Below are 55,960 nucleotides of genomic sequence, written 5' to 3'. Positions count from 1 at the left end.
TTTTAAAGACAGACGCTCGAGGATCAGAGTTCAAACGAGCAGTTAGCACGGCCTGCCACCCTCGCTCCGGGCGTCCACCGACCTCTAGGTCTGCCCCAAGCAAGACGTTCTCATCGCCCATGGAGAGGATGCAAGCAGTAGATATGTCGTTGGGGTTCTTCGGCATTAGGCGACCAACTAGCGGGCTTCCGATGTGAGGTGCCGAAATGGCTGCTAAAAAATCCTCGACGTCAGCGGCGCTTGGCGAGACGGCCGTCAGACAGATTTGATGACCGAAGGACGAGCGCTCGCGGAAGATTTGCATGGATGCCTGAGCTCGTATCGGTGCCGGGCGTGCTTGAGATTTACGAACTGCAGCTAGGTCGCTCATCTCAGTCAGGCCTGAGGAGAGCTGCCCCATATCCTTTCCTACCGCTATGCTGGCGAACGCGCGAAATTCTTGGGTTGTCATTGCAAGCGGCAAGACGAGATCTGCGTTGGTGGCAACGCTATAAACTTGAGCCAAGCCGGCGACGTGATCGTCGTGCCAGTGGGTAGCCATCACGACCCGTATTGCCTCCGGCCCTACGCCCATTTGCGTCAGGTAAGCTAAGGGGGCAGCGTCACGGTTCTCGTATTTAAGGCTATCAATTACAATCCAAGTGCCATCTAGGGCGTGGATTACGACAGACTCTCCGTGGCCGCGACCTAGTAGGGCAACCTCGATTTCATCTGCATCAGGTGGCGTATTGATCTTAGTCAGCGAACAGATCCGCAAGCGCGCTAGCACGTCCGGGGTTCGTGCGAAGCCGTGCAGCCCGACGGAAGTACACCTTCGAACCCTGCATCACCTGTTTCCGACGCACCAACTTACCTGTCGAAAAACGAAACACTGAACCTACATCAACATACCGAGCCGAGTCCCCATCTACAAACTCCATCGGTATCTCGACTACCTCTTCGTTCTGGGGATCAGATCTCCCCACAGGATACATGATGCCTCGAAGCTTATCTTCATAAACAGCAATGACGTAGCCGTCCCACTCCTGGCTACTAATAAACTGCTCTTGGGCGTCCTTAATCTGAAGCGGCTCAGGTAAGTCTATCCCAGGATCACTGCTAGTCTCTGTGTTCACGATTTCCGCGACCGCACGGCCAGACCTAGCTAGAGCGTCCTCGTGCCGGAATTTGAACAGGTTAGCTTGGCGGTCAACAGCCGATTTCAGCTCGAACGGCCTACTCACGTCTGTTCGCTCGATGTCGGCATTGAGCCGCAATGCGGTTGCGCTCATTTGGTCAGCCCCTCGGCGAAATTCATAAGGCCAGATATAATCGCCTTCGACTCGGCAATGGAAGCGTCGAACCGCCCACCCAGCCAATCCATTGCTACCACCGCGTCAGGCTCCTCGATCTCGAAGTGATCGTTAACCATGACGTGAACACCAACTTTGAATCAAGTAGGTCGGTGCGCAGCGAAGGCTCTACATGCACACGGCGGTGACCAATCAGGCGATCTCCGGGACGAGATTCTTCCATTATTAGAGTTCGCAGGCCGCCCCGGCGTTCCGGATCATCTGTTTCTAGCTGAAGACCCCACTCGCCCCACGGCTCCAAGGGTGCCAATGCTCGGCCTAACGTATGACGTTGGTTAGCGTTCTCGAGAGCGAAGTGGACCGAGTAATTTATGCCTACCTGCGCGATCGGCGTGTGCGAGAGGAGGTTTGCAAAAACCCCCAGAACGAGATCAAGCGCCTGAACGAAAGGTTCATCCCTAGTAAGAATCTGAAACCGCTGAGGCTCCACACGGAGCGTCATGCTCTTGATGCGAAATTCAGTTAGCTCATTATGAACCAAAGATAGTTGAACTTCTTCGAAGTCTTGACCCGAGATCAAATCGTTCTTTAGTAACCATGCCGGTTGAAATATAGCAGGATTGAAACTCCCGAGTAATACTATGCCGGACTCTTGAACTATTGGAGGATAGCGCACGGTGATGCTCCGTCGAGCGGCAGGGTTGCGCTTCGCAGAAGCGCGTGTTTGCTCTTTGCAACAATCAAGCCGCTCATGCAAAGCGCAACCGAGATGGAGCCTTAGAAGATGGCCCGAGCCCTATGCAGCCTCTCGGTAGGCATGGCCGCGCATCTCTCCTATTCACCGCCCACTAACCCCCGCCGCATCAAACCCTTGCACCTTTCCCGCCGCGACTTGCCAGCCGCAGCTGAAATCCGCGCCATCATGCCCCCGGTCCCGTCGCATGGGAGGGCTCGTCTTGGCCTGCGACCTTGCGAGCGGCGGGAGCGGAGGAAACGGGAGGCCGTGGGGGTGAAACCTCGCGGCGCCGGCGTCGGGGATCGCCCCGGCGTTGGAGGATCGAGGGGGATACTCGGTCGCACCGGGGACGGGATCGCCAGGCCCGCCCGCCCGTCGCAGGCTTATGGGGTTAGGCGATAAGACCGCCACCATCCCACGCCCCGAGCTTGCAGCCACAATCCTTCGTGCGGGGCGTCAGCTTTCGTCGAAACGGTAAACCAACTCACACAGACCGGGCGAAGGCCCGGCGCCCCGCCCGCCCTCCCGCCGTTCAACCGCGCGCCCCCAACGCACGCGGCGCCCGCGCCTGCCCGCCCCTCGCCGGAGAGCCCCCATGGCCAAGCCGAAACCCGCCCGTCCGCGTCCGCCCGCGCCCGAACCCCATATCGACTCGCGCACCGGCCTGCCGATGACGCACGAGCGCGAGGAGGAGATGCGGCGCGAACTGTCAGAGCGTTACGACCAGCTTGAGATCTTCCTGGCGCAAAAGAGGGCCGACGCGGAGGAGCGCGCCCGCATCCGCCGGATGCAGGAGGCGGCCGCGCCCGACTGATCAACCGCGCGCAGGCGGCAAAGCTGTGCCAAAAGGCGGGACGGACACGGTTTCGAAGCGCCCGCCATGCACATCCTGATCGCCCATGAATCGCCGATCCCCGTCACCGCCTATGGCGGCACCGAGCGGGTGATCTGGGACCTGGCGTGCGGGCTTGTGGCGCGCGGCCACCGGGTGACCTTTCTGGTCCCCGACGGCTCCGCCTGCCCCTTCGCCGCCGTGCAGCCGATCCGCCCGGGCGTGCCCTGGCGCGAGCAGGTGGGCCGTGACATCGACATCGCCCACTTCCAGTTCAAGCCGGACGAGGAGCTGGACGTCCCCCTGATCGTCACCGAGCACGGCAACTGCCAGCCGCCCTCGCCCTTTCCGCTGAACACGGTCTTCGTCTCGGCCGACCACGCGCGCCGCCACGGCGCCGAATGCTTCGTCCACAACGGCCTGGACTGGACCTCCTACGCCCCCGTCGACTGGGACCGGCCGCGCGCCGGCTATCACTTCCTCGGCAAGGGCGAGTGGCGGCTGAAGAACCTGCGCGGCGCGATCCGCGTGGCCGAGCGTGCGGGCGAGCGCATCGAGGTCCTGGGCGGCGTCCGCTTCAACGTTCGGCGGGGCCTGCGCTTCACCCTGTACCCCCGCGCGCGCTTTCACGGCATGGTCGGCGGCCAGAGGAAGTTCGACGTGCTGAACGGCTCGCGCGGCCTGATCTTCCCCGTGCGCTGGAACGAGCCGTTCGGCATGGCGGTGATCGAGAGCCTGTATTTCGGCTGCCCCGTCTTCGCCACGCCCTACGGCGCCCTGCCCGAGATCGTGGAGCCCGAGCACGGCGTCCTCTCCGCCGACGCCCGCCTCCTGGCCGATGCGGTACGCGCCAACCGTTTCGACCCCCGCGCCTGCCACGCCCGCGCCGTGGACGTCTTCAACGCCGACCGCATGACGGACAGCTATCTCCAGCTCTACGACCGCGTGCTCTCGGGCGAGAGCCTGAACCCGCGCCCGCCGATGCTCCTCGACCTCGACCGCAACCTGCCCTGGGCTAGTTGAGCGGGTTCAGGTCGCGCGGCGGCCGGATCCTGCGCCAGCGCGCCTCCACGAACGCAAAGGCTCCGAACGCCATCAGCCCCACCGCCGTCAGCCCCAGCATCCAAGACCCGCCCGGCTGGCTCTCCAGCGCATCCAGCGCGCCGGAGAAGTCCGTCACCTCCCGCGCCCTGGCGTGCAACCCGGCCAGGATCACGAACACCGCCAGCGGCAGATAGGCGAACCCCCGCGCCGCATAGCCCGCCCTCGCCAGCGGCGTGACCCGCCGGCACACCTGCGGTGAACAGCTCAACTCCTCCGCGAAATCCTCGCGGAAGGCCCTGACGATATTGCCGATCCCGACGCCGAGGATGACCACGCCCACGCCGATCAGCAGCAGCTCGCCGAACGGCAGCGCCAGCACCTCGGCCGCCTTCTGCTGGTTCTCGGCCACGTCGGCCGAGCCCCGTTCGCCAGTCCCAGACTCGTCCAGATACTCGAACACCGTGGAGGCCAGCAGGCCATAGAACAGCGCGCTCAGGCCCTGCCCCACCCGCGTCGCCCAGCCCTTCAGGTCCGAGCCCTCGTTGTCCGCATCGAACACCGCCTGCACGATCCGCCACAGCACGAACGCCCACAGGCCGTAGCCCAGCAGCATCAGCCACACCCGCCCGAACGGCTGCTCGGCGAGCCACCCCGCCGCGCCGGACGAGCCGACCGCTCCACCGATCCGATCCGTCGCCGCCAGCAGCGTCAGCGCCCCCGCCGACAGATAAACAAAGCCTCGCGCCCCGTATCCGACCCGCGCCAGCGCCGTCAGGGCGAGCTGGTGCGGCCTCGCTCCGCCGTTTCGCGCGGATCGCAGCCGTTCGGCAATGGCGGACATGGGCGCTCCCCTCGATGCAGCCGACTGCAACGCTTGCACAGGCGAAACGCTCCGGCGATCACGCCATCCCTGTCAAAGACTTGGACATTTTCGCGTATCGCGCGTATTCATGAAGATGAACGCGGGGTTCCGTCATGCGTGTCTACGAGTTCATCTTCTTCGACGCGGAGGGGCGTCGACCGGTCATGGACATCTCCGAATGTCCGGACGACCGTCAGGCGGCGCAGGTCGCCTTTGCGCAGCTCGACGACCATGCCTCATGCCGTGGCGTTGAAATCTATGAAGGCCAGCGACTGGTCGGCCGGGTCGAGCGGCCCGACGATCGCAAGCGCCCGCCCGCGACCGCCTGGCCCGACTCCGTCCGACCTCAGATTTCCTGATTATAGGCGCCGATCTCGGGATAGGCGGCCAGTCGCGGCTTGACCTCCTTGCGGAACAGGTCGCGCATGTCGTCTTCCGACCGCATGCTCTCGACCACCACCACCAGCTCCGGCTTGTTGGACGAGGCCCGGACCAGCACCCATGAGCCGTCCTCCAGGTGCACGCGCACGCCGTTGACGGTGATGGCCTCGACGATCTTGCGGCCCAGGATCTCGCCGCCCTGATCGGCCAGGTCCGAATACTCCTTCACGATGCGCTCCAGCACCTCGTACTTGGTCTCGTCGTCGCAGTGCGGGCTCATGGTCAGCGAGGTCCAGGCGTCCGGCAGGGCGGCCTTCAGCTCGCTGAGCTTCTTGTCGGGATTGCGGTCCAGCATGGCCAGCACGGCCGAGGCCGCGACCAGGCCGTCATCGTAGCCATGACCCAGCGGCCCGGCCATGAAGAAGTGGCCCGACTTCTCGAACCCGGCCAGGGCGCCGATCTCGGCGGTCTTGCGCTTGATGTAGCTGTGGCCCGTTTTCCAGTAGACGGTGTTGGCGCCATTGGCCTTCAGCACCTCGTCGGTCTTGTACAGGCCCGTCGATTTCACATCGACGACGAAGGTCGAGTTGGGATGAATCTTGGACAGGTCGCGCGCCAGCATCAGGCCGATCTTGTCGGCGAAGATCTCCTCGCCCGTATCGTCCACCACGCCGCAGCGATCGCCGTCGCCGTCGAAGCCGAGCGCCAGGTCCGCGCCCGTCTCCCTGACCTTTTCCGCCATCTGCATCAGCATGGCGTGGTCTTCGGGGTTCGGATTGTATTTGGGGAAGGTGAAGTCGAGGTCGGTGTCCATCTCGATCACCTCCACACCCATGCGGCGCAGGGCCTCGGGCGCAAAGGCGCCGGCGGTGCCGTTGCCGCAGGCGGCCACGACCTTGAGCGGGCGGCTGACCTTCACCTTGGACGCGACGTCGGCGATGTACTTCTCGCGGAAGTCCTCGACCCGCACCAGCTTGCCGCCCTCGCGCTCGACGCCCTCGCCGTTCAGCACGATCTCCTTCAGCCGGCCGATCTCCTCGGGGCCAAAGGTCAGCGGCGGATTGGCGCCCATCTTGACCCCGGTCCAGCCGTTCTCGTTGTGGCTGGCGGTGACCATGGCGACGCAGGGCGCTTTCAGCTCGAACTGGCCGAAATAGGCCATGGGCGACAGGGCCAGACCCACGTCCAGCACCTCCATGCCGCCCTGCATCAGGCCGATGATCAGCGCCTGCTTGACCGACAGGCTGTAGCCGCGGAAGTCGTGGCCGGTGACGATGCGGGGCTCGACCCCGATCTCGTGCACATAGGTGGCCAGGCCAAGACCCAGCGCCTGGATGCCTAGGAGATTGATCTCCTTTTCCAGGATCCAGCGCGCGTCGTATTCGCGGAACCCCGTGGGCTTGACCAGGGCTTCGGTCTCATAGGCGGCCGTGTTCGGCTTCAGATCCTGGCGGGGCTTCAACATGGCGGTCCTTGCAGGCAAGACGGATAAGGGCATCAGGGCCAGACGATGGCCAACACGACCAGCAGCACCGCCGCCGACACCATGAGCGGGAAGAACAGCCGGTCCGACATAAGCTTGGCTATAGCGAGCCCCCGATGAAGCCTCAACAACGCGGAAGCGTGGCGATGGATGCGGCGGCTGCGCGCTTCGCGGCGAAAACTTGACCGTCCATCCTTGCGGGCCTACCCCAAACGACCCGTTCGCCGTCACGGAACCGCCATGTCCCGCCTGATCCTTCTTCGCCACGGCCAGAGCCAGTGGAACCTCGAGAACCGCTTCACCGGCTGGGTCGACGTGGATCTGACCGCCGAGGGCGAGGCTCAGGCGAAGCGCGGTGGCGAGCTGATCGCCGAAGCCGGCTTCAAGCCCGCGGTGATGTTCACCTCGGTTCTGACGCGGGCGCAGCGGACCGGACAGATCGCGCTTGAGGCGGCGAACCTGTTGGACACGCCGGCGATCGCCGACTGGCGGCTGAACGAGCGTCACTACGGCGACCTCACCGGCCTCAACAAGGCCGAGACGGCGGAAAAGCACGGCGAGGAGCAGGTCAAGATCTGGCGGCGCAGCTATGACACGCCGCCGCCTCCGCTCGCGCCCGGCGGCGAGTACGATTTCGCGGCCGATCCCCGCTACGCCGGCCAGACCATTCCGGACACCGAGAGCCTGAAGACCACTCTGGACCGGGTCCAGCCCTACTGGGACGCCGAGATCGCGCCGCGCCTGAACGCCGGCGAGGACGTGCTGATCGCCGCCCACGGCAACTCGCTGAGGGCCATCGTCAAGCTGCTGTTCGCCGTTCCGGACGACCGGATCGTGGGCGTGGAGATCCCGACCGGCAATCCGCTGGAGATCGACCTCGACGCCGACCTGAAACCCACCGCCGTCCGCTACCTCGACCAGGGCCGGGCCGAAGCCCTGCCGCCTCTGCAATGAACGCCTTGGACGACGATCGCGCCTTTATGGCCCGGGCCATAGAGCTGGCGACCGCCCGCATGGGCGAGACCTGGCCCAATCCGGCAGTGGGCTGCGTGATCGTCAAGGACGGCCGCGTGCTGGCCGAGGCCGCGACCGCGCCGGGCGGCCGCCCGCATGCGGAAGAACAGGCCGTGCCCGCCGCTGGGCCCGAGGTTCAGGGCGCCACCGCCTATGTGACGCTTGAGCCCTGCGGCGCGCGCTCGTCCGGCCGCAAGTCGTGCGCCCACTTCCTGGCCGAGGCCGGCGTCTCGCGCGTGGTCATCGCCTGCCTGGACCCGTCGCCTTTCGCCTCGGGACGCGGCACCGAGCGCTTGCGCGCCAAGGGGCTGCAGGTCGAGACCGGCCTGATGTGCGAAGACGGCGAGACCCTGTGCGAGGGTTTCCTGCACCGTCTGGAGACCGGTCGCCCGATGGTGCGGATCAGCCGGGACGGCGCCGGTTTCGATGGACGCTTCGCCACGTCGCCCAAGGCCGACCTCGTCACCGAACTGAAGCGGCTGGGCGAGGCGGGCTACACCCGGCTGTGGACCTCGCCGGGCGAACTGGCGGACGCCTTGCGCGAACAAGGGCTGCTGACGGAATCTTAAATGAGGGCCTCTAGCCTCGTCTCATGGCCGAGGCTCTCGACACCACCCAGCGCCGTCGCCTGACGCAGGCGGAAGTTGATCTGATCTGCGCCCGGCACGACCGCCTGTTCGCCGCCCGTCCTGGCGGCGCCCGCGCCGTTTTCTCCTGGATGGACCTGACGGGCCTCAGCCTGAAGGGCCGCAATCTCGCCGACGCGGACTTCTCGGCCGCCTGCCTGGTCGGTTGCGACCTTTCGGGGGCAAAGCTCGACAACGCCAACTTCTTCGGCGCGGACATGCAGGATGCGATCCTGGCCGACGCCAACTTGCGGCGCGCCGATCTGCGCGGGGCCTGCCTGCGCGGGGCCGATCTGTCCGGCGCTGACCTGTTCGAGGCGGATCTGCGCGAAGGCACCATCGCCGCCGCCGACGCCCGGCTGGGCTTTCGCGTCATCGAGCCGCGCCAGCGCAAGGATACCGAGGCCATGGGCGCGTGCCTGGCCGGGGCCAATCTGCAACGCTCCAAGATGGCCGGCGTCATCGCCGTCAAGGCCGACTTCTCCGGCGCGGTGATGAAGGACTGCAAGCTGGTCCGCGCCAATCTGAAGCAGGCCAGCTTCCGCGGCGCCGACCTCGCCGGCGCCGATCTGTCGGGGGCGGACCTGTCGGGCGCCGATCTGCGCGACGCGGTGCTGGTGGGCGTGAAGTCGGCCATGTGGCGCACCGACGGGGCGGACATGGAAGGGGCGCTGACCGACACCCGCTCGGCCGCCCAGCCCCTGACCCGCATGCCCGCCGCCGAGATGCTGCGCGATCACGCCCGCTGGTGCGAGACCGGCGGCGTCGAGGGCCAGCCCTCGGTCTTCGACGGCGTCGACCTGCGGCCGCTGAAGTCGATCGTCGGCCTGAACCTGACCGCCCTGTCGGCCAAGGGCGCGGTCTTCTACGGCCTGGACATGGAGGGGGTGCAGCTTCAGGGCGCGCACCTGGAAGGCGCCGACCTGCGCTCGGCCCGGCTGCGTCGCGCCGACCTGCGCGGCGCCCGGCTCAAGGACGCCCGGCTGAACGGCGCCGACCTGCGCGAGGCGCAGCTGGGTCCGTTGATGCTGACCGCCGACCGCCTGCTGCCCGCCGATCTGACGGGCGCCAATCTTCGCGGCGCCGACCTGTCGGGCGCCGACCTGCGGCGAGCGGTCATGACCGGCTGCGACCTCGCCCGCGCCCTTTTCCACGGCGCCCAGACGCGTCAGGCCGACCTTGCGGGGGCCAATCTGACGGGCGTGCGCGGCCTGATCGTCGATCAGGCCGCCTGAGCCGCGATCAGGCCAGCGCCCTCAGCCGATCGACAAGATCAGTCTTTTCCCAGCTGAAGCCGCCGTCGGCCTCCGGCTCGCGGCCGAAGTGGCCGTAGGCGGTGGTGCGGGCGTAGATCGGCTTGTTGAGGCTCAAGTGCTCGCGGATCGCGCGCGGCGTGGCCCCGCCGATCATGGCCGGCAGTTCGCGCTCCAGCACCCTTTCGTCGATCTTGCCCGTGCCGTGCAGATCGACGTGGACCGACTGCGGCTGGGCCACGCCGATGGCGTAGCTCAGCTGGATGGTGCAGCGATCCGCCAAGCCCGCGGCCACCACGTTCTTGGCCAGGTAGCGCGCGGCATAGGCGGCCGAGCGGTCCACCTTGGTCGGGTCCTTGCCCGAGAAGGCGCCGCCGCCGTGCGGGGCCGCACCGCCGTAGGTGTCCACGATGATCTTGCGGCCGGTCAGGCCGGTGTCGCCGTCCGGTCCGCCGATCTCGAAGATGCCGGTCGGATTGATGTGCCAGACGGTGTTCTCGTCGGTGAAGCCTTCGGGCAGCACTTCAAGGATGTAGGGCTTGACCACCGCGGCCACATCGCTGGCCTTGCCCGCCGCATGCTGCGTCGACAGCACGATCGAGGTCGCGCGCACCGGCTTGCCGTTTTCGTACTGGATGGTCACCTGGCTCTTGGCGTCCGGCTCCAGGATGGCGCCGCCCGCGTGGCGCACCTCGGCCAGCCGCTTCAGGATGTTGTGGCTATAGGCCAGGGTCGCCGGCATCAGCTCGGGCGTCTCGTTCGACGCATAGCCGAACATGATGCCCTGGTCGCCCGCGCCCTCGTCCTTTTCGTTGGTCGAGTCGACGCCCACGGCGATGTCGGCCGACTGGGCGTGCAGATAGCAGGCGTACTCTGCCGTTTCCCAGTGGAAGCCGTCCTGCTCGTAGCCGATGTCCTTCACCGCCGCCCGTACCAGCGGCTCCAGGCTGTCGATGATGCTCTGAGTGAAAGCCTCGTTCTGTTCCTTGGTGTTGCCGGGCTGGGTGGCGCGCACCTCGCCGGCCAGCACGATGCGCTGGGTGGTAACCAGCGTCTCGCACGCCACGCGCGCTTCGGGGTCCTGTGCCAGGAAGGCGTCGACAACGGTGTCCGAGATGCGATCCGCGACCTTGTCGGGATGGCCTTCGGAAACGCTTTCGGAAGTGAAGTAAAAGGACGAACGAGCGGCCAAGGAAGGCTCCTGTCAGCGATCAGGCGGAAAGACATATAAAGATATGCTTATATCTTCAAGTCGCAGACGCAGGATCGCGGCGCCCGAGCGTTCGCCACGCGCGCCGACGCACGCCCCGCCGGCGAATCATGTCTTCAGGAAAAAGGTGGTGCCGCTTGCGTGACTCGAACACGCGACCCCCTCATTACGAATGAGGTGCTCTACCGGCTGAGCTAAAGCGGCCCGGTGCGGCGGGTCGGGACCCGCGCGAGAGGGGCTCTTTATACGGGCGGGAGCGGCTTGCCAAGGGTCGCCAGCAAGGCGGCGAGCAGGGCCGTCTCGTCGGGGCGGTCGGCGATGGCGCAGGAGAGGAGGTCGGCGAGCGGGCGGGCGGCGGCTGGGGAGATGGCGACGGCGAACGGCCTTTCAGGCATAGCCTCGATCAGCGGGCGCAGGACGCAGCCCGCGCGGGGCGAATGGATCAGCACGGCGTCGCATGAGGGCGGCGCGACGGACGTTTCGATCGTGCGATAGACGACCAGGCGACGGACCGGGGTTGAGCCTCCGACGTAGGCCCCGAGGTCGCCGGCCGGCTGCTCGGCGCCGGGGGCCAGCACCATGCCCGGCAGTTCGGCCGCGGCGATCAGCCGGCCGAGCGCCTCCACGTCGCCGGAAGCCGAGCAGACGTCTGCGAACCCGACCTGCCGCGCCGCCTCGGCGGTGGCGTCGCCGACGCAGAAGGCGGGCCGGTCCCGACGGTTGCTGAGGGCCGCAAAGGCCGAGACGCCGTTGATGCTGGTGAAGGCGAGGGCGGCGACGCCGTCGAGGTCGATCGGCACCCCGTTGATCCGCTCGATCTTCAGCACCGGCGCGACGATCGGCTGGCAGCCGAGCTCCCGCAGCCGGGCGGCCGTTCGGCCTGCGCCCGGCTCGGCGCGCGTGACCCAGACGCGGGGCGCCTCCGGGCTCATCCGTCCAGGGTGGAAGGATCGACCTGCTGGTCGCCGGCCATGGCCTTGACCTCGGCGCCCAGCTGTTCGCCCAGGCGGCAGGCGGCCTGTTCCGCATCCTCGGCCGAGACGTCGAACAGTTCGCCCGAGCGGCGCCAGCGGGCCGAGCCGTCGGGGCTCAGCATCTCGACCGTCAGCCGCATGTGCCCCTCGCCCAGGGTTCCGTGAGCGCCGATGGCGGTGCGGCACGAGCCCTCGAGCGTGCGCATGGCGCCGCGTTCGGCGGCGACCGTCAGGGCGGTGGGGGCGTGGTTCAGCGCGGCGGCCCAGGCGCTGTTTCGATCCTCGGCGCGGGTCTGCAGCGCCAGCGCCCCCTGCCCTGGCGCCGGCAGGAAGCGGTCCAGCGACAGCGGCTCTCGGATCGCGGCCGAGAAGCCCAGCCGGTTCAGCCCCGAACAGGCCAGAAAGATGGCGTCGAAGTCCCCCTCGGCCTCGCGCCGCAGGCGGGTATCGACATTGCCGCGCAGCATCTCGATCTTGAGGTCCGGTCGCTGCGCCAGCGCCTGGGCCTGGCGTCTGAGGCTGGCGGTGCCGACGCGGGCGCCGGCCGGCAGATCGTCGAACGTCTCGAAGCGGGTGCTGACAAAGGCGTCGCGGGCGTCCTCGCGTTCTGGCACGGCGGCGACGCACAGGCCCTCCGGCTGGTCGGCCGGAACGTCCTTCATCGAATGCACGGCCAGGTCAACGCGGCCGTCCAGCAGCGCCTCCTCGATCTCCTTGGTGAACAGCGCCTTGCCGCCGATCTCCAGCAGGCGGCGATCCTGCACCCGGTCGCCGGTGGTGACGATCTCGACCAGCGGCACGGCCGTCTCGACTTCATCGTCCGGCACGCCCAGAGCCCGAGCGATCGCGCGCTGCATCATGCCGGACTGGGCCAGCGCCAGCCGGGATCGCCGGGTGCCGATGCGGAGGGGGAAGGTCATAGGACGTTGCGCGCGAGCAGGCGGGCCGCTACCTCGACCCCATGGAGTTGCACGCGGACTATAGCAGCGACGCGCGGGCGGCAACGGCGCAGACCGTCCGCCCCCTGACCGTGCTGGGGCTGGAGACCAGCTGCGACGAGACCGCAGCCTCCGTCGTGCGCCTGACGCGCAGTGACAAGGGCGGGCGAGCCGAGGTGCTGTCGTCCGTGGTGCACAGCCAGATCGACGACCATGCGGCCTACGGCGGTGTGGTGCCCGAGATCGCGGCCCGCAGCCACGTCGAGATGATCGCCGGCGTCACCCGCCGGGCGATGGATCAGGCGGGCCTGGGATACGAGGGGCTGGACGGCGTGGCCGCGACCGCGGGGCCGGGGCTGGTCGGCGGGGTCATGGTGGGGCTGGGGTTCGGCAAGGCCGTCAGCCTGGCGCGCGGCCTGCCGCTGATCGCGGTCAACCACCTGGAGGGCCATGCGGTGTCGGCGCGGCTGGGGGCGGAGATCGCCTATCCCTTCCTGCTGCTGCTGGTCTCGGGCGGGCACTGCCAGCTCCTGGAGGTGCGCGGGATCGGCGAGGTCTCGCGGCTGGGCGCCACCATCGACGATGCGGCGGGCGAGGCGTTCGACAAGATCGCCAAGGCGCTGGGTCTCGGCTATCCGGGCGGGCCGGCGCTGGAGCGGCTGGCGGCGTCGGGAGATCCGGCGCGCTACGAACTGCCGCGCGCCCTGCTCGGCCGCAAGGATTGCGACTTCTCTTTCTCCGGGCTGAAGACCGCCGCCTTCCGCATCGCCCAGACCTGCGAAACGGACCGCGACAAGGCCGATCTCGCCGCTGCCGTCCAGGCCGCCATCGCCCGGCAGCTGGCGGAGCGGTCCGAGCGGGCGATGCAGGCCTATGCGGAACGGTTTGAGGTCCTCAAGCAGCCGAGCGCCGCGCGCGAGGCGTTAGGAAGCGGAAAGCTGTTTGTGGTGGCGGGCGGTGTGGCGGCGAACAGGACGATCCGCGCGACGCTGGAAGGCGTGGCGGCGCGGCTTGGCTTCGACTTCCTGGCGCCGCCCATGGCCTACTGCACCGACAACGCCGCCATGATCGCGCTGGCGGGGGCCGAGCGGCTGGCGCTGGGGCTGACGTCGGACATCGATGCGCCGGCGCGTCCGCGATGGCCGCTGGACGAGGCGCGCGCCCTGTCCGATCCTTCGCACCGGCCCGGCCGCAAGGGCGCCAAGGCGTGACCCGGCCAGCATCAGGAGACGGCATGAGCTTTCGCACGGTCGGAGTGATCGGCGCCGGCGCCTGGGGAACCGCCCTGGCCCAGGTCTGCGTGCGCGCGGGCCTCGACACCCTGCTGCAGGCGCGCGAGCCGGCCCTGGTCGAGGCGATGCGCGAGACGCGGCTGAACGAACCCTATCTGCCCGGCGTGTCGCTGGCTCCCGAGATGCGCTTCACCGCCGACATGGCGGATCTGTCGGACTGCGACCTGATCCTGGCCGTGCCCCCGGCGCAGCACATGCGCGCCACTCTTACCGCCTTCGCTCCCGCCCACCGCGCGGGCGTGCCTGTTGTCCTCTGTTCCAAGGGGGTGGAGCGCGGCTCGCTGAAGCTGATGACCGAGGTGCTGGCCGAGACCCTGCCGGATGCGCCCGCCGCCGTTCTGTCGGGTCCCAGCTTCGCGGGCGAGGTGTCGCGCGGCCTGCCGACGGCCGTGACCCTGGCCTGCGCCGACGCGGAGCTGGGCGAGGCCCTGCTGAACACCCTGTCGGCGCCGGGTTTCCGGCCCTATCTGGCCACCGACATCGTCGGCGCCGAGGCCGGCGGGGCCCTGAAGAACGTGCTCGCCATCGCCTGCGGCGTGGTGGAGGGCCGACAGCTGGGCCGCAGCGCCCACGCCGCCCTGATCACGCGGGGCTTTGCGGAGATGACCCGCCTGTGCGTGGCGCTGGGCGGAGAGGCCGAGACGGTGAACGGCCTGTGCGGTTTGGGCGACCTGGTGCTGACCTGCTCCAGCCCGCAGTCGCGCAACATGAGCCTCGGCCTGGCGCTGGGTCAGGGCCAAACGGTACAGCAGGCGCTGGCCGGCAAGCGCACTGTGGCGGAAGGCTATGAGAGCGCGCCGGCGGTGCGGGAACTCGTCGGCCGTCTCGACATCGACATGCCGATCGCCACGACCACCGCCGCCCTTCTGGCCGGCGAAACCACCGTGGATGCGGCGATCGAAGCCCTGCTGTCCCGCCCCCTCAAGGCCGAGCGCGCGTGAGCGAAGCGGTCCCCGCCGAACGCGCTCGGGTCTGGAAAACGCCGCCGGGCGTCGCCCTGTGCGCCGAGAGCGACATCGCCGACCCCGGCTCGCGCGGCTTCGTGCTGCAGATCGGCGAGGCCTATTTCCACGGCTTCGTGGTGCACAAGGACGGACAGGTCGCCGGCTGGGTCGATCGCTGCCCGCACGCAGGCTTCCCTCTGGCGGTTGAGCTGGACCGCTATCTGACGCCCGACGGGTCGCTGATCCTGTGCGGGTGGCACGGGGCGGTGTTCGATCCCCTCTCCGGCGCCTGCACCGGCGGACCGTGCGCCGGCGGGCGGCTGACACCCTGGCCGGTGCAGGCTTCGGGCGGGGTGATCCGCACCGCCTGAACGGCCGGATCAGTCCAGCGGCTGAGGCCGCGTGACCACCGGCGCGTTCGGGTCGCTGCTTTGCGGCCGCGCGGCGGTCGGAGCCGGAGTGGGCGCGGGCGTGACCGTCACCACGGGCGGCGGCGGAACCGGATCGATGATCGGCGGCGTGACGATCCCCTCCGGCGCCGGCTGAATGACGCGCGGCGTCGTGCCGGAGGCCGCCGGGGGCGAGGGCCGAGGCGTAGGGACGGCCGCAGGCGCGGGCGTCGGCGAGCGCACATCGGCCGCAGGCGGGTTCGCGGAAGCGGTCGCAGGGCGAGGCGTCGCCGCCGGCGCGTTGGACGGGTTCTGCGCGACGGCCGGCGCCTCATCCGCAGCTACGGGCTCGGGCGGCAAGGTCGGCGTCACGGCAGGCGAAGACGTGACAGGCGGCGCGATGCTGGAGGCCACGGGCTCGGGCGCGCCTGTCCGCGTCGCCAGCCAAACGCCGCCGCCGATGACCAGGAGGGCCGCGACAGCCGCGCCCGCATACAGCGGCAGGCGCGAGGCGTTGGTCGGCTTGCGCGCCGACACGGGGGTGACAGCAGGCGCGATCGTCTCTGACAACGGCCTTGCGGGTGAAGCCGCGCCCGCCTGAGCCCTGGAAGCCGCGCCGGAAGGTTCGGACCGGGCTGCGCCGGTCGCGGCCGGGACCGCCGGTCCCGCAGACGGCGCGGTGATCGGGGCGCGCGGCAAGGGCTGCACGGGCGTGTTGGCCGCCGGCGTCAGGGCCGGCTTGGCCGTGGCCAAGGGCGTGGACGCCGACGCGGGGGCGCCCGGCAGGGGCCGCACCTGCAGATCGGGTGCGGCGGCGCCCTGAGAGGGCGGTGCGGGCGGAGCCGCGACGGGCGGCAGGCTTGTCGGCGCTTGCGGGCGCTTCTGCGGAACCAGTGAGCCGCCGAACACGCCAGCCGATGGCCGAGGCGAAGGCGCGCCTGTCGGCGGCGCCGGCCGCGGCTGGGTCTGCGCTTGAGCCTGGCTCGGCTCGGGCGGCTTCGGCGGCGTCAGCGGCTTGAAGCCGGCGGGCGGGCCCGGCTGGCGCGCGGGCTGAGGCAGGGGTCCGGCATGAAAGGTCGCCTGAGGCATGCGTCCCCACTGCACCGACTTGCGGGCAAAGGGTTCGGGCTCGGACGACGGGGGACGCTTGTCTTCGGACATGGAGCTTCAACTCGCGCGCGATCTGGCCGGTTTCGTGGCGGGGCTCACGCCTTGAGGCGATAGCCCGTCTTGAACATCCACATCACCACCGCCAGGCAGACGGCGAAGAAGCCCAGCGTCGCCAGAAGGCTGACGCCGATCGACACGTCGCCCTGCCCGTAGAAGGTCCAGCGGAAGCCGGAGATCAGATACACGACCGGGTTGAACAAGGTGATCGCCCGCCACGCCGGCGGCAGCATGTCGATCGAGTAGAAGGCCCCGCCCAGGAACGTAAGCGGCGTCACGATCAGCATGGGAATGAAGTTCAGCTGCTCGAACCCATTGGCCCACACGCCGATGATAAAGCCGAACAGGCTGAAGGTCAGCGACACCAGGATCAGGAAGCCCAGCATCCACACCGGGTGCAGCACCTGCAGCGGCACGAAGAACCCAGCTGTGGCCAGGATGACCAACCCCAGGATCGCCGACTTGGTCGCCGCCGCGCCCACATAGGCCATGACGATCTCCAGCGACGACACCGGCGCCGACAGGATCTCGTAGATGGTCCCCGTGAACTTGGGGAAATAGATGCCGAACGAGGCATTGAAGATCGACTGGGTGAACAGGCTCAGCATGATCAGGCCGGGCACGATGAAGGCGCCGTAGGCGATGCCGTCCACCTCCTGCATCCGCCCGCCGATCGCCGAGCCGAACACCACGAAATACAGCGCCGTGGTGATCACCGGCGTCGCCACGCTCTGCCACAGGGTCCGCAGCGCCCGCGCCATCTCGAAGCGATAGATCGCCCAGACGCCTCTTCCATTGAAGCCGATCACGCCGCCGCCTCCGTCTTGTCGCCATGCACAAGGCTGACGAAGATGTCCTCCAGCGAGCTCTGCCGGGTGTTCAGGTCCTTGAAGGCAATGCCGAGACCTTCCAGCCGACGGATCAGGGCCGGCACGCCCGTGTCCTCGGCCTGGGCGTCAAAGGCGTACTCCAGCTCCTGTCCTTCGTTGCGCAGGTTCAGGTCCCATTGCGCCAGTTCGGGCGGCACGGCGTCCAGCGGCTCGACCAGGTTCAGCGTCAGGGTCTTCTTGCCCAGCTTCTTCATCAGGGTGATCTTGTCCTCCACCAGGATCAGCTCGCCCTTCAGGATCACGCCCACCCGGTCGGCCATCTCCTCGGCCTCTTCGATGTAGTGGGTGGTCAGGATCACGGTGACGCCGCGTTCGCGCAGGCGCCGGACCATGGCCCACATGTCGCGTCGCAGCTCCACGTCCACGCCCGCCGTCGGTTCGTCCAGGAACAGGATGTCCGGCTCGTGGCTCAGCGCCTTGGCGATCATCACCCGCCGCTTCATGCCGCCCGACAGGGTCATGATCTTGCTGTCGCGCTTGTCCCACAGCGACAGGTCCTTCAGCACGCCCTCGATGAAGGCCGGGTTCGCCGGCTTGCCGAACAGGCCCCGGCTGAAGGTGACGGTGGCCAGCACCGTCTCAAAAGCGTCCGTGGTCAGTTCCTGCGGCACCAGGCCGATCCTGGTCCGTGCCTGGCGGAAGTCCTTGCGGATGTCGTGACCGTCGGCGACCACGCGGCCCGTGCTGGCCGTGACGATGCCGCAAACAATGGAGATCAGCGTGGTCTTGCCCGCCCCGTTCGGCCCCAGCAGCGCGAAGATTTCGCCCTTCTCGATGGTCAGGTCCACGCGCTTCAGCGCCTGCAGGCCCGACGCATAGGTCTTGGTCAGACCCTCGATCTCGATCGCCGGCATCGTCGCCCCCTAAGCGACACTTCGCCGCGCGCCTGAATATGGCTGCTGCACGGCCAAGCTCAAGGGGAGGAAGGCGTCAGTCTCGCCAATCGAACGCCAGGGTCTCGCGATGGCCGAACCGCTGCAGATGCTCGGCCACCACCTGGCGGAATCGAGCCATGTCGGCGTCCTCGGCGCCGTCCAGATCGACGCGCAGACTGTTGTCCAACGCGGTCATGCGGCAGACGCCCATCGGCAGGTCGATGCGGCCCGCCTCGGGCGTGAACTCCACGGGGAATTTGTGCGCCCAGTGCTTGGCCAGCTGCTGGAGATAACGGCTGGCGTGGGCGGTCGGAACTTCGGCATGGCTGTGCAAGATGGTCATGCCGACAAGTTGGGGCGTTTGCGACCCGCTCGCAAGAGGAACAGGATGGAGCGGATCGCCTTGATCCCTCAGGCCTTGCCCGCTCACAGGATCGCCATGTTCGCCGCCCGCCTCGCCGCCGTCGCTTCGCTGATTGTGCTGGGCGCCTGTGCGGGGCCGTCGCGCCTGCCTGTGACCGCCGGCTTCGGGTCCGATCCGCAGTTGCCGCCGCCGCAACAGGCGCTGATCCCGACGATCAAGATCGCGCCGGCGGTCGGATGGCCCTCCGGCGGCGCTCCGGCAGCGGCCGAGGGCTTGCGCGTCCAAGCCTTCGCGCAGGGGCTGGATCATCCCCGCTGGCTTTATCGGCTGCCGAACGGCGACGTGCTGGTCGCCGAGACCAACAAGCCCGCGCCGCCGCAGACCGTTCGGCGGGGCCTGCGCGAATGGATCATGGACAAGGTCATGGATCGCGCCGGCGCGGGCGTGCCCAGCCCCGACCGCATCACCCTGCTGCGCGACGCCGACGGCGACGGTCTGGCCGAACTGAAGACGCCCTTCCTGACCGGCCTGCACTCGCCGTTCGGCATGGCGCTGGTGGGCGATCGTCTTTATGTGGCCAACGCCGATGCGCTGGTCGTGGTCCCCTACAGTACAGGGCAGACCCGCATCGACGTCGTCCCGACCAAGGTCGCGGACCTGCCGGCCGGGCGCAACCATCACTGGACCAAGAGCCTTGTGGCCAGCCCGGGCGGCTCGCGCCTCTATGTCGGGGTCGGATCGAACTCCAACATCGGCGAATACGGCCTGGAGGAAGAGGTCGATCGCGCCGCCATCCTGGAGATCGACCCGGAGACGGGCGCGCGTCGGGTCTACGCCTCGGGCCTTCGCAATCCGGTCGGCATGGACTGGAGCCCGCAGGACGGTCGGTTGTGGGTCGCCGTCAACGAGCGCGACGAGATCGGCCACGACCTTGTCCCCGACTATATGACGGCGGTGCAGCCCGGCGGCTTCTATGGCTGGCCCTGGAGCTACTGGGGCCAGATCGTCGATCGGCGCCCGCCCGCTGATCCGGCCATGGTCGCGCGAGCCCTCCGCCCGGATTATGCGCTCGGCGCCCACACCGCCTCCCTGGGCCTCACGTTCAGCCAGGGATCGCTGCTGCCCGCGACCCTGCGCGACGGCGTCTTCATCGGCCAGCACGGATCGTGGAACCGCTCGCCGCGCACGGGCTACAAGGTGATCTTCGTGCCCTTCTCCGGCGGCCGGCCGGCAGGTCCGCCGCGCGACATCCTGACCGGCTTTCTGAACGCGGAAGGCAAGGCCATGGGGCGGCCGGTGGGCGTGGCCTTCGATGCGGCTGGCGCGCTGCTGGTGGCGGACGATGTCGGAAACACGATCTGGCGCGTCGCTCCGTCGCGCTGATCCGCCGGGGAAATCCTGCGTCCGCCCTTGCCTGACGCAGGGTCATCCGGCGCAATAGCGCCACGGCCGATCACAATCCACGCCGTATGAGCCCATCGGATTCGCCTCGCGGTTGACCCGGTGCGGAGGCTTGTTCATTCAGAACCGAACAGCGGCGCGTCCGGCGCTCGCACGGGGAGACGAGGCGGCATGGGACTGGTGGCCAACATCCGGCGCGACATCCGGTTTGCGAGCGGACTCGGCCGGCTCCTGAAGCGCATCAAGCCCATCGAGCTCGACAGCCCCGTGCTGCTGCCCGACGACTTCGAGGAAGCGGTCGACAAGTTCGCCGACAATGTCGCCATCGAGGACGAGCACCGCTCGCTGACGTATCGCGACCTGGACGGCATGGCGAACCGCTACGGCCACTGGGCCAAGGGTCGCGGCCTGCGGCGCGGCGACTGCATCGCCCTGATGATGACCAACCGCGTCGAATACATCGCCGCCTGGATGGGCTTCTCCAAGGTCGGCATCGCCACCGCCCTGATCAACACCAATCTGACCGGCCAGGCGCTGGGCCATTGCCTGACCATCTCCGGCGCCTTCCAGGTGGTCGCCGACGAGGACTGCTGGCGCGCGGTCGAGGACGCCCGGCCGTTCGTCAATCGCAACCTGATGCTGTGGGTGCTGGGCCTGAAGGAAGCCGACGAGGCGTCCGAGCGGCGCGGCCTCGACAAGGCCGTGCGGGGCGGCTCTTCCGTGCGTCCGGCCAAGAGCGGGCGCGACGGCATGACCAATCGCGACACCGCCCTGTTCATCTACACCTCGGGCACCACCGGCCTGCCCAAGGCCGCCCGCATCCCGCACTCGCGCGCCCGCACCTATATGCGCGCCTTCGCCGGCTGCACCGGCTCGACCGAGACCGACCGCATCTTCAACTGCCTCCCGCTGTACCATTCCACCGGCGGCTTGGTGGGAATCGGTCCGGCCCTGCTGAACGGCGGCCGCGTGGTGCTGCGCAAGAAGTTCTCTGCTTCCAGCTTCTGGCCGGACGTGAAGAGCTCGGGCGCCACCATGTTCGTCTACATCGGCGAACTGTGCCGCTACCTGGTCAACTGCCCGCCCAACGAGGCCGAGCGCGATCACAAGCTGAAGCTGGTGTTCGGCAACGGCCTGCGCGCCGACGTCTGGCCCGAGTTCCAGAAGCGGTTCGCCATTCCCCGGGTGCTGGAATTCTACGGCTCGACCGAGGGCAATGTCTCCTTGTTCAACTTCGACGGCAAGCAGGGCGCCATCGGCCGCGTGCCCAAGCTGCTGAAGAGCCAGATCAACATCCGCCTGGTCGAATTCGATCTGGACACCGAACAGCCGGTGCGCGGCTCCGACGGCCTGTGCCGGCCTGCGCCGCTTGGAACCGTCGGCGAGGCCATCGGCCTGATCGGCCAGGACGTGCGTCACGACTTTTCCGGCTATGCCGACAAGGCGGCCTCGGAAAAGAAGATCCTGACCGACGTGTTCAAGAAGGGCGATCGCTGGTTCCGCACCGGCGACCTGATGCGCCAGGACGCGGAAGGCTATTTCTACTTCGTCGACCGCATCGGCGACACCTTCCGCTGGAAGGGCGAGAACGTCTCCACCATCGAGGTCGAACAACGGCTGGCGGAAGCGCCCGGCGTGTCCGAGGCCATCGTCTATGGCGTGCCCGTGGTCGGCTATGAGGGCAAGGCCGGCATGGCGGCGCTGGTGATGGACGACAAGTTCGATCCGGCCGCCTTCTCGGCCTATGTCGACGCCCAGTTGCCTCACTATGCCCGACCGGCCTTTGTGCGCCTGATCAAGAACGCCGACACCACCGGCACCTTCAAGTATCGCCGCGTGGACCTGGTGGCCGATGGCTTCCAGCCCGGCAAGGTCGAGCAGCTCTATGTCCGCCACGCCGAAAAGGGCTACGCCAAGCTGACACAGGCCGCGCACAAGGCGATCCTGACGGGCGAAACGCGCCTCTAGGCCCCGAGCGGCAAGACGCTCTTAAGCATTAACGGCGATATTCGACGCCTCTCCAACGCGTCGAAGCTCATCCGTCATGTTCCAGATCATCGGCATCGTCATGCTGTTCGGCATGGTGTTCGGCAGCTATCTGCTGGCCGGCGGCAAGATGGCGGTGATCCTGCACTCCCTGCCGTTCGAGCTGATGGGCATCCTGGGCTCGGGCATTTCCGCCTTTCTGATCGCCAACAGCATGGACGTGATCAAGGCGACGCTGGGGGGCTTCGGCAAGATCTTTGGCGGCAACAAGTGGAAGAAGCAGGACTACAAGGACCTGTTGTCGCTGCTGTTCCAGCTGACCAAGACCATGAAGTCAAAGGGCGTGGTGGCGCTGGAAAGCCATATCGAAAAGCCCAAGGAATCCGCAATCTTCCAGAAATATCCAAAGGTGCTGAAGGACCATTTCGCCGTGGACTTCATCTGCGACACGCTTCGCATGATGACCATGAACCTCGAAGACCCGCACCAAGTCGAGGACGCCATGGAAAAGCAGCTGGAGAAGCACCACCACGAGGCCCAGGCCGGCGCTCACGCGCTGCAGAACATGGCCGACGCCCTGCCGGCGCTGGGCATCGTCATCGCCGTGCTGGGCGTCATCAAGACCATGGGCTCGATCACCGAGCCGCCGGAGGTTCTGGGCGGCATGATCGGCGGCGCCCTGGTCGGCACCTTCCTGGGCGTGTTCCTGGCCTATGGCATGATCGGCCCGTTCGCCACGCGCTTGAAGGACATCGTCGAACAGGACGGCGCCTACTACAAGATCATCCAGTCGGTGCTGGTCGCGCACCTGCACGGCAATGCGGCGCAAATCTCGGTCGAGATCGGCCGGGGCGACATCCCTTCGACGGCTCAGCCCTCGTTCGCCGAGATGGAAGAGGCGTTGAACGCGGCGCCCACTGACGCCTGATCCCGTAGGCGGCGGTCATGTGACGCAGGGCGTCGCAGGGGAACAGCCGGCCCGCTGGGGGATTGTGCAGAGGTCACGCGGCCGTGATCGCCGACTTGTTCCGGCGCGAGCGGCGGCGCTAGTCTGCTCTTGGGACTTCGCGTCCCGGTCACAATCACTGGAGGAAACCATGCGCTTCACCGTTCTCGCCGTCGCATCCGCCGCCGCCCTGGCGCTCGCCGCCTGCGGCAACAACAATGAGTCCGCCGCCAACGAGCAGGCCGAAACCGCCGCTGCGGCCGCCGACACCGCCGCCGACGCCGCCGCGACCGCCGATCAGGCCGCCGCCGACGCCGCCGCTGCCGCAGGCGAAGCCGCCTCGGCCGCCGGCGCCGCCCCCGCCAACGGCGCCATGACCGGCTCCACCACCATGAACAACGGCGCGATGAGCAACGGTTCGACCATGGCGCCGACCACGACCGCCCCGGCCGGCTCCGCGACCACGGCTCCGGCGACCGGCACGACCACCACCCCGCCGGCCCAGTAAGCCGCGCGATCAGCAATCAGGGGGTCGCGGGTTCCGCGGCCCCCTTTTTCATGACCGGCTCCCACCGACGGGTCCGGGCTGGTAAGCCGGACCCATGACATCTGACGACCTGTCGCCTCGCCTCCAGTGGACAGAGGCCGACGAGCCCCGCTCCGGCCGCTTCGGCGACGTCTACTTCTCCAAGGACGACGGTCTGGCGGAAAGCCGGTCCGTGTTTCTCTCCGGCTGCGGATTGCCCGACGCCTGGGCCGATCGGCGCCTGTTCATCGTGGCCGAGCTGGGCTTCGGCTCCGGCCTGAACATCGCGGCCTTGCTGTGTCTTTGGCGAGAGCATCGGCCGGAAGGGGCCCGTTTGCATGTCTTCTCGGTCGAAGGCTTCCCGTTGACCCGGGACGAGGCTGCGCGCGCCCTGTCGGCCTTTCCGGATGTGGCGGAGGCGGCCGAGGCCCTGCTCGCCGCCTGGCCGCAGGCGACACCGGGCTTTCACCGCATCGACCTGCCCGGCTTCGCCGCTGTCCTGGACCTGGCGGTGGGCGAGGTGGAATGGGCGCTGGACGCCTGGAGCGGCCGAGCCGACGCCTGGTTCCTGGACGGCTTCTCGCCCGCCCTCAACCCCGACATGTGGTCGCCCGAGGTGCTGCGCCTCGTGCGCGAACGATCCGCTCCCGGCGCAAGCCTGGCCACCTTCACCGTCGCGGGCGCCGTGCGGCGCGGCCTCGCCGAGCAGGGCTTCGCCGTCGAGAAGCGGCCGGGTCACGGCCGCAAGCGAGAGCGGCTCGAAGCCCGCCTCGTCGGCGCGCCGTCCGAAGACTCATCCACTCCGCCCCGCGTCGCGGTGATCGGCGGCGGGATCGCCGGCGGGGCCATGATCAGGGCCTTGCGCGCCGTGGGCGTGCAGCCGCTGCTGATCGAGGCGGAGCGTCCGGGCGCCGGAGGCTCTGGGTTTTCCGCCGCGCTGGTCACGCCTCGCCTGGATGCGGGCGACGCGGTGATCGCCGGTCTGCACGCCCAGGCGCTGGAACGGGCGCGTCACCTCTACGATCAGGTCGAGGGCGCGGTTCTGGCCGAGGGCGTCCTGCAGCTGGAGCAGGCGCCGCGCGACGCCGCCCGTTTTGCCCGCATCGCCGACCAGGCCATCTGGCGGCCGGGCGCCATGACCGTGTTCGACGCCGAACAGGCGGGCGCCGTCGCCGGCGAGCCTGTCTCCACCGGCGGGCTGATGATGGCGGACGCCCTTGTGCTGCACCCCGAGGCGGTGCTCGACGCCTGGCTGGAGGACACGACGATCATCCCTGCCCGCGTCCACCGGCTGGCGCACCAAGACGGCCTGTGGCGCCTGATCGACGCAGACGACCGCGAGATCGCCACGGCCGAGGCGGTGGTCCTCTGCGGCGGCTGGGGATCGTCCGAGCTGATGGCCGACCTCGGCCTGCCGGTGATGGCGCCGGTGCGCGGTCAGGCCGACTGGATCGAGGGCGAAGGCCGAGCCCCGCTCGCCTGGGGGGGCTATCTTGCGCCCACACGCCAGGGCCTGCTGTTTGGCGCCACCCATGATCGCGAGGACACGGACACGACCCCGCGCGACACCGACAGCCGCCGCAATCTGCAAACCCTCGCCGCCCGCCTGCCGGTTCTGGCCGAGCGTGTCGCTCAGGCCGGGCCGCGCCACAGCCGCGCCGCCATACGCGCCACCACGCCCGACCGCCTGCCGCTATGCGGAGAGGTCCCAGGCCATCCCGGCCTTTATCTGCTGACCGGCCTGGGCTCGCGCGGCTTCTGTGTCGCGCCCCTGCTGGCAGAGCATGTGGCGGCCGAGATCGCGGGGGCGCCGTCACCGCTTCCAGCCACCTATGCCGCGCGCGTGTCGCCCGCGCGCTTCATGGGCAAAACGGAACCGTTTCAACAAGCGATGGATTGAAGCGGAGGCGTGACATCGAGGAGGACGACCATGCGTGCGATCACCCTGCTGCCCCTTGGTCTCGCGCTCGGCCTCGTCGCCGGCTGCGCGCAAACGCCCGCCGCTTCGGAAGGCGGGATGCAGACCGCCTCTCGGCAATGCTTCTACAGCGATCAGGTGCGCAACTTCCGCACCTCGAACGACAACATCCTGTACGTCCGCGACACCCGCAACGCCGTCTACCAGCTGGATTCCACGGCGGGCTGCTGGGACATTGGTTCGCAGTATGCGCTGACGATCACGCCCTATCTGGGCAGCGGAACGACACGACTGTGCGTCGGCGACGATGCGCGGATCGGCCTGGCCAGCTCGGGCTTCGGGCCCCGCACCTGCCGCGCCCGCGTCAGCCGCATGCTGTCCGAGGAACAGGTCGCGGCCCTGCCGAGCCGCGACCGCCCCTGATCTTCCTCAGACGTCCACCGCCGCGTCCAGGGCGTTTTCCTGGATAAAGTCGCGGCGCGGCTCGACCACGTCGCCCATCAGCTTGGCGAACAGGTCGTTGGCGTCTTCCTCATGGTCCACCGACACCTGCAGCAGGGTGCGGGCGTTGGCGTCCAGAGTGGTCTCCCACAGCTGCTCTGGGTTCATCTCGCCCAGACCCTTGTAACGCTGGATCGACAGCCCCTTCTTGCCCGCGTCCAGCACGGCGTTCAGCAGGTCCAGCGGCCCCCGGATCGTGGTCGACTTGTCCTTGCGGCGATAAACGGCCGGCGCCTCGAACACGCCGTCGAACGCCTGCGCCCGTTCGGCCAGACGACGCGCGTCCAGCGAACGCAGCAGCGTCTCTTCCAGCACGATGGTCTCCGACACCGCGCGCCGGGTGCGGGTGAACACCACCGCCCCCTGCTCGCCCGCCGCGCCCGACCAGTCGCCGTCGCCTTCTTCGGCATAGAGGTTCAGCCGCTTGGCCGCTGCTGCGGGGTCGCCGACCTCTTCGCCGAACAGACCGGCCAGCGCCGCCTGTTCGATGGCGAAGGCGGGCGCGCGCTGGCTCAGGCGATCGACGCCGGCGCGGAAGGCCTTGGCCTCGCGCACCAGCGACTGCAGATCCATGCCGGTGCGACGCTCGCCGGTCTGCAGGTCCAGTTCGGCCTCCGACGAGCCTTCCTCAATCAGATAGGCGTCCATGTCCGCCTGGTCCTTGAGGTAGCGGCTCTGCTTGCCCTTGGAGACCTTATAGAGCGGCGGCTGGGCGATATAGACGTGCCCGCGCTCGATCAGCTCGGGCATCTGGCGGTAGAAGAAGGTCAGCAGCAGCGTCCGGATGTGGGCGCCATCGACGTCGGCGTCGGCCATCAGGATGATCTTGTGATAGCGCAGCTTGTCCGCGTTGAAGTCGTCGCGCCCGATACCGGTGCCCAGCGCCAGGATCAGCGTCCCGATCAGGTCTGACGACAGCATCCGGTCGAACCGCGCCCGCTCGACGTTCAGGATCTTGCCTCGCAGCGGCAGCACCGCCTGGTTTTCACGATTGCGCGCCTGCTTGGCCGAGCCGCCGGCGCTGTCGCCCTCGACGATGAACAGTTCGGACTTGGCCGGATCACGCTCCTGACAGTCGGCCAGCTTGCCGGGCAGCGAGCTGATCTCCAGCGCCGACTTGCGCCGCGTCAGGTCGCGCGCCTTGCGCGCCGCCTCGCGGGCCGACGCAGCCTCGATGATCTTGGCGACGATCATCTTGGCCTCGACCGGATGCTCCTCGAACCAGGTCGACAACCCTTCGGTGCACAGGCTCTCCACCGCCGGCCGCACCTCGGACGAGACCAGCTTGTCCTTGGTCTGCGAGCTGAACTTGGGATCCGGCACCTTGACCGACAGCACGCAGGTCAGGCCCTCGCGCGCGTCCTCGCCGGAGACCGAGACCTTCTCCTTCTTGCCGGCGCCCGAGCTCTCGATATAGCCGCCCATGACGCGCGTCAGGCTGGCGCGGAAGGCCGACAGGTGGGTGCCCCCATCCCGCTGCGGGATGTTGTTGGTGAAGCACAGCATGGTCTCGTGGTAGCTGTCGTTCCACCACAGGGCGAGATCGAGCTCGATTCCTTCCTTTCGGCCGCGAATGACGATCACGTCCTTGAGGATCGGCGCCTTGGACTTGTCGAGGTGGCGCACAAAGGCCTCCACGCCGCCCTCGTAGTGCAGCAGGATGTCGATCGGCTCGGCGTGACGCAGGTCGCGCAGCTTGATCACAACGCCCGAGTTCAGGAACGCCAGCTCCCGCAGGCGGTGCTCCAGCGTCTTCAGGTCGAAATCGATGTGGCTGAAGGTCGTGATCGAGGGATAGAACGTCACCTCGGTGCCGGTCAGCGGCTTGCCGGTGTCCTCGCGGATCGGCGCCTCGCCGGTGATCTCCAGAGACTTGGCCGTGTCGCCGCGCTCGAAGCGCATTTCGTGGCGCTTGCCGTTTCGATAGATCTTCAGCTGCAGCCAGTCGGACAGGGCGTTGACCACCGACACGCCCACGCCGTGCAGACCGCCGGAGACCTTGTAGGAGTTCTGGTCGAACTTACCGCCGGCGTGCAGCTGGGTCATGATGACCTCGGCGGCCGAGACGCCTTCGCCCTCGTGGATGTCGGTCGGGATGCCGCGCCCGTTGTCGGTCACGGTAACCGAGCCGTCGGCGTTCAGGATCACCTGCACCAGATCGGCGTGACCCGCCAGCGCCTCGTCGATGGCGTTATCCACCACCTCATAGACCATGTGGTGCAGGCCCGAGCCGTCGTCGGTGTCGCCGATGTACATGCCCGGGCGCTTGCGCACCGCATCCAGGCCTTTGAGAACCTTGATGGAATCGGCGCCGTATTCGGGCTGTTCGACGGGTTGATCGGTCATGGAGTCAGCGGCTCTGGAGTTCCGGAGGGAACAGGGAGGCGAGCGCGCGAACGGCGCTCGAATCGAGGCCGGCGGCAGACCGGCGTCTCGCCTGCAACATATAGGAAAATCCGCACAAAAAGCGAGGCTTTCCGCCAGGATCAGCCCTTGGACAGCGCCCCGTCGCGAACCCGAACGAACTGCGCCCGGCCATCCAGTCCGGCGAACAGCGCGCGTTCGGTGCCGGTCATGAAGGCCTGGAGGTTCAGCGCCTCGATCTCGTCGAACAGGGCCGCGCGCCGACGCTCGTCCAGATGCGCCGGCGCCTCGTCCAGCAGCAGGATCGGCTGAGCGCCCGAAGCGCTCTCCGCCAGGCGCGCGATCTGGGCCAGCACCAGGTTCAGGACCAGCGCCTTTTGCTCGCCCGAGGAGCCTTCCGCCGCCGGCCGCCGCGTCTCGCGATGAGTGGCGGTCAGGTCGGTCCGGTGCGGCCCGAACAGCGAGCGACCGGCCGCGCCGTCACGGACACGGGCGCGCGCCATGCCGGCCCGAATGGCGGCGACGATCTCGTCCTCCTCCGCGCCCGCCTCGGCCATGGCCTCCGCGTCGCCGGACAGGCCGAGGTCCGCCTGCGGAAACGGACGGTCCGCGCGTGCGTCAATGGCGGCCTGCAAGGCGTGCAGCGCCGCGACGCGCGCCAATGCCGCCCGCGCGCCCGCCTCGCCCATGCGCGCCTCCAGCGCATCCAGCCAGACGGGATCGGCCTCGCGTCCCTCCGCCGCCTCGTTCAGCAGGCGCTGACGATCGCGCTGCGCCTTTTCGTAGGCCGAGATGCTGGCGGCGTGATCGGGATCGGCGGCGAACACCAACCGGTCGAAGAACTTAAGCCGCTCGGCGCGGGCGTCCGAGAACAGCCGGTCCTGCTCGGGCGTCGCCCAGACCGGCCGCAGATATTCCAAAAGCCGGCCGGGCTGGGCCGTGTCGCCGTTGATCCGGACGATCCGCCGCGCCGACGGCCCCGCCGCCTGCACCCCTGTGCCCAGCCGCACGCCGTCGTCCAGATCGACCGTCACCGCCCAGGCGCGCCCGCCGGCCTCGCCCGGCTCTCGCCGGCCCATTTCCGCCGCCGTCGCCCCCCGCAGTCCCTTGCCGGGCGTCAGCAGGCTGACAGCCTCCAAAAGGTTCGTCTTCCCCGCCCCGTTCGGCCCATGCAGCACCACCGCGCCGGAGGTCAGCTCCAGCCGCGCGCTCTTGTAGGAGCGGAAGTCGGTGAGGGCGAGGGAGCTAATCACAAGTGGCGAGTGGCGAGTGGCGAGTGGCGTGTCAATGCAAGCCGCCTTTGGCTCGCCACTCGCCGCTAATCACTCGCCGCGGATCACACCCGGAGCGGCATCAGCACATACTGCACGCCCGGGTCGCCCGGATCGAGCACCAGGGTGGGGCTGGCCGGGTCGGCGAATTTGAAGGCGGCGTTTTCGCCGGTGATCTGGCCGGCGACGTCCAGCAGGTAGCGGGCGTTGAAGCCGATCTCGAACGGCTCGTCGGAATAGCCGATCTCGACCTCTTCCTCGGCCTGGCCGGCCTCCATGTTGCGCACGGTCAGCTTGACCCGGTCGTTGTCGAAGGCGAGCTTCACCGAGCGGCTCTTTTCGGCCGAGATGGTGGCGACGCGGTCCACCGCCTTGGCGAACAAGGCGTTGTCGATGTCGGCCTGCTTGTCGTTGCCGCGCGGAATGACGCGCAGATAGTCCGGGAAGGCGCCGTCGATGACCTTGGAGGTCAGGCTGGCTTCGCCCAGCTGGAAGCGGATCTTCTGGGGCGAGACCTGCACCTGCACGGGCGTATTGGTGTCGTCCAGCAGGCGACGCACCTGATCCACGGTCTTGCGCGGCACGATCACCCCGGGGCCGCCGGCCGCCCCTTCCGGCGCCGGCGTCTCGGCCAGGGCCAGGCGGTGGCCGTCGGTCGCCACCGCGCGCAGCAAGGGGACCCCGTTCTCCGCCACCGTGTGCAGATAAAGGCCGTTCAGATAGTAGCGCGTCTCCTCCGTCGACACGGCGAAGCGCGTCTTGTCGATCAGCCGCGCCAGGTCCTCACGCGCCAATGAATAGGTCGCGCCCGACGCATCGTTCGACATCACCGGAAAGTCGCCCGCCGGCAGCACCGGCAGGTTGAAGCGCGAGCGCCCGGCCGAGACCACCAGGCGCGGATCGTCGCCGGAATAGGTCAGCGACACCTCGGCGCCTTCGGGCAGCTTGCGCACGATCTCGTACAGGGTGTGGGCGGGGGCGGTGATCTGACCCTCGACGTTCACCACCGCCTCGGCGTCGTCCACCATCTCCATGTCCAGGTCGGTGGCGGCGAAGGCCAGCCGGTCGCGGCCGGCGCTCAGCAGCACATTGGACAGGATCGGAATGGTGTTGCGGCGTTCGACCACGCTCTGCACATGGCCCAGGGCCTTCAGAAGCGCGGATCGTTCAATGGTCAGCTGCATAATCAGTTCGCCCGGCGGCGGCGCGCCCCCTGGCGCCGCTAAGAAGTGGGTGCGGACACTAGCCGATCAGGCGGCCGGCGCAAACGCCCGCGCGCCGTCCGATCGGCCGTCATCGGCTCAACCGCGCAGCTTGCGCGTCAAGGCCTCGACGTCGCGCGCGATCTGGTCGTCGGAGCCCAGCATCTCCTCGATCTTGCGCACGCCGTGCAGCACCGTGGTGTGGTCGCGTCCGCCAAAGCGTCGGCCGATGTCAGGATAGGAACGAGTGGTGTGCTGCTTGCACAGATACATGGCGATCTGGCGCGGCCGGGCGACCGAGCGGGTGCGGCGCTCGCTGAGCAGGTCCGCCTGCTTCAGGCCGAAATGGTCGGCCACCGTCTTCTGGATCTCGTCCACGGTGATGCGACGCTCGGGCCCGCCGCGCAGCGCCGCGCCCAGGAAACCTTGCGCCTCCTCGACGGTCAGCGACGACAGCCGTGATCCGGCGGCGGCGGCCAGGGTGTTCACCGCGCCTTCCAGCTCGCGCATCGAGCCGGGCGTGCGTTCGACCAACTGCTCCAGCACCTCGATCCGCGCCTCGCCGTAGACCACGCCCAAGGCTTCCAGCGCCTTGAGGCGATTGCGCGCCACCGCCACCTTCAGCTCCCGGTCGCCCGCCTCGACGGGGCAGGTCAGGCCGGCGGCCAGGTGGCTGCGCAGGCGCGGCTCGACGTCGGTCAGGGCCATGGGCGCGCGGTCGGCCGACAGCACGATGCGCTTGCCGTCCTCGATCAGCGCGGTCAGCGTCGACAGCAGTTCTTCCTGGGTGCTCGCCTTGCCGCCCACGAACTGCACGTCGTCCAGCAGCAGCATGTCGGCCGAGCGCAGGCTTTCCTTGAAGGCGGCGGTCTGGCGATCCTGCATCGCCTTGACAAAGGTCGACAGGAACCGCTCGGCCGTCAGATAGACCACCTTGGCCTGGGGTCGCAGGCGCTGGGCCTCCCAGGCGATGGCGTTCAGCAGGTGCGTCTTGCCGTAGCCATATGGGCCGCAAAAGAAGACCGGATTGAAGTGGCCGTCGGCCCAAGTCGCCACCTGACGAGCGATCGCCAGGGCAAAGGCGTTGCCCTGGCCTTCCACAAAGCTGTCGAACGTCAGCCGCTCCTGCAGGCCCGCCGCCCGCACGGCGCGTGCACCGTCGGCGACCGGCGCCACCGTCGGCTGAGCCAGATTGGGTTGCGCCAGGGCCGCCAGCCGCGTGGTCACATCCACCACATTGCCGCCGGCCGACTGACCCAGGGCAGGGGCCGGGGAGCCGACCTCGGCGCGGCAGCGCACGTCCAGCCGGCGATGCTGCCCGTCCAGCCCCAGCCACAGCTCGTTCATGCGGCGCAGCGCGTTCTTGCGCACCCAGTCGCGCGCATAGGCGGTGGGCGTCACCAGGATCAGCTGACCGGCGTCATCGACGCGCACGGCCGAGGGCGCGATGTAGGAGCTGAACGGGCCATCCCCGATCTCGGCGCGCAGGCGCAGCGACGCCTCGCTCCAGATCCGATCCACGTCCGATCCGCCCGTCGCCCGGTCCATCGCCGCCCCGCCCCCGATCATCCCGTACACCCAGCCTTGCAAACCAAACCAAATCACCGCCCTTCTAGGGATGCGTCCGGGACGACGTCTCCTGCCCCGAAAAGCGATGCTTTCCGGCGGGGGCCGAACTCTTGGACAGACATCTCCCGCCGCCGCGAAACCGAGGTCTCGCGCCGTCTTCATCCGTGTCGGGATGGAAGTGCGATAGAGGCCAAAACTTACGCCGAGGCCGGGTCCGGTCAACGCAGATTCTCTGCGCGACTCGCAGTTAAATTGTTTGACTCCGCTAACCCCCGTTCCGGCTTGGAATTTTCACCGAAGGCGCCCGAAGCGAGCTTTGCCGTTTTCGGCTCGGGACGTACGGGGCCTTTCGGCTGCCGGTCCCCAGACCAAGTCAAATAGTTGTTTTTACTTGGTTTTATTGAACATTAGGCCCTTGCCCCGAGTCAGATACGTACAGCGTCGTCAAGGCTTCGGTCCAAAATAACGTTGCGCTTCAAAACTCCGCACGGGCTTGAACAGCCGGTTCGCGCTTTTGCGTTGAGCCCCCCGCCCGCATGCTGTAAGCGCCATCTCGGGATCGGCGCCCGCGCCCCAAGCACCCGTAGCTCAGCTGGATAGAGCGTTGCCCTCCGAAGGCAAAGGTCACACGTTCGAATCGTGTCGGGTGCGCCACTTCCTCGTTGTCGTCGCTTCGCGCGTCACAGGCGTCGGCATGGGATCAGCGTTTCACTTCCTCCTGGACCCGATCGAGCCGCAGCGGGCTTGAGAATGCGCGCGCGTTTGCGGCGACATAATCGGCAAAGGCCTCGGGGGTCTTCAGGACCTCGCCTTCGCTCCAGCCCGCGACGAGCATGTAGCGGTAGCGTCGGTCCTCCCGGGCAGGCACGCGAAAGACGTGATTGCCGCCGCGTTCGGCGATGAACTGGTAGGCGGCGGCGTCCTCCGTCGGCACGATCAGCGCGGTACCCGCATAAAGGATCGGCGCCTGCTGCTGCAGCCCCTCCACGTCGTCGGGGTTGCGAAGCGCCTCGGGAGCGGCGGTCACGATCCAGTTGGCCTCGCGTCGCTCAAACGTCTGGCCGGGCCGGCGGCGAACGCCCACGGCGAAGTCGGCGCCTTGAGGCCCAGGGAGCCACGTCGGGAACCGAACCTCGGCGGTTGTATAATTCTGGCCGGCGTAGGCGGTGTAGATTTGCTCCGCTTCGTAGCGGCCTTGTCCGGTGTTCCAGTTCAGGCTCCGGATGCGCACCATGCTCCGCAGCGGGCCGTTGACCAGAACGTCGAAGCTGTAGCGCGTGTCCGACTGCTGGCCGGCGTTGAACCGGTTGGCCAGGTCCGATGAGGGCGTGAAGCGCGGCCGCGCCAGCGCCTCGCCTTCGAACACGCCGATCCCGCCGCCGCCGAAGCTGTCGTCCACCGACATGATGTCTGCGCCGTAGTCCGCGTTCTCGGCGCCCACTCCGTAGCCGTCCAGATTGCCCATGTAGAGGCGGTGAGCCATCAGCACCGGCCGCCGCTTGGCGTAGATGTCGATGTCGGTCGGAAACCAGAGCTTCCACCCGACATGCTCGCTTTCCCAGAAGGGCACGGTGTGACGCATGTAGCTGCCGACCGCGGCGTGCGTGCGGTGCGGGTTCCAACCGCGTTGCTGAAAGCCGCGATAGAGGTGAAAGGCCTTGCGTTCTCCGGCCTTGAGATCCGCGACAAAGAACAGCTCGTCCCAGACGCCGTCGCGGTCCAGGTCATCGAACTGATAGTCGAGGGCGCGCCCGTTGCTTTCGCCGCGCCGCTCATGCGGACCCTGTCGGGCCAGCAGTTCGCGCGAGGGCTCGGGGCGCGGTTCGCCCGCGGGATCGACCAGGGTGACCGTCAGTTCCTGGATGTCCGCCAGCATCGGCAGCTGGTCGCGGCGAACAACAACGGGCGCGTCCTTGCGATCTTCGGCGAGATCGTTGGCGATCACGAGGGTGACGCGTTCGACCGGTGCGAAATCCCCCTGCTCATACCAGGTCGATGGCGAAGCGACGGTTGGCGTCGCCGGCATCGAAATCATGTATGCGGCCGCGACCAGGCTCCACATGATTTATCTGCTCCAAACCGCCGCGACTCGGAAACGCCCGTCGTTTCCGAGCCGCAGTCCGGCGTGATGTTCGCCGATCCGAAAAAATGGGGGCGCCTTGATCCGGCGTCCCCGAGAACGGCAGCGGTCCGGGAAGGAAGGGGCTGCCGATGGACGATCAGAAGGTGAACCGGGCCCCAACAAAGTACTGGCGGCCGGTGCTGGCGTAGTTGGCGACCACCGGATCGTCCTGATACGACCAACGCTCGTCCTTCTGGTCGGTCAGGTTCAGCGCCTCGGCGGTCAGCGTGATGGCGTCCGACAACTTGTAGGTGAAGGAGGCGTCGACGTTCAGCGTCTCGGCCGAACCGGCGAAGTCGTTGATCAGCGGCGAATCGCACTGGCCGGGGTCGCAACCGCCCGAGGCCAGAGGATAGGTCGTCTGGTATTCGGCGCGATAGGCCGTGGAGACGCGGGCGCTCCAGCGCGGGACCTCATAGAAGAGGGTCGCATTGAAGGCGTCCGGCGACGCGCCCAGGAACGGCGCCGTGCCGGTCAGGTTGCGCGCCGGGTCCAGAATGTACTCCAGCTCGGACTCGATGTGAGTGTAGTTGGCCTGCACCCCGAAGTTCTGCAGCAGGCCCGGCAGGAAGGTGAAGTTCTGCTGGTAGGCGATCTCGACGCCCGACAGGGTTCCGCCCGGCGCATCGTTGAACTGGCGCACCTGGAACGGCAGGTCCTGGTCGATGTAGGCGCGGCGGCTATCGGAGGCTACGTCCGTCAGGCCGTCGAACGCGAGACGGAGATTGGCGATCTGCTCGGCGTCAAAGATTTCGCTGAGTCGGCCTTCGCGCAGGACCACCTGCGGGAAGCTCTCGATCTCCTTGTGGAAGTAGGCGAACGACAGAATGGCGTCGCGGGCGAAATACCATTCGGCGTTGAAGTCGAAGTTGGTGGCGCGGAACGGCTTCAGCTTGGTGTTGCCCAGGGTGATGGCGGCATTGGATCCGTCGAACTGGGCCGGATCCGCACCGATGCCGACCGGCACGTTGAAGGCGGTGATCCCGGGCTGCAGCGCCGTCATCTGCGGGCGCGCCATGACCTTGGCCGTGGCGAAGCGCAGGATCAGCTTGTCGTTCAGCTCCCACACCAGGTTCAGCGACGGCAGGGTGTCGTTGTACTCGTTGTCGTTCTGGACAGGACGGCCGCTGGGCGAGCGGCCACGAGAATCGACCTTGGTCTCGGCCCGGCGAAGGCCGGCGTTGCCGCGCAGATCGCCGATGAACAGCGGCACGCGGAAGTCCAGCTGGCCATAGTAGGACAGGCTGTCCTCATCGACGGAGAAGGTGTTCACGCCGCCGTTGCGCAGGTCCGAAAGGCGCCAGTCGCCGAAGTCGTTGATGCAGTCGCAGTCAAAGCCGAAGCGGGTCTGAAAGGCCTGCAGGTTCGGCGTGAAGAAGGAGGTCGGGGTGCCGCCCGGCACGTCCAGCCCCTCGCCCCAGGTGGTCAGTTGGCCCATGTCGGCCACGGTGGTCGCGTCCACCAGGCCCGTGCGCACCCCTTCCAGCAGGCTGGGGTTCATGGTGTCGCCGATCAGGCGCTCGAAGCGGGTGTAATAGAAGTCGAACTTGCGCTGGGCGATGCCGAAGCTGAACGTGAGGTCCTCGTCGAGGTCCCACTCGAAGTCGATCTTGGCGGTCTTGTAGCCGTTCTCGGTGATGGTGCGGAAGTGGCGCAGCGCCGAGTAACCCTTGACGAAATCCCAGCTGTCGGGGTCGGCCACGTCGAAGCCGAAGTTCATGATCGGCATGTCGCCGCCTTCGCGGTCGTCGAAGACGAAGTAATCGTCGCCGGCGACACCCTGGCCCGAGTCCAGGCGGATGAAGTCGGCCAGAAGGCCGGTGTTGGTGTTGGAGGATTCCGAGTCGCCCACCAGCAGCGACATGCGGAAGGTGTCGCTCCAGTCATGCTCGATGTTGATCGAGTTCTGGCGGAACTCGGTGGTGTAGCCGCCCTGGTCCACCGCCGAGCGCATGTCGACATTGCCGAGCACCAGATAGTTGGCGTTGGCGCCCGTCTCGCTCAGCCCCGCATCGATCAGCCTGACCGACGGACGGCCGATAAACGCGCCCCGCAGCGCCAGCGCCTGGGGATGGAAGATGTAGCCGACCGAACCGGGTTGGTTATAGTAGTCGTACACCTCCAGGTTGTTGGGATTGAAGCTGCCGGTGCCGGCCGCGAGGTTCTGGTTGGTGGCGCCCGGCGCGGTCCTGAAGATGGGGGTGTTTCCGTACAGCGACTGGCCGCAGTCGATCGCGTCACGGAACTCGGTCGCCGCCTGGGTGGCGCAGTTGGCGTAGGAGCCGCGACGGTTGGCGTAGCTGTTGTTGCTGGCGCTGGTGGTCGGAAAGGTTTGATAGCTGAACGAGGTCAGCGTGCGGTTGCCGTTGGTGTTGTTGCGGTTCAGCCCCACCGCGCCGATCTGGTAGTTGGTCGAGACCTGCGTCTGTTCTGAATACAGGTTGTCGAAGTTGATCACCGTGCGGGCGGTCGGCCGCCACTGGCCCGACAGGGTGACGCCCAGCCGTTCCTGCTCGACCTCGCGGTGGTTCAGCGTCGCCAGCGACGGAATGTGCACCAGGGAGCCCCGCGTGGAGCCGCCGTTCAGCAGGGCGTAGGCCTCGGGGTCCGAGCCGATCAGGTAGCTCCGGGCTTCCGGATTGGAGACGCGCGGCAGGGCGCTGAGGGGTGTGCCGATCGGCAGGGCGAACCCCTGGTGATCGCCAGCCGCGTTCGCACCGACGTTGTTGAAGGTGGCGCCGCGGTACACGTATTCGTTCGAGCCGGTCGAACGCGAGTAGCTGTCGATGTTCTGCTCACGCTCGTTGTAGGCCACCGAGCCCAGAAGACCGAACTCGCCGATCCGGCTGCTCCAACGCTCCGAGGCCAGCAGCGCCAGGCGCGGATTGTGGGTGCCGCCGTTCTCGTAATAGGCGTCCTGCAGCGTCAGGGCCACGCGACCTTCGTTGAAGTCGAAGGGTCGGCCCGAGATCAGGTCCACAGTCGCGCCCAGCGACCCTTCGTCGGTCTTGGCGTCGGCGGATTTCTGCACCTTCAGCGAGTTGAACAGCTCGGATGCGAAGGTGTTGAACTGGAAGCCCCGGTCGCGACGCAGCGCGCCGTCGGCGTTGTTGGCGCCCGAGGTCGACAGGGTCTCCAGGCCGTTCAGGCGCACCCGGGTGAAATCGCCGCCCAGACCGCGCACCGAGATGGAGTTGCCTTCGCCGTTCTCGCGGTCGATCGAGACGCCCGGAATGCGCTGCAGCGATTCCGCCAGGTTCGCGTCCGGGAAGTCGGCGATGTCTTCGGCGTTGATGACGTCCACAATGGTATTCGACCGGCGCTTCTCGTTCAGCGCGCTGGCCAGCGAGGCGCGGATGCCGGTGACGACGATCTCGTCGACCTCCTGCGTCGGCTCTGCGTCCTGCGCCGCCGCGGGCAGCGCCAACAATAAGGCCGCGCCCAGCGCCATGGAGGACGCGGTCGCGCGCAAGGCTTCGCTCTTGGATAGTCTCATGGTTCCCTCCGTCGTCGGCGCCTCGCCTCTTGAGGGCGTGATCGTCCGACGTTCCCCGCCGGTTCATGCCAGCCAAAGAAAAGTATGATGATAGGACCGCAGCAACAAGCGTTTTTTGTTACCGGTGTCATTCCCTTTCTGCATGGGCTTTTGACGGGTTTGATCCGGGTGAGGGCTCCGCGTACAGGCCTTGCGGGTCGGCCGTCCGAACACGACCGACCCCTGTTTCCGCGCCCTACAGCGCCTTGAAGGTGAAGTTCCTGAACCGCGCCTCTCCGTCTCCGGCGGCGTAGAGCCCAGGCCGCAGCATCATGAAGCCGCCGCGGACGTTGTGGTTGTAGCCTGACACCTCCATCTGCCGGTCGAAGCGTCTCCAGTTCACGCCGTCCGGCGAGGTGTCGAAGTAGACGTTCTGATAGGCGTTGGTCAGACGCATGAACATGCGCCGGCCATGTGGATTGGCGGGACGACCGCGCTCGATGCCGTACTGGTGGGTGACGTAGCGGGTCGCGTCAAAGCCCAGGCCCGCATAGAGGGCACGATCGTAGAACAGGATCAGGCCGGCGGTGACGCCCGGATCGATCTCGATCTCGCACTGGATCTGATAGGCTTGGTCGCCCTGGACAAAGGTCAGCGGCGAGCAATCGACCGGCGCCTTGCCCTTGGCGCGCATGTGCAGCACGCCGTTGTCGCGGCGCAGGCGCGACTTTTCATCGGCCTCCGGTGCGTAGAAGCTCCACTGGATGCCGAACTTGTCGGTCGAGAAGTCGTCGGACAACGCCATGCCGGGCTGCACCGCCTCGCCGCCCTGGGGCTTGGCGATCGGCTGGGCCAGGTCGCCGCCTTTGGCGCGGAACCAGCCGTCCTCGGTCCATTCGATGGGGTCCAGCAGGGTCTGGCGGCCCAGGGTCCAGTAGGCGTTCTCATAGCCGTGGTAGACCATCCACCAAGAGACGTCCGGTCCCTCGACCAGCGTGGCATGGCCCCGCGACCACCACTTCTCGGCGCCCGACGTGGTGCGCACGATCGGGTTGTTGGGGCAGTCTTCCCATGGGCCGTGGATGGACTTGGAACGGGCGGCGATCACCATGTGGCCGGTCGGCGGGCCGGCCGTGCCGCCCACGGCGGTGATCATGTAGAAGTAGTCGCCGTGGCGCATCACCTTGGGTCCTTCGGGCGCGAAGCCCTCGACGATCCAGCCCTCCGGATAGCGCCAAGGATCGTAGACGTGCTCGACCGGGCCGTCGGTCGCCAGCCCGTCATCCGTCAGCCGCACCCGGTCGCCGCCGCTGAGGAACAGGTAGCGCTTGCCGTCCTCGCCGACGATGTGGCCCGGATCGATGTGGGCCGGCAGCTTCAGGTCCACCGGTTCGCTCCAGGGCCCCTCGATCTTGTCGGCCCAGATCACGTAGCTGGAGCGGTACTCGGGGAAGCGGGCGGGAATGTAGACGTAGAAGCGGTTCCCGTGCTTGCACAACTCAGGCGCCCAGACCGAGCCGATGTTGGTGGTCAGGGCCGCGGTGACCGGACGCCAGTTCACCAGGTCGCGCGAGTGCCAGATGTGGATGCCGGGGACGGACTCGAACGACGAAAACGTCATGTAGTAGTCGTCGTCGTCCTTCAGGATCGAAGGGTCAGGATGGTCGCCGGCCATGATCGGGTTCAGGAAGGTCCCGTCGCCCAGGTCGGGAATGCGCTGGTTCTCGAGCCCCCGACGCCACTTCAAGTGCGCCCACTCGCGACCCAGCGGCGCGGCTTCCTCGTTGGTCTGGGCCAGCGCCGACCGGACGGGCAGGGCGGAGGCGGCCACGCCGCCCAGCAGGCCGGCCATGGCGGCGCGACGATCGATTGATCTCATCGGAGGTTCCTTTTGTCTGAGGCCGGGCGAGCCGGGCAGGTCACGGCTGGCGGATGAAGGGGTCGATCAACTGGATCGTGCCGTCGGGATTGTGCGTGAGGTCCACCACCTTAGCGCTGCGCAAGTGGGTGCGGCTGCTCGCCTGGGTGTCGTGGTAGAACAGCCGCCAGCGCCCCTCGACCTCGACGATCGAGTGGTGGGTCGTCCAGCCCTGCACCGGCAGCAGGACGTGGCCCCGATAGGTGAACGGGCCGGTCGGCGACGTCGCGGTCGCATAGGCGATGTAATGGGTCTCGCCCGTCGAATAGCTGAGATAATAGAGGCCGTTGCGCTTGTGCATCCAGGCCGCCTCGAAGAAGCGCCGATCCAGGTCGCCGCCGACCAGAGGCTTGCCGGCTTCATCGACGATCACGGCGTCGCGCGCCGGTTCGGCGAGGGTCAGCATGTCCGCGCTCAGCCGCGCCACCTTTGGGCTCAAGGCCGGCGCATCCGGCTGTTTCAGGTCGGTGTCGCCCGCCTGTGGCTCATATTGTCCGCTGGCCCATCTCTGAAGCTGACCGCCGTGAATGCCGCCGAAGTACAGATAGGCCTGGTCGTCGTCGTCGATGAACACGGACGGATCAATGCTGTAGGCGCCCGGAATCGGCTCAGGTTCGGGCTTGAACGGGCCTTCCGCCCGGTCGCCCGTGGCCACGCCCAGCCGGAACACGCCGGCGGCGTCCTTGGCCGGGAAATAGAAGAAGTAGCGCCCATGCCTGCGCGCCACGTCCGGCGCCCACAGCTGACGGTTCGCCCACGGTACGTCCGCCAGGGCGAAGGCCGCGGGATGTACCACGACAGGCCCGCCGATGCTCGCCATCGACAGGACGCGATAGTCGTTCATCACGAAGCCCTTGCCGGGCTGATCGTCGGCCTGCGGGCCCTCCACGTCGTGCGAGCCATAGACATAGACGCGCCCATCGAACACGTGCGCTGACGGATCGGCGAAATAGATCTCGGTGGTCAGGGGTTGGGCGCGATAGGCCAGGCCGTCGGGCGAGCGGGCGGCAAGCGGCGCCTGCGCCACAGCGGCGCCGGAAAGAAGCGACACGAGCGCCAGTCCATGGAAACATCTCATGCGGCCGTCTCCGTCTCGGCCAGGTGCGCGATGAGGCGGCTCATATTGTTGATGTAGGTTCCGGTGGAGATGCCCATCGGACCCGTCGGCTCGACAAAGGGCGATGTGTCCCAGTCGTCGCCGACCTGGCCTCTGTCCACAAAGCCGGGCGGGGGCTCTGGCGGCCCATCTCCGCGATAGGGGTGGCTGGTGGTGCGCAGTTCCAGCGGCCAGTACCCTTCGGCGTTCAGGCCGTCGATTAGGGCCGCGACTTCGCTCGCGCGATCACGCGCCTCGGTGACATTGAGGTCCGATCCGCCGACCGCGCGGGTCACCACATAGCGCGGCAACAGGGAGGGTCCGCGCCCCAACAGCACAGACCGGGACGTCGCCGCCTCGGGCGAAGCGGCGATCAGCCGGTCGTGACGAGCCTGAAGCGCATCGGCGTCGATATGCTTTTCGCCCACCTGATCCACAGCGTCGAAGTCGGCGTAGTATTCGCCGTTCTGAGCGTTCGATCCGCGGCGGTGCACGGCGATGACGCGATTGGAGCCGGGCTCGATGTAGCGGAAGTGGTTGCGCCCGTCGCGCCAGGCCGCGGGCGGCGCCTCCACCTGCCTGAGCCAGGCGATCGCCTCGGGCACGCGCCCCAGATATCTGCGCTCTCCGGTCAGCTCATAGAAGTCCATCAGCTTGGCGAGCGCGGCGGCGGTGGTGTGGGGCGACACGGCGGGCGGTTCGTAGGTTCTGCCCTGCGCCGGCTTAAGGTCCGGCGTGTACTGAAGCGCCCAGCCGGGCGTGGGCGCGGGCTGCTGAAGGGCGATGTAGCTGTCCATCGCGCGCTGTATCGCCGGCCGCACGCGTTCCTCGCCCAGCTGCTGCAGCGCCAGCAGCAGGAAGTCGATGTTCTCCTCGGCCACCTCGTCGTTCAGGGTGATGTGGCCGGTGTAGTCGGGGTGGCCATGATTGCGGAACTCGGCCGCGCGCGGGAAGCGCTGAGGCCAACCGCCGCTCGGCAGCTGGCTGTCGAGAACAAAGCCGATTGCCTTGTCCACCGACGCCCGAAAGCGCGGCTCGCCCTTTTCCAGATGGAGCCGCAGCAGGAAGCGCGCGCACTCCACCGTGGCATGATCGTCGAAGGTGGCGTTGCCGTAATAGTGCTGGAATTCCTCGAGCCGCCAGCCGTTTCGGCCGATGGTCTCGTACCAGCGTTTCAGCGACGCCTCGCCAGCGAAGTCGATGATGTAGTTCCAGCCGCCGCTGGAATGCTGGCCCCACACCAGAGCGTCGCCCGCCTTGATCGCGGCGTCGTAGTACAGTTCGTCGCCCGTCGCGTAGTAGGCGTCGAGGAACACCTGTCCCATCTCGGGCGTGCCCGGCGCCTGGGTCCAGATCATGCTCGGAAAGGCCTCCATCTCGCCCCAGCGCCGCGAGAAGTCGGCAAGGTAGGACCAGACGTAGCCGCCATGGGTGGACACCCGATCCGTCATGAAGCGGGTGGCTCGGACCATGGTTTCCATGACCCGTCCGCGACCCGGCGAAGCTTGCTCCCGGACCGTGAGCTCACCCGCCAGCGGCAGCGCGGCGGCGGAAAGCAGGCAGGTTCGCCGGCTGAGCCTGACGTCCATGGGTTCCCTCCGATCGGTCGATCTTCTGTCGATCCTTGGTCCAGCTCCGCCGGACATTTGTCGTGGTATAATAATATTTTTGCGGGGTGGCTAGAGTTTTGCGGCGATGGGATCGGGTGTCTCACTCCTGCTCATGTCGGCGGTAACGACGGCTGGCGACGATGGCGGCGAATGTTGGGATATCCTGCACATCGTGCGCTCCGGCGGACACACGCATGATTGTGTCGATGGCTCAGGTGATGGGCTGGATCAGCGTTGGCAGCGTCTGCCTGCTTGTGGGGGGAACGCCGCTCTACATCGCTGTCCCGGAAATCCGCGCCCGCCCGCCAGAACCCAAGCCGGGCCGCTCGGCGGCGATCCCTTCCGATGCGGCGAACAGCGCAGCCTAAGGCCTTGCCCGTTATGGGCGCGCCGCGGATCATAAATCACGCGGCGGTGGAACGTGTCTGACGCATCGGCGGTTGTATCGCTGTTGTCTCAAGGCCGTTTATCGATGCTCGTCTCCGCTCTCGCGTTTGTTCTAATCACCTCCCATCCCGCCGTGGCGCAACCCGCCAAGCCGTTGGTCAAGGCCGCGCAGACCGAGGGCAAGGCGAACGCGGCCACCGCGCCCTTGTCCAATGTCGCCGTGCGGCTGGGTTGCACCGCCTATCCCGACGGTCGTGTCGGCGAGTGCGAGGTGCTGCACGAAACCCGGCCTGGGCTCGGCTTCGGCGAAGCGGCGCTTGCGTTGATGAACGGCGCCACGCTGGAGCACGACGCCGGAGCTTCAGGCGACCGGCCGCACCGCTTCGAGCGCACCATCCAGTTCACGCCCTGAAGCCCGCCGCGCTGGACCTGCATCACCGATATTGATGCAGACACTGTTGCGGATTGTCCTGACACCCTATCTTGGCTCTCGAACCGCGGGCTTGCGGCCCGCCAGCATGAGAGACAGGGACGATGATCGAACGCAGGGCTTTTGACCAACTCGGCGGCGCGGACCATGGCTGGCTGAAGGCCAGGCACCACTTCTCCTTCGCCAACTACTATGACCCTGCCCGCATGAGCTGGGGCGCGCTGCGTGTCTGGAACGACGACGAGATCGCCGCCGGAACGGGCTTTCCACCGCACCCGCACGCCGACATGGAAATCATCACCTATGTCCGCGACGGCGCCATCACGCACCAGGACAGCCTGGGCAACCAGGGCCGGACCGAAGCCGGCGACGTCCAGGTGATGAGCGCGGGCACGGGCGTTAGGCATTCCGAATGGAACGCCGAGGACGTCACCACCCGCATCTTCCAGATCTGGATCGAGCCCACGCGGCGCGGCGAAAAGGCCAGTTGGGGCGCCAAGCCCTTTCCCAAGGGCGAGCGCGCCGGGCAGTTCGTGATCCTGGCCTCGGGCTTCGACGACGACGCCGACGCCTTGCCGATCCGCACCGACGCTCGCGTGGCCGGCGCGACCCTGAAGGCCGGCGAGAGCGCGACCTATCCGCTGGGCGCCGCCCGACGCGGCTATCTGGTGCCCGCCCGTGGCGAGGTCGAGATCAACGGCGTGCGGCTGAACGCCCGCGACGGCGCCGCCATCGCCCAGGAAGACGCCGTCACCGTCACCGCCCTGTCCGACGCCGAGGTGGTGCTGGTCGACGCCGCCTGAGGCTTGGCGAAGCGGCCGGCTTCTCGACGGAGCCGGCCGTCCTAGACCGCCGGCGCCGGCTGTACGATGCCGCGGCAGGATCCAAAGCCGATGGAGACGCGGCCCGGCGCCTGCGCGCGGGCGGACAGGGCGATTTCGTCGCCGTCCTGCAGGAATGTACGCTCGCCGCCGGGGATGCGGATCGGATCGGCGCCGCCGCGCGTGATCTCGATCAGGCTGCCGAAGCCGTCCCGCTCGGGCGCGGAGATGGTGCCGGTGCCGAGCAGGTCGCCGGGGTTCAGATTGCAGCCGTTGGAGGCGTGGTGCGTCACGATCTGGCCGACCGTCCAGTACATGTTGGCGGCCGGACCGTGGCTGAGGCGCACCGGCGCCTGTCCCCCTTCGCGCATCTGCGCGCTGGACAGATGCACCTCCAGTTCGATGGACAGGGCGCCGCTCGCCTGGTCGTCCTCGTCCCAGAGGTAGGGCAGCGGCTGGGGGTCGCCCTCCGGTCGCGGGTCTTGCGCCACAAAGAAGGGCGCCATCGCCTCGATCGTCACCACCCAGGGCGAGACCGTGCTGAGAAAGTTCTTGGCCAGGAACGGGCCCAGCGGCTGATACTCCCACGCCTGCAGATCACGCGCGGACCAGTCGTTCAACAGGCAGAAGCCGGCGATGTGATCCATCGCCCGCTCGATGGGGATCGGCTGGCCCAGATCGTTTCCGGGGCCGATCCACACGCCCAGCTCCAGCTCATAGTCGAGCCGCTTGGCCGGTCCGAAGCTCGGCGCCTCCGCATCCGGCGCCTTGGTCTGGCCGTTGGGCCGGATCACCGGCGCGCCCGACGCCCGCACGGATGAGGCCCGCCCATGGTAGCCGATCGGCACATGCTTGTAGTTCGGCAGCAACGGATTGTCGGGCCGGAACAGCTTGCCGACATTCTCCGCGTGCCGGATGCCGACATAGAAGTCGGTGTAGTCGCCGATCGCGGCTGGCAGGTGCAGGGTGCAGTCGGCCGTGTCATGCAGCAGCGGCTCGACCTGCGACCTGTGCGTATCGTCGCTCAGCAGCTTCGACAGCTGGCGGCGCAGATGAAGCCGTTCCGCCGCGCCAAGGCCCATCGTCCGGTTCAGCGTCGCATCGCCCAGCACCGCCGACGCCGCGCCCTCGATCAGGCCGGCGACCGTCGCTGCGCGCAGGTCCAGGATGCGGTCGCCGATGGCCGCGCCGATGCGCCGCTCATCGGTGTCCACAGGCGAGAACACGCCCAGCGGCAGGTTCTGGATCGGGAAGTCCGGGTGGCCGTTCGCGCTCTCGACCCAGCTGAGGCGGGCGGGATCGTGCGTCTCGTCGACGGTGGGGCGCGTCATCGCGTGGGCTGTCCCTTTTCGAAGTTCGACCAGACGTCGTCATAGTCGAGCTGCATGGTGGGCGTCTCCATGGCCCAGTCGGTCGGCCGGATCACCATGCGGCTTTCGAACATGAAGGCCATGGTGTCGGCGATCCTGTGCGGCTTGAGCTCGGCCCTGATCGCCTTGTCGTAACTGGCCTGATCCGGACCATGGCCGCTCATCTGGTTGTGCAGCGAGGCCCCGCCGGGCGCGAATCCGCCGCCCTCCTTGGCGTCATAGGCGCCGTGGATCAGGCCCATGAACTCGCTCATCACGTTGCGGTGGAACCAGGGCGGACGGAAGGTGTCCTCGGCCACCATCCAGCGCGGCGGGAAGATCACGAAGTCGCAGTTGGCTGTGCCCGGCGTATCGCTGGGGGACGTCAGGACGGTGAAGATCGAAGGATCCGGATGGTCGAACGACACGGTGTTGATCGTGTTGAACCGCCGCAGATCATAGCGATAGGGCGCCAGATTGCCGTGCCAGGCGACCACATCGAACGGTGAATGATCCAGGGTGGTCGCCCACAGCCCGCCCTGGAACTTCTGCACCACCTCGACCGGCCGATCCACATCCTCATAGGCGGCGACCGGCGTCTCGAAATCGCGCGGATTGGCCAGGCCGTTGGAGCCGATCGGACCCAGGTCCGGCAGACGGAACAGGGCGCCGTAGTTCTCGCACACATAGCCACGCGCCTCCCCGCTCAACAGCTCGACCCGGAACCGCACCCCACGCGGGATCACCGCGATCGTCTGCGGCTCGACCTCGATCCCGCCGAACTCGGTGACCAGCCTCAGCGTCCCGTTCTGCGGCGCGATCAGCATTTCGCCGTCGGCGTTGAAGAAGACGCGATCGGTCATGGAGCGGTTGCAGGCGTAGAGATGCACCGCAATGCCGCTGCCCGCGCCCACGTCGCCATTGCCCCCATAGGTGACCAGGCCGTCGATGAAGTCGGTCGGCCCATCCGGCATCGGCAGCGGGTCCCAGCGCATGCGGTTGGGCGACGGCGGACGCTGGAAGGGCGCGGTCTGCAGCCGACTATTGCGCTCAAGCGGCCGGAATGGCGGATGGTTGGCGGTGGGCCTCAAGCGGTACAGCCAAGACCGCCGGTTCTCGGCGCGCGGCGCGGTAAAGGCGGTTCCCGACAGCTGCTCGGCATAGAGGCCAAAGGGCGTGCGCTGCGGCGAGTTGCGGCCCAACGGCAGGGCGCCCGCCACCGCCTCCGACGCGAAATGATTGCCAAAGCCCGGCATGTAGGCTGCGGCCGGTTCGCCTTCGGTCATGGCCGTCTCTCCCGTTAGTATCATTTGCAACCAGACTGAGGATCGTCGACGGTGGTGTCAACGACAACGACGCGGGCGCTGCGATCTCCCCCATGACATCCGATCTGCGCCTGGACGATTTCCTGCCTTACCGCCTGTCGGTCGCGGCCAACCTCGTCAGCGAGGCGGTGGCGGGCGTCTACCGCGACCTGTTCGATCTGCGCATCCCGGAGTGGCGGTTGATCGCGGCCTCGGCCGAGACCGGTCCTGCAACCCCGCAGGCGCTGGGCCAGCGCACCCGCATGGACAAGGTCACCGTCAGCCGAGCCGCCGCCGCCCTAACCGCGCGCGGTCTGTTCCGGCGCGCCCCCAATCCCGACGATCGCCGCTCCCATCTGCTGGTCCTGACATCAGAAGGATCGACCCTCTACGCCGCCATTGCACCCAAGGCGCGTGAGATCGAGGCGCGGCTGTTCGGCGACTTCACGGACGAGGAGCGCAGTCTGCTGCACGCCCTGCTGATCCGCACGGAAGAGGCTGCACTAACGATTTCTTGCTAAATGTTAAGCCCACGACAGAACCATTTCCATCGCTTATCGATTAGGATGGAGCACGCCTGATCACGGGCGCCGGGAGTTCGCCATGTCGGAATCCGCCATCGAACACGTGCTGGGCTGGATCAGTATCGCCAGCATCAGCCTGCTTTTTCTAGGTGTGGCGCTCTATATTGCCATCACCACCGTGCGTGATCGTTCCAAATAGGGTCGGGCGCTTCGCCCGCCGGACCCATTGCGGAGACTGACGGCTGGCCACCGCGTGCGTCAGGCGCCGGTTCCAGGCGTCCCTCTCGACCCTCTATAGACTAGGGCCGGGCCCCATAAACAGGACTCCCGGCGATCGCGGGTTGTGGCTCTCTTCCGTGGAAACAGGAGGACGGACATGGCTTCGGAGTTCTGGCTGACGAATGCGCAGTTCGAGCGGCTTCGGCCGTTGCCGCCGAACACGCCGCGCGGCGCGCCACGGGTGGATGATCGGCGGGTGATCTCGGGCATAGTCCATGTGCTGATCAGCGGGGGACGCTATAGTTATGCATCGCGACGCCTGCTGTTGGATCGTGGAACCCGCCGCGTCATCCCAAACAGCCCTTGTCGCAAGAACCTCCGCCTTCGGCCCGCAAGCCGGTAAGCGCCGAAATCGCGTCGAACGCGCCTTCTGCCGCATCAAGGACTTTCGACGCGTCGATACCCGATACGACAAACTGGCATGCACCTACGCCGCCGCAGTCGCTCTCGCCGCCATCACCTCTTGGTGGTTGTGAGTCCAGGGCCTAAACGATCAGCGGGCGACGGCCTGCTGCGTCTGCTCGGCCTGTCCCTGGTGACGACCCTCGGCGAACTCCTCTATCATCTTGCGATTGAAAGCGGGAATGTCGTCTGGGCAACGGCTGGTGACCAGACCCTTGTCGACCACCACCTCTTCGTTGACGACATTGGCGCCGGCGTTCTTCAGGTCGGTGCGGATGCTCTCGAAGCCGGTCAGGGTGCGCCCCTCGACCACGCCCGCCTCGATCAGCAGCCAGGGCGCATGGCAGATGGCGGCCACCGGCTTGCCGGCCTCGAAGAAGGCGCGCACGAAGGCCACCGCATCCTTGTCGGCGCGCAGCTGGTCCGGATTGGCGACGCCGCCCGGCAGCAGCAGCCCGGTGTAGGACGAGGCGTCCGCATCGGCCACCGCCTTGTCGGCCGTCACCTTGTCGCCGGGCGTCAGATGATCGAAGCCTTGGAACTCGCCGGCCTTCAAGGAGAGAATCTCGACGGTCGCGCCGGCTTCCTTCAGCGCCTTGACCGGCTCGGTCAGCTCCACCAGCTCCACGCCGTCGGTGGCGAGGACGGCGACGGTCTTGCCCGAAAGGGTCTGGGCCATAGTCATTCTCCGTGTTGGGTTGGGAAGGAGGCAGGACAACCCGTGCGCGGACGACAGGTTGCGGCTCCGCTTGGCCTGACGCCACGCCTTCCCATCTGTCTGGCATGTTCACGCGCATCGCCCTTGCCGGCCTGATCGCCGCCGTCGCCTCGCCCGCCCTGGCCCAGACCTGGACGCCCTATGTGTCGCCGTATGGTGGTTATCCGGGAGGCGCGCCGGCCGCCATCGCCGACCAGCATCGCTACGAGACCGAGCGGCTGCGCAGCCAGGCCGAGACGCGCGACCTGTTCGCCCGTCAGCAGCAGCTGGAAACGCAGCTCCGTCGCCAGCGTATCGAGGGCGCCCGCCCCCTGCCCCTGCCGAACGAGCCCGCCTATCGGCCGCTGCGCTCGCCCGAATCGGAACGGACGTTCAGGGAATCCGCAACCGAGCGACGCCAGACGCTGGGCGCCGGCGTGGGACAGATCGACGCCTGGCTGGATCGACGCGCCGAATAGAGCCCGCACGCATCCCTTCGTCGCCGGCCCGCGTTACCGCCGGGCTTGAGCTTGGGAGATGATCGATGCGTTGGCAGGGCGGACGGACGGGCGGCGGGATTGAAGACCGTCGCGGCATGGGCGGCGGCGCCATCGCCGGCGGCGGCATCGGCGTCACCGTGATCGCCCTGATCGGCTATTTCGTCTTCGGCATCGACCCCAACACCACACAGCAGGTCGCCAGCCAGTTCGGCGGCGCCGGCGCCGCCCAGCAGCAGGGCGCGGTCGGCACGCCCCAGGATCAGGCCGGTCGCTTCGTCGATGTGATCGGCGCCAACGTCAACGACGTCTGGACCGCGAAGATTCAGGGCTATCAGCCGCCTAAGACGGTCATCTACGAACAGGGCACGCCGACCGGTTGCGGTTTCGGCCAGTCGGCCATGGGACCCTTCTACTGCCCGACCGACCAGACGGTTTACCTGGACCTAGGCTTCTGGCGCGAGATGGAGACGCAGCTGGGCGCATCCGGCGCCGACTTCGCCCGCGCCTATGTCATCGCCCACGAGTTCGGCCACCACGTCCAGACCCTGACCGGCGCCTCGCAGCAGGTGCGTCAGGCGCAACAGCGCGCGGCGGGCGAGGCCCAGGCCAACCGCTATTCCGTCGCGCTGGAGCTTCAGGCCGACTGCTACGCCGGCGTCTGGGCCGCCAATGCGGCGGCCGTGTCGAACGGGCAGGTGGCGCTGGAAGCCGGCGACCTTCAGGAAGGCATGCGCACCGCCCAGGCCATCGGCGACGACACGCTGCAACGCCGCGGCGGCGGCCGCGTCTCGCCCGAAAGCTTCACCCACGGTTCGTCCGCCCAGCGCGTCGAATGGCTGCAACGCGGCTACCAGTCCGGCGACCCCGCCGCCTGCGACACCTTCCAGGGGCTCTAGCGGCGGCGCGGCGCTCCGACGGTGATGTCCAGCGCCTCCGACGCCAGCAGCCGCGCCCGCCCGAGGTCCATCACCACCTGGCGACCGGCGAAGGCCTCCATGCCCAGCAGGGCGCGAGGAAAGCCGGGCACGGCCACGTCGGCGAAGATGGCGACCTCGGCGTCCTCAACCAGGGTGTCGCCGAAGGTGACGGTGCGGGCGCGCACGATGTCCGCCCGCGTCGAGCCGCCCAGCACGATGCTGGCGCCCTGACGGCTCTCGCGGCCGTCCAAGAGGCCCGCCCCTTCCGCCGCCTCGCGGCTGACGGCCAGCAGCGCCGAGGCGCCGGTGTCGACCACCGCCTGGATTTCCGCGCCCTCGACGGTCACGGCGGCCGAAAGACCCCGGTCGGCGCGGCGCACCTCGATAGATGTCAGGCCCGCCGGCGCCTGGTGATCCTCCTGGCGGCTGAGGCGCAGGCGCCGTCCGACGGTGTCGAGGTCCAGCACCAGTTCGCGTAACACGTCCTGACCCAGGATCAGCGGCGTGCCCAGTCCGCGCTCCGACGCCAGCGGCCCCAGCTGCAGGATCGCGGCGCGCAACCCGTTCAGCCGCAGTTCGCCCACCGCCACATCGACGGTCGCGCCGCGCCCCAGCTGAGGATTGCCCCCGACGCCATAAGCGATCAGCGGCATCGAAAAGGTCTCGGCCACGCCCAGTCCGGCGAACAGGGCCGCGTCGATGACCGAGAACTGCGCCCCGCTGTCGACCAGGGCCGCCACGCGCCGCCCGGCCACCTCGACCTCGACCGTGGGCGTCGGCGCGCGTCGCCGCGCATAGGGCAGCCAGCCGCTGGACCCGCCCTCGGCGTAGCCGATCTGGGGTCCGCGCCAGATCACATTGTCGCGCAGCCACCAGGCCCCGCCGAGGCCGACCCCGAGCAGGCCCAGGCGGACCAGAATGTCGCGTCTTCTCATGCAACAGGACATGGACCTTGCGGTCCCTGCGCGCCAGCGACGCCGATGTCGCAACATTCCACTCAGACGCGCCGGTTTGCGGATGACGGGGCGCCTGTGGGCCGATACCGTTCGACCTGATGACCGTCTCCAGCGCCCACTATCTCTCCACGCGCGGCCAGGCGCCGCGCGCCGACTTTGCGGAGGCCCTGCTGCGCGGCATGGCGCTGGACGGCGGCCTCTACATGCCGGAAGCCTGGCCGACCCTGTCGGCGCAGGCGACGCGCGAAGGCCGCAGCTACAAGGCGATCGGTATGGACGTCCTGCCGGCCTTTATCGGCGACGCCCTGCCTGCCGGCGCGCTGGCGCGGGCGCTGGACACGCTGGTCGCGGGCTTCGACCATCCGGCGGTGACGCCGCTGGTGCAGCTGGAGGACGGGCTGTTCCTGCTGGAGCTGTTCCACGGCCCCACCGCCGCCTTCAAGGACTTGGCCATGCAGCTGGTGGCGTCCTTGGCGGACGAGGCGCTGCAGGCGTCCGGCGAGCGGCTGACCCTGCTGACCGCCACCTCGGGCGACACCGGGGCCGCCGCCGTGCGGGCGTTCGCGGGCAAGGACCGCATCCGCCTGGTGGTGCTGCACCCGCTCGACCGCGTCTCGGCCGTGCAGCGCCGCCAGATGACGACAGTGCAGGCCGACAATGTCCTGAACCTGGCGGTGCGCGGCGATTTTGACGATTGCCAACAGCTGGTGAAGGGGCTGCTCGCCGAGGAGGCCCTGCGCGAACACGGTCGCCTGTCCTCGGTCAATTCGATCAACTGGGCGCGGCTGGCGGGACAGATCCCCTACTATGTCTCGGCGGCGGCGCAGCTGGGCGAGCCCGCGACCTTCGTCGTGCCGACCGGCAACTTCGGCGACGCCTTCGCCGGCGTGGCGACCCGGCACATGGGGCTGGAGACGCACGGCTTTATCGCCGCGGTGAACCAGAACGACGCCCTGGCCCGGGCCATCAACAACGGCGTCTATTCGCGCCGCCCGGCGGTGGAGAGCGGCAGCGTCTCCATGGACGTTCAGGCGCCGTCCAACTTCGAGCGGCTGGTGTTCGAGGCGTCGGGCAGGGATGCGGAGCGCACCCGCGGCGTCTTCGAAACCTTCGCCCGCGACGGCGCTGTCGCCTTCGAGCCGGATCTTCTGGCCTCCCTGCGCGCCGAGGTTTCCGCCGTCTCTATCGACGAGACCGAAACCCGCGCCGAGATCGCCCATGCGCACCAGCGGTGGGGACAGGTCGTCTGCCCCCACACCGCCGTGGCCCTGGCCGCCGCGCGTCGCCATGACCGTGCAAGCGGGCCGGTGATCGCCCTGTCCACCGCCCACGCCTCCAAGTTCGGCGGCTTCGTCTCGCAGATGCTGGGCTTCGAGCCTGAGCCCGCGCCGGTGATCCAGGCTTTGGGCGATCGGCCCGAGCGGCTGACGATCATCGACAAGGCGCCGGACGCGGCGCTTTCGGCCGTCCGCGCCTTCACCGCCTGAACCCTGGGCTGCGTTCGAGCGTTGCCGTTTCCACTAGTTGGTGGAGGCATGCATGCGGCTGCTCGACCTGCTCGCTGATCATCGGCGCCCATGAGCAACGGAGCCTCAGCCTGGCAGTTTCTGCTGGTCGCGGGCGTACCGGCGCTCGCTTCGGTGATCGGCGGCCTTATCGCGCTGAAGCTGAAGACCAGTTCGCTGCTGCTGTCGCTGGCGGTGGGTCTCGCGGGCGGGGTCCTCCTGGGCACGTTCGCCTTTGAAATGTTGCCGGAGGCGCTCGAAATCGTGGGCGTGGCCGGAACCGTGCTCGCCTTCATCGGCGGCTTCGCCTGCGTCTATCTGTTCGACCTGTGGGTCAACCGCTGGCGCACGGCTGGGGACAAGGCGGACCAGAAGCGGCGCGTCGATCGCTTCCACGGCCGCAAGCCGCCGCGCGGCTCTTCCATCTCCGTGCTGGCGGGCGGCACCAGCGGCGAGGAGCTGATCGAGGGGCTCAGCATCGGCGTGGGCCTGGCCATCAACCCGGCGACCGGCCTGATGGTGGCGCTCGCGGTCACCATCGACAATCTGGCCGAGGCGCTCAGCATCGGCGAACTGGCGAGAGCCGACGGAGCCCAAGAACAGGACAAACGCGGCGTCGGAAAACAGGTGCTGGGCTGGACCGGCCTGATCGGCGCAGCCCTGTTCGTCTCGGCAGCGGCCGGCTTCTTTTTGCTGCGCGCCCTGCCCGAGCCGGTGCTTGCGGCGCTGCTGGCGGCGGGCGCCGGCGGCATGTTCTATCTGACGGTGACCCAGCTCGCGCCCGAGGCCCAGTCGCACCAGTACCAGCAGTCGTCGGCGATCGCGATCGCCGCAGGCTTTCTGATCGCCATGGCGCTGGCGAACCTGGGCGGCTAGGCGGCGGCCTCCAGCGTTCGCCATCCATCGAGCCGGCGCAGGAACACCGCGGGATCCTTGGGCGTCACCAGCTTGGTCGGATCATGGAAGATGCGGTCGTGCAGCCGCGTCAGGGTGAACCGCAGCGCCGCCGCCTCGCCGAGGCGCGGCAGAGCCTCCGCCTCCGCCCGCGTCAACGGCCGCACGCTCTCATAGCCGCGCCGAAAGGCCGCGATCGCGTGCGGCTGGACCTCCCCTTCCGCATCAAAGCCCCAGGCCGAAAGGGCGATGGCCAGGTCGTAGGCGAAGGCGTCGGTGCAGCCGTAGTAGAAGTCGATCACGGCGGACACCCGATCGTCTTCGAATAGCACATTGTCCGGAAAGAAGTCGGCGTGGATCGGTCCGCTGGGCAGGTGGCGGGGCAACTCGCCCAAGCGATCCAGCGCCGCGTTGACCCGGTCCAGCAGCCTTCGATCCTCTCCGAACGCCTTTGTCGCACACCGGTCGGCCAGCGCCCGCCAGGCGGCCGGTCCGAGTGGGTTGGCCCGCTGCTCAGGGAAGTCGGCGCCCAGCCGATGCAGTCGCGCCAAGGTCGCGCCCGCCGTCGCCTGCGCCTGAAGGTCAGGCGCGCGCAGCCAGTCGCCCGGCTTCCATTCGACCATGGCCGCATCACGGCCGTTCAAGCGACCCAGCCAGCGCCCCGCCCGATCCGCCATCAGCGTCGCGGCCGGAAAGCCCCGCACCGCCAGATGCGCCGTCAGCCCCAGGCAGAAGGGCAGCACGTCTGCGTCTGTGCGTTCTTCGAACAGGGTCAGCACGAAACGCCCGTGCTCGGTCTCCACCCGGTAGTTGGTGTTCTGGATGCCCTCGGCGATGGGCTCTAGCGCACACAGATCGCCGAGATCGTAGCCGCCCAGAAAGGCGCGCGCGTCCGCTTCGGTCACCGGCGTGAAGACGGCCATGTCGCGCTCCTCTGCTGAAGGCGGCGCCGGTCAGTTCAGACCGGCGTCCGCGCGACGAATTCGCACGATTTCGGCCAGGTCCGCCATCAAGCTTTCCGTCGTGGCCCAGCGTCCAGCCCCTCGTCCCCGGCAGCGCCAGACCCGGCCGTCCACGCCATGCACCTTGAGCGCATTGCCCTCGCCCTTCAGCGACTGGAACAGGGCGTCGTCGGTATCTGTCCGTAGGCGCACGGAGGCGTCCAGCCGATCGCCGTCCCGACGACAGGCGCCGATCTGGCGCAGGGCCGCGTTCGGCCTGGTCTCAGCCGACAGGGCGTCGCGCGGCACCGCATCGGCCTCGGGCGACTGTCCAAACGCTTCATAGGCCAGGAGGCGCACCTTGGCCGCCGCATCCAGTCCCTCCAGATCGGACGAAGGATCCTCTTCGGCGAACCCGGCCGCGCGGGCGTCGGCGAGCGCCTCGGCGAAGGCTGCCCCCTCCCCCAGCCGCTCCAGCATGAAGTTGACGGTGCCGTTCAGCACGGCCTCGAAGCTTTCGATCTCGCCGGCCGCGCGGGCGGCGCGCACCGTCTCGATCATCGGCGATCCGCCGCCGACCGACGCCGACCAGAAGACGCGGCGGCCGTGCGCATCAGCCAGCGCCTGCAGCCCCGCCGGATCGCGACTGACCGCCTGCTTGTTGGCGCTGGCCACGTCGCAGCCGTCTTCCAGCGCGGCGCGGATCACCGCATGGCCCGCCTCGCCTTCCGACAGCGCCTCCAGCAGGATGTCCGGCGCGCGCGACAGCAGCTCGGCGGCGCTGGAGGTGAACAGTTCGGGCGGACAAGGCACGTCGCGCGGCTTCTTGGGATCGCGCACCAGCACGCCGACGACCTGGTAGCGCGGATCGCCCAGCAGCCGGTTCAGCACGCCGCCGCCCACCACGCCGCAGCCAGCGACCGCCACCTTCAGGGGCTGGAGCGCGGGGGCGGGCCCGGGCGGAGCCGAACGTTCGCCGATCACCGTGCCGTCCGCGCGGTCCAGCGCCGCCACCTCGATCTCGACCCCGCGCGCCTCACCCAGGTCGATGGCGTCACGCTGGACCAGCGATCCGCCGAGCCGCCGCGCCACGTCCCACGACGCCCGGCGATAGCGCAGAGCCGGCGCCGCGTGGTCGTTGGGGTCATGGTCGTAGAGGCCGTCGACGTCCTTCACCAGCCGTGCGCGATCCAGACCCAGCTCGGCCGCCAGGAACACCGCCGTCAAGTCCGACCCGCCACGTCCCAGAAGGGCGATCCGGCCGTCGGGCTGCACCGCGCCGAAGCCTGGTACGATCACCGCCTCGTGCCGATCCAGCGCCTGTTTCAGGTGATCGGGGCGCAGGCCGCAGGGCCGCGCATGCTCCGGCTCGCCTTCGGCCACGATCCCGAGTTCCCGCACCGACAGGGCGCAGGCGTCCAGTCCCACCCGGTCGCAGGCGATGGCCACCAGCGCCGCCGCCTTTTCCTCACCCAGCGCCACATAGCCGGGCAGCAGCGCATTGGAATGCGGCAGGCCCAGGCCTCGCGCTTCGGCCAGCAGGGCGTCGGTGTGCCCGGCGAAGGCGGACACCACCGCCACCA

At 68.0% G+C, this 55,960-nt stretch carries 49 protein-coding genes, 2 tRNA genes and 2 pseudogenes (2 of these 53 cut by a window edge); 26 read left to right on the top strand and 27 right to left on the bottom strand.

Features of this window, described 5'->3' with window-relative positions:
- Together KY493_RS14595 and KY493_RS01010 are read right to left on the bottom strand one after the other, a co-directional pair.
- A protein-coding gene (locus KY493_RS14595; protein WP_219897161.1) for an MBL fold metallo-hydrolase crosses the window boundary here: on the bottom strand, positions 1-769 show its 5' portion. The gene continues 362 nt to the left of window position 1, outside the view; the window shows 769 of its 1,131 coding nt (coding positions 1-769); the start codon lies at positions 767-769; the stop codon falls past the left edge of the window.
- Positions 735-1,271 (bottom strand): hypothetical protein, encoded by a 537-nt coding sequence (locus KY493_RS01010; protein ID WP_219897160.1) that lies wholly within the window; start codon positions 1,269-1,271, stop codon positions 735-737. The genes KY493_RS14595 and KY493_RS01010 overlap by 35 nt, the downstream gene beginning before the upstream one ends.
- A gap of 1,352 nt (positions 1,272-2,623) precedes the next feature.
- Between KY493_RS01010 and KY493_RS01005 the strand changes: the two genes are divergently transcribed.
- Together KY493_RS01005 and KY493_RS01000 are read left to right on the top strand one after the other, a co-directional pair.
- A complete protein-coding gene (locus KY493_RS01005; protein WP_219897159.1) occupies positions 2,624-2,842 on the top strand; it encodes a hypothetical protein in 219 nt (72 codons plus the stop codon).
- Between the two features lie 66 nt (positions 2,843-2,908).
- Positions 2,909-3,883 (top strand): glycosyltransferase, encoded by a 975-nt coding sequence (locus tag KY493_RS01000; RefSeq protein ID WP_219897158.1) that lies wholly within the window; start codon positions 2,909-2,911, stop codon positions 3,881-3,883.
- Here the strand turns inward: KY493_RS01000 and KY493_RS00995 are convergent.
- Positions 3,876-4,745, bottom strand: coding sequence for a DUF1206 domain-containing protein (locus KY493_RS00995; protein WP_219897157.1), 870 nt, complete (start codon positions 4,743-4,745; stop codon positions 3,876-3,878). The genes KY493_RS01000 and KY493_RS00995 overlap by 8 nt on opposite strands.
- 134 nt (positions 4,746-4,879) lie before the next feature.
- Here KY493_RS00995 and KY493_RS00990 point away from each other — a divergent pair, with 134 nt between their 5' ends.
- On the top strand, positions 4,880-5,125 hold the full coding sequence (locus KY493_RS00990; RefSeq protein ID WP_219897156.1) for a hypothetical protein: 246 nt from the start codon (positions 4,880-4,882) through the stop codon (positions 5,123-5,125).
- Here the strand turns inward: KY493_RS00990 and KY493_RS00985 are convergent.
- The gene (locus KY493_RS00985) at positions 5,113-6,612 is read right to left on the bottom strand and encodes a phosphomannomutase/phosphoglucomutase (RefSeq protein ID WP_219897155.1); all 1,500 of its coding nucleotides are present in this window, start codon (positions 6,610-6,612) and stop codon (positions 5,113-5,115) included. The genes KY493_RS00990 and KY493_RS00985 overlap by 13 nt on opposite strands.
- 258 nt (positions 6,613-6,870) lie before the next feature.
- Between KY493_RS00985 and KY493_RS00980 the strand changes: the two genes are divergently transcribed.
- The 3 genes from KY493_RS00980 to KY493_RS00970 are packed head-to-tail and all read left to right on the top strand — an operon-like array spanning position 6,871 to position 9,505.
- Entirely contained in the window at positions 6,871-7,584 is a 714-nt protein-coding gene (locus KY493_RS00980) for a 2,3-diphosphoglycerate-dependent phosphoglycerate mutase (RefSeq protein ID WP_219897154.1), read from the top strand.
- On the top strand, positions 7,581-8,213 hold the full coding sequence (locus tag KY493_RS00975) for a bifunctional diaminohydroxyphosphoribosylaminopyrimidine deaminase/5-amino-6-(5-phosphoribosylamino)uracil reductase RibD (protein WP_219897153.1): 633 nt from the start codon (positions 7,581-7,583) through the stop codon (positions 8,211-8,213). The genes KY493_RS00980 and KY493_RS00975 overlap by 4 nt, the downstream gene beginning before the upstream one ends.
- A gap of 23 nt (positions 8,214-8,236) precedes the next feature.
- Positions 8,237-9,505 (top strand): pentapeptide repeat-containing protein, encoded by a 1,269-nt coding sequence (locus tag KY493_RS00970; RefSeq protein ID WP_219897152.1) that lies wholly within the window; start codon positions 8,237-8,239, stop codon positions 9,503-9,505.
- A 7-nt stretch (positions 9,506-9,512) separates the two neighbouring features.
- On the opposite strand, the gene metK is transcribed toward KY493_RS00970, so the two are convergent.
- The 4 genes from metK to hemC form a co-directional block, all read right to left on the bottom strand.
- Positions 9,513-10,715, bottom strand: coding sequence for a methionine adenosyltransferase (metK, locus tag KY493_RS00965; protein WP_219897151.1), 1,203 nt, complete (start codon positions 10,713-10,715; stop codon positions 9,513-9,515).
- Between the two features lie 146 nt (positions 10,716-10,861).
- Positions 10,862-10,937 (bottom strand) — tRNA-Thr (locus KY493_RS00960).
- A 38-nt stretch (positions 10,938-10,975) separates the two neighbouring features.
- Positions 10,976-11,665: a uroporphyrinogen-III synthase gene (locus KY493_RS00955; RefSeq protein ID WP_219897150.1), complete on the bottom strand. Its 690-nt coding sequence runs from the start codon at positions 11,663-11,665 to the stop codon at positions 10,976-10,978.
- Complete coding sequence (hemC, locus tag KY493_RS00950) at positions 11,662-12,627, bottom strand: hydroxymethylbilane synthase (RefSeq protein WP_219897149.1); 966 nt, start codon at positions 12,625-12,627, stop codon at positions 11,662-11,664. Before hemC ends, KY493_RS00955 begins: the two co-directional genes overlap by 4 nt.
- A 41-nt stretch (positions 12,628-12,668) precedes the next feature.
- Between hemC and tsaD the strand changes: the two genes are divergently transcribed.
- From tsaD to KY493_RS00935, 3 genes are read left to right on the top strand one after another with little or no spacing between them, the layout of a single operon-like run.
- Positions 12,669-13,856, top strand: a complete 1,188-nt coding sequence (gene tsaD, locus KY493_RS00945) for a tRNA (adenosine(37)-N6)-threonylcarbamoyltransferase complex transferase subunit TsaD (protein ID WP_219897148.1) — start codon at positions 12,669-12,671, stop codon at positions 13,854-13,856.
- A gap of 23 nt (positions 13,857-13,879) precedes the next feature.
- Entirely contained in the window at positions 13,880-14,878 is a 999-nt protein-coding gene (locus KY493_RS00940) for an NAD(P)H-dependent glycerol-3-phosphate dehydrogenase (protein ID WP_219897147.1), read from the top strand.
- Positions 14,875-15,252, top strand: coding sequence for a Rieske (2Fe-2S) protein (locus KY493_RS00935; RefSeq protein ID WP_219897146.1), 378 nt, complete (start codon positions 14,875-14,877; stop codon positions 15,250-15,252). Before KY493_RS00940 ends, KY493_RS00935 begins: the two co-directional genes overlap by 4 nt.
- Positions 15,253-15,261: 9 nt before the next feature.
- Here KY493_RS00935 and KY493_RS00930 read toward each other — a convergent pair whose 3' ends face one another.
- The 4 genes from KY493_RS00930 to KY493_RS00915 all read right to left on the bottom strand — a co-directional run bounded on the left by KY493_RS00930 (position 15,262) and on the right by KY493_RS00915 (position 18,545).
- Complete coding sequence (locus tag KY493_RS00930) at positions 15,262-16,431, bottom strand: hypothetical protein (protein ID WP_219897145.1); 1,170 nt, start codon at positions 16,429-16,431, stop codon at positions 15,262-15,264.
- Positions 16,432-16,475: 44 nt separating this feature from the next.
- Positions 16,476-17,243 (bottom strand): ABC transporter permease, encoded by a 768-nt coding sequence (locus tag KY493_RS00925; RefSeq protein ID WP_219898244.1) that lies wholly within the window; start codon positions 17,241-17,243, stop codon positions 16,476-16,478.
- A complete protein-coding gene (locus KY493_RS00920; RefSeq protein ID WP_219897144.1) occupies positions 17,243-18,181 on the bottom strand; it encodes an ABC transporter ATP-binding protein in 939 nt (312 codons plus the stop codon). Before KY493_RS00920 ends, KY493_RS00925 begins: the two co-directional genes overlap by 1 nt.
- Before the next feature lie 76 nt (positions 18,182-18,257).
- On the bottom strand, positions 18,258-18,545 hold the full coding sequence (locus KY493_RS00915; protein ID WP_219897143.1) for a DUF2218 domain-containing protein: 288 nt from the start codon (positions 18,543-18,545) through the stop codon (positions 18,258-18,260).
- Between the two features lie 96 nt (positions 18,546-18,641).
- Between KY493_RS00915 and KY493_RS00910 the strand changes: the two genes are divergently transcribed.
- From KY493_RS00910 to KY493_RS00885, 6 genes are all read left to right on the top strand, one after another.
- Positions 18,642-19,949 carry a sorbosone dehydrogenase family protein gene (locus KY493_RS00910; RefSeq protein WP_219898243.1) on the top strand — a complete coding sequence of 436 codons (1,308 nt, stop codon included), beginning with the start codon at positions 18,642-18,644 and terminating at the stop codon, positions 19,947-19,949.
- A gap of 189 nt (positions 19,950-20,138) precedes the next feature.
- Positions 20,139-21,935: a long-chain-acyl-CoA synthetase gene (locus KY493_RS00905; protein WP_219897142.1), complete on the top strand. Its 1,797-nt coding sequence runs from the start codon at positions 20,139-20,141 to the stop codon at positions 21,933-21,935.
- A gap of 76 nt (positions 21,936-22,011) precedes the next feature.
- Positions 22,012-22,881, top strand: coding sequence for a flagellar motor stator protein MotA (motA, locus tag KY493_RS00900; RefSeq protein WP_219897141.1), 870 nt, complete (start codon positions 22,012-22,014; stop codon positions 22,879-22,881).
- Between the two features lie 169 nt (positions 22,882-23,050).
- The gene (locus tag KY493_RS00895; RefSeq protein WP_219897140.1) at positions 23,051-23,407 is read left to right on the top strand and encodes a hypothetical protein; all 357 of its coding nucleotides are present in this window, start codon (positions 23,051-23,053) and stop codon (positions 23,405-23,407) included.
- A 94-nt stretch (positions 23,408-23,501) separates the two neighbouring features.
- Entirely contained in the window at positions 23,502-25,325 is a 1,824-nt protein-coding gene (gene mnmC, locus KY493_RS00890; RefSeq protein WP_219897139.1) for an FAD-dependent 5-carboxymethylaminomethyl-2-thiouridine(34) oxidoreductase MnmC, read from the top strand.
- Between the two features lie 30 nt (positions 25,326-25,355).
- Positions 25,356-25,766 carry a DUF6491 family protein gene (locus tag KY493_RS00885; protein WP_219897138.1) on the top strand — a complete coding sequence of 137 codons (411 nt, stop codon included), beginning with the start codon at positions 25,356-25,358 and terminating at the stop codon, positions 25,764-25,766.
- Positions 25,767-25,772: 6 nt separating this feature from the next.
- Here KY493_RS00885 and gyrB read toward each other — a convergent pair whose 3' ends face one another.
- From gyrB to dnaA, 4 genes are all read right to left on the bottom strand, one after another.
- Positions 25,773-28,190 (bottom strand): DNA topoisomerase (ATP-hydrolyzing) subunit B, encoded by a 2,418-nt coding sequence (gene gyrB / locus KY493_RS00880; protein ID WP_219897137.1) that lies wholly within the window; start codon positions 28,188-28,190, stop codon positions 25,773-25,775.
- Positions 28,191-28,330: 140 nt separating this feature from the next.
- A complete protein-coding gene (gene recF / locus KY493_RS00875) occupies positions 28,331-29,461 on the bottom strand; it encodes a DNA replication/repair protein RecF (protein WP_219897136.1) in 1,131 nt (376 codons plus the stop codon).
- Between the two features lie 83 nt (positions 29,462-29,544).
- Positions 29,545-30,663: a DNA polymerase III subunit beta gene (dnaN, locus tag KY493_RS00870; RefSeq protein ID WP_219897135.1), complete on the bottom strand. Its 1,119-nt coding sequence runs from the start codon at positions 30,661-30,663 to the stop codon at positions 29,545-29,547.
- 117 nt (positions 30,664-30,780) lie between these two features.
- Positions 30,781-32,250, bottom strand: a complete 1,470-nt coding sequence (dnaA, locus tag KY493_RS00865; RefSeq protein WP_255567947.1) for a chromosomal replication initiator protein DnaA — start codon at positions 32,248-32,250, stop codon at positions 30,781-30,783.
- Between the two features lie 577 nt (positions 32,251-32,827).
- Here dnaA and KY493_RS00860 point away from each other — a divergent pair.
- A tRNA-Arg gene (locus KY493_RS00860) sits at positions 32,828-32,904 on the top strand.
- Positions 32,905-32,950: 46 nt separating this feature from the next.
- On the opposite strand, the gene KY493_RS00855 is transcribed toward KY493_RS00860, so the two are convergent.
- The 5 genes from KY493_RS00855 to KY493_RS00835 all read right to left on the bottom strand — a co-directional run bounded on the left by KY493_RS00855 (position 32,951) and on the right by KY493_RS00835 (position 42,342).
- Complete coding sequence (locus KY493_RS00855) at positions 32,951-34,276, bottom strand: DUF4861 family protein (RefSeq protein WP_219897134.1); 1,326 nt, start codon at positions 34,274-34,276, stop codon at positions 32,951-32,953.
- A gap of 193 nt (positions 34,277-34,469) precedes the next feature.
- Positions 34,470-37,868, bottom strand: coding sequence for a TonB-dependent receptor (locus tag KY493_RS00850; RefSeq protein WP_219897133.1), 3,399 nt, complete (start codon positions 37,866-37,868; stop codon positions 34,470-34,472).
- 235 nt (positions 37,869-38,103) lie between these two features.
- The gene (locus tag KY493_RS00845) at positions 38,104-39,726 is read right to left on the bottom strand and encodes a family 43 glycosylhydrolase (protein WP_219897132.1); all 1,623 of its coding nucleotides are present in this window, start codon (positions 39,724-39,726) and stop codon (positions 38,104-38,106) included.
- Positions 39,727-39,766: 40 nt separating this feature from the next.
- Positions 39,767-40,816, bottom strand: coding sequence for a glycoside hydrolase family 43 protein (locus KY493_RS00840; protein ID WP_219897131.1), 1,050 nt, complete (start codon positions 40,814-40,816; stop codon positions 39,767-39,769).
- A gap of 23 nt (positions 40,817-40,839) precedes the next feature.
- Complete coding sequence (locus tag KY493_RS00835; protein ID WP_255567946.1) at positions 40,840-42,342, bottom strand: pectate lyase; 1,503 nt, start codon at positions 42,340-42,342, stop codon at positions 40,840-40,842.
- A gap of 335 nt (positions 42,343-42,677) precedes the next feature.
- On the opposite strand from KY493_RS00835, the gene KY493_RS00830 reads away from it, so the two are divergent.
- From KY493_RS00830 to KY493_RS00820, 3 genes are all read left to right on the top strand, one after another.
- Positions 42,678-42,839 carry a hypothetical protein gene (locus KY493_RS00830; RefSeq protein WP_219897129.1) on the top strand — a complete coding sequence of 54 codons (162 nt, stop codon included), beginning with the start codon at positions 42,678-42,680 and terminating at the stop codon, positions 42,837-42,839.
- 104 nt (positions 42,840-42,943) lie between these two features.
- A complete protein-coding gene (locus KY493_RS00825; RefSeq protein ID WP_219897128.1) occupies positions 42,944-43,270 on the top strand; it encodes a hypothetical protein in 327 nt (108 codons plus the stop codon).
- A gap of 122 nt (positions 43,271-43,392) precedes the next feature.
- Positions 43,393-44,091 carry a pirin family protein gene (locus tag KY493_RS00820; protein ID WP_219897127.1) on the top strand — a complete coding sequence of 233 codons (699 nt, stop codon included), beginning with the start codon at positions 43,393-43,395 and terminating at the stop codon, positions 44,089-44,091.
- Between the two features lie 41 nt (positions 44,092-44,132).
- Here KY493_RS00820 and fahA read toward each other — a convergent pair whose 3' ends face one another.
- Positions 44,133-45,440, bottom strand: coding sequence for a fumarylacetoacetase (gene fahA, locus KY493_RS00815; RefSeq protein WP_219897126.1), 1,308 nt, complete (start codon positions 45,438-45,440; stop codon positions 44,133-44,135).
- Positions 45,437-46,744 (bottom strand): homogentisate 1,2-dioxygenase, encoded by a 1,308-nt coding sequence (hmgA, locus tag KY493_RS00810; RefSeq protein ID WP_219897125.1) that lies wholly within the window; start codon positions 46,742-46,744, stop codon positions 45,437-45,439. The genes fahA and hmgA overlap by 4 nt, the downstream gene beginning before the upstream one ends.
- A gap of 92 nt (positions 46,745-46,836) precedes the next feature.
- Between hmgA and KY493_RS00805 the strand changes: the two genes are divergently transcribed.
- The 3 genes and pseudogenes from KY493_RS00805 to KY493_RS14585 form a co-directional block, all read left to right on the top strand.
- The gene (locus KY493_RS00805; RefSeq protein ID WP_255567945.1) at positions 46,837-47,283 is read left to right on the top strand and encodes a MarR family winged helix-turn-helix transcriptional regulator; all 447 of its coding nucleotides are present in this window, start codon (positions 46,837-46,839) and stop codon (positions 47,281-47,283) included.
- Between the two features lie 379 nt (positions 47,284-47,662).
- Positions 47,663-47,848 (top strand): annotated as a pseudogene (locus KY493_RS14590) (IS5/IS1182 family transposase); the annotation flags it as partial.
- Positions 47,849-47,906: 58 nt separating this feature from the next.
- Positions 47,907-48,041 (top strand): annotated as a pseudogene (locus KY493_RS14585) (transposase); the annotation flags it as partial.
- 17 nt (positions 48,042-48,058) lie between these two features.
- On the opposite strand, the gene KY493_RS00795 reads toward KY493_RS14585, so the two are convergent.
- Complete coding sequence (locus tag KY493_RS00795) at positions 48,059-48,646, bottom strand: type 1 glutamine amidotransferase domain-containing protein (RefSeq protein WP_219897124.1); 588 nt, start codon at positions 48,644-48,646, stop codon at positions 48,059-48,061.
- A 104-nt stretch (positions 48,647-48,750) separates the two neighbouring features.
- On the opposite strand from KY493_RS00795, the gene KY493_RS00790 reads away from it, so the two are divergent.
- Positions 48,751-49,143, top strand: a complete 393-nt coding sequence (locus tag KY493_RS00790; protein WP_219897123.1) for a hypothetical protein — start codon at positions 48,751-48,753, stop codon at positions 49,141-49,143.
- A 65-nt stretch (positions 49,144-49,208) separates the two neighbouring features.
- Positions 49,209-50,060, top strand: coding sequence for a neutral zinc metallopeptidase (locus KY493_RS00785; protein ID WP_219897122.1), 852 nt, complete (start codon positions 49,209-49,211; stop codon positions 50,058-50,060).
- Here the strand turns inward: KY493_RS00785 and KY493_RS00780 are convergent.
- The gene (locus KY493_RS00780; protein ID WP_219897121.1) at positions 50,057-51,016 is read right to left on the bottom strand and encodes an aspartyl protease family protein; all 960 of its coding nucleotides are present in this window, start codon (positions 51,014-51,016) and stop codon (positions 50,057-50,059) included. The genes KY493_RS00785 and KY493_RS00780 overlap by 4 nt on opposite strands.
- A 119-nt stretch (positions 51,017-51,135) precedes the next feature.
- Between KY493_RS00780 and thrC the strand changes: the two genes are divergently transcribed.
- Entirely contained in the window at positions 51,136-52,524 is a 1,389-nt protein-coding gene (thrC, locus tag KY493_RS00775; RefSeq protein WP_219897120.1) for a threonine synthase, read from the top strand.
- Between the two features lie 90 nt (positions 52,525-52,614).
- Complete coding sequence (locus KY493_RS00770; protein WP_219897119.1) at positions 52,615-53,418, top strand: ZIP family metal transporter; 804 nt, start codon at positions 52,615-52,617, stop codon at positions 53,416-53,418.
- Here KY493_RS00770 and thrB read toward each other — a convergent pair.
- Positions 53,415-54,359 (bottom strand): homoserine kinase, encoded by a 945-nt coding sequence (gene thrB, locus KY493_RS00765; RefSeq protein ID WP_219897118.1) that lies wholly within the window; start codon positions 54,357-54,359, stop codon positions 53,415-53,417. The two genes, KY493_RS00770 and thrB, sit on opposite strands and share 4 nt — an antisense overlap.
- A gap of 30 nt (positions 54,360-54,389) precedes the next feature.
- Positions 54,390-55,960: the 3' portion of a homoserine dehydrogenase gene (locus KY493_RS00760; RefSeq protein ID WP_219897117.1), read on the bottom strand. The gene runs 172 nt beyond the window's last position; 1,571 of the gene's 1,743 nt are visible here — the last part of the coding sequence; its start codon lies off the right edge, out of view; the stop codon is at positions 54,390-54,392.

The organism is Brevundimonas sp. PAMC22021 (genome assembly GCF_019443405.1).
GTDB lineage: Bacteria > Pseudomonadota > Alphaproteobacteria > Caulobacterales > Caulobacteraceae > Brevundimonas.
This window is presented reverse-complemented; position numbering and strand designations above follow the sequence as displayed.

What these genes read in the sequence shown, in the direction of transcription:
- KY493_RS01010 (WP_219897160.1), bottom strand. Translation starts at nt 1,271, where the DNA reads ATGAGCGCAACCGCATTGCGGCTCAATGCCGACATCGAGCGAACAGAC.
- KY493_RS01005 (WP_219897159.1), top strand. Translation starts at nt 2,624, where the DNA reads ATGGCCAAGCCGAAACCCGCCCGTCCGCGTCCGCCCGCGCCCGAACCC.
- KY493_RS01000 (WP_219897158.1), top strand. Translation starts at nt 2,909, where the DNA reads ATGCACATCCTGATCGCCCATGAATCGCCGATCCCCGTCACCGCCTAT.
- KY493_RS00995 (WP_219897157.1), bottom strand. Translation starts at nt 4,745, where the DNA reads ATGTCCGCCATTGCCGAACGGCTGCGATCCGCGCGAAACGGCGGAGCG.
- KY493_RS00990 (WP_219897156.1), top strand. Translation starts at nt 4,880, where the DNA reads ATGCGTGTCTACGAGTTCATCTTCTTCGACGCGGAGGGGCGTCGACCG.
- KY493_RS00985 (WP_219897155.1), bottom strand. Translation starts at nt 6,612, where the DNA reads ATGTTGAAGCCCCGCCAGGATCTGAAGCCGAACACGGCCGCCTATGAG.
- KY493_RS00980 (WP_219897154.1), top strand. Translation starts at nt 6,871, where the DNA reads ATGTCCCGCCTGATCCTTCTTCGCCACGGCCAGAGCCAGTGGAACCTC.
- KY493_RS00975 (WP_219897153.1), top strand. Translation starts at nt 7,581, where the DNA reads ATGAACGCCTTGGACGACGATCGCGCCTTTATGGCCCGGGCCATAGAG.
- KY493_RS00970 (WP_219897152.1), top strand. Translation starts at nt 8,237, where the DNA reads ATGGCCGAGGCTCTCGACACCACCCAGCGCCGTCGCCTGACGCAGGCG.
- KY493_RS00955 (WP_219897150.1), bottom strand. Translation starts at nt 11,665, where the DNA reads ATGAGCCCGGAGGCGCCCCGCGTCTGGGTCACGCGCGCCGAGCCGGGC.
- hemC (WP_219897149.1), bottom strand. Translation starts at nt 12,627, where the DNA reads ATGACCTTCCCCCTCCGCATCGGCACCCGGCGATCCCGGCTGGCGCTG.
- tsaD (WP_219897148.1), top strand. Translation starts at nt 12,669, where the DNA reads ATGGAGTTGCACGCGGACTATAGCAGCGACGCGCGGGCGGCAACGGCG.
- KY493_RS00940 (WP_219897147.1), top strand. Translation starts at nt 13,880, where the DNA reads ATGAGCTTTCGCACGGTCGGAGTGATCGGCGCCGGCGCCTGGGGAACC.
- KY493_RS00930 (WP_219897145.1), bottom strand. Translation starts at nt 16,431, where the DNA reads ATGTCCGAAGACAAGCGTCCCCCGTCGTCCGAGCCCGAACCCTTTGCC.
- KY493_RS00920 (WP_219897144.1), bottom strand. Translation starts at nt 18,181, where the DNA reads ATGCCGGCGATCGAGATCGAGGGTCTGACCAAGACCTATGCGTCGGGC.
- KY493_RS00915 (WP_219897143.1), bottom strand. Translation starts at nt 18,545, where the DNA reads ATGACCATCTTGCACAGCCATGCCGAAGTTCCGACCGCCCACGCCAGC.
- KY493_RS00910 (WP_219898243.1), top strand. Translation starts at nt 18,642, where the DNA reads ATGTTCGCCGCCCGCCTCGCCGCCGTCGCTTCGCTGATTGTGCTGGGC.
- KY493_RS00905 (WP_219897142.1), top strand. Translation starts at nt 20,139, where the DNA reads ATGGGACTGGTGGCCAACATCCGGCGCGACATCCGGTTTGCGAGCGGA.
- motA (WP_219897141.1), top strand. Translation starts at nt 22,012, where the DNA reads ATGTTCCAGATCATCGGCATCGTCATGCTGTTCGGCATGGTGTTCGGC.
- KY493_RS00895 (WP_219897140.1), top strand. Translation starts at nt 23,051, where the DNA reads ATGCGCTTCACCGTTCTCGCCGTCGCATCCGCCGCCGCCCTGGCGCTC.
- mnmC (WP_219897139.1), top strand. Translation starts at nt 23,502, where the DNA reads ATGACATCTGACGACCTGTCGCCTCGCCTCCAGTGGACAGAGGCCGAC.
- KY493_RS00885 (WP_219897138.1), top strand. Translation starts at nt 25,356, where the DNA reads ATGCGTGCGATCACCCTGCTGCCCCTTGGTCTCGCGCTCGGCCTCGTC.
- gyrB (WP_219897137.1), bottom strand. Translation starts at nt 28,190, where the DNA reads ATGACCGATCAACCCGTCGAACAGCCCGAATACGGCGCCGATTCCATC.
- dnaN (WP_219897135.1), bottom strand. Translation starts at nt 30,663, where the DNA reads ATGCAGCTGACCATTGAACGATCCGCGCTTCTGAAGGCCCTGGGCCAT.
- dnaA (WP_255567947.1), bottom strand. Translation starts at nt 32,250, where the DNA reads ATGATCGGGGGCGGGGCGGCGATGGACCGGGCGACGGGCGGATCGGAC.
- KY493_RS00855 (WP_219897134.1), bottom strand. Translation starts at nt 34,276, where the DNA reads ATGCCGGCGACGCCAACCGTCGCTTCGCCATCGACCTGGTATGAGCAG.
- KY493_RS00850 (WP_219897133.1), bottom strand. Translation starts at nt 37,868, where the DNA reads ATGAGACTATCCAAGAGCGAAGCCTTGCGCGCGACCGCGTCCTCCATG.
- KY493_RS00845 (WP_219897132.1), bottom strand. Translation starts at nt 39,726, where the DNA reads ATGAGATCAATCGATCGTCGCGCCGCCATGGCCGGCCTGCTGGGCGGC.
- KY493_RS00835 (WP_255567946.1), bottom strand. Translation starts at nt 42,342, where the DNA reads ATGGAAACCATGGTCCGAGCCACCCGCTTCATGACGGATCGGGTGTCC.
- KY493_RS00830 (WP_219897129.1), top strand. Translation starts at nt 42,678, where the DNA reads ATGGCTCAGGTGATGGGCTGGATCAGCGTTGGCAGCGTCTGCCTGCTT.
- KY493_RS00825 (WP_219897128.1), top strand. Translation starts at nt 42,944, where the DNA reads ATGCTCGTCTCCGCTCTCGCGTTTGTTCTAATCACCTCCCATCCCGCC.
- KY493_RS00820 (WP_219897127.1), top strand. Translation starts at nt 43,393, where the DNA reads ATGATCGAACGCAGGGCTTTTGACCAACTCGGCGGCGCGGACCATGGC.
- fahA (WP_219897126.1), bottom strand. Translation starts at nt 45,440, where the DNA reads ATGACGCGCCCCACCGTCGACGAGACGCACGATCCCGCCCGCCTCAGC.
- hmgA (WP_219897125.1), bottom strand. Translation starts at nt 46,744, where the DNA reads ATGACCGAAGGCGAACCGGCCGCAGCCTACATGCCGGGCTTTGGCAAT.
- KY493_RS00805 (WP_255567945.1), top strand. Translation starts at nt 46,837, where the DNA reads ATGACATCCGATCTGCGCCTGGACGATTTCCTGCCTTACCGCCTGTCG.
- KY493_RS00795 (WP_219897124.1), bottom strand. Translation starts at nt 48,646, where the DNA reads ATGGCCCAGACCCTTTCGGGCAAGACCGTCGCCGTCCTCGCCACCGAC.
- KY493_RS00790 (WP_219897123.1), top strand. Translation starts at nt 48,751, where the DNA reads ATGTTCACGCGCATCGCCCTTGCCGGCCTGATCGCCGCCGTCGCCTCG.
- KY493_RS00785 (WP_219897122.1), top strand. Translation starts at nt 49,209, where the DNA reads ATGCGTTGGCAGGGCGGACGGACGGGCGGCGGGATTGAAGACCGTCGC.
- KY493_RS00780 (WP_219897121.1), bottom strand. Translation starts at nt 51,016, where the DNA reads ATGAGAAGACGCGACATTCTGGTCCGCCTGGGCCTGCTCGGGGTCGGC.
- thrC (WP_219897120.1), top strand. Translation starts at nt 51,136, where the DNA reads ATGACCGTCTCCAGCGCCCACTATCTCTCCACGCGCGGCCAGGCGCCG.
- KY493_RS00770 (WP_219897119.1), top strand. Translation starts at nt 52,615, where the DNA reads ATGAGCAACGGAGCCTCAGCCTGGCAGTTTCTGCTGGTCGCGGGCGTA.
- thrB (WP_219897118.1), bottom strand. Translation starts at nt 54,359, where the DNA reads ATGGCCGTCTTCACGCCGGTGACCGAAGCGGACGCGCGCGCCTTTCTG.